The 57,671-nt window shown below is 32.4% G+C and carries 50 protein-coding genes (1 of these 50 running past the window's edge); 25 read left to right on the forward strand and 25 right to left on the reverse strand.

All coding sequences use genetic code 11. From position 1 onward, the window contains the following. Positions 1-382 precede the first annotated feature (382 nt). A complete protein-coding gene (locus OS188_RS03840; RefSeq protein ID WP_267147502.1) occupies positions 383-766 on the reverse strand; it encodes a hypothetical protein in 384 nt (127 codons plus the stop codon). 127 nt (positions 767-893) lie between these two features. Here OS188_RS03840 and OS188_RS03845 point away from each other — a divergent pair, with 127 nt between their 5' ends. Beyond that, positions 894-1,337 carry an Lrp/AsnC family transcriptional regulator gene (locus OS188_RS03845; protein ID WP_267147503.1) on the forward strand — a complete coding sequence of 148 codons (444 nt, stop codon included), beginning with the start codon at positions 894-896 and terminating at the stop codon, positions 1,335-1,337. Position 1,338: 1 nt separating this feature from the next. Here OS188_RS03845 and OS188_RS03850 read toward each other — a convergent pair whose 3' ends face one another. Continuing rightward, positions 1,339-1,833, reverse strand: a complete 495-nt coding sequence (locus tag OS188_RS03850; protein WP_267147504.1) for a hypothetical protein — start codon at positions 1,831-1,833, stop codon at positions 1,339-1,341. A gap of 18 nt (positions 1,834-1,851) precedes the next feature. After that, positions 1,852-3,069: an MDR family MFS transporter gene (locus OS188_RS03855; protein WP_267147505.1), complete on the reverse strand. Its 1,218-nt coding sequence runs from the start codon at positions 3,067-3,069 to the stop codon at positions 1,852-1,854. A gap of 231 nt (positions 3,070-3,300) precedes the next feature. Here OS188_RS03855 and OS188_RS03860 point away from each other — a divergent pair, with 231 nt between their 5' ends. Then, positions 3,301-3,903, forward strand: a complete 603-nt coding sequence (locus tag OS188_RS03860) for a DUF1684 domain-containing protein (RefSeq protein WP_267147506.1) — start codon at positions 3,301-3,303, stop codon at positions 3,901-3,903. A 42-nt stretch (positions 3,904-3,945) separates the two neighbouring features. Here OS188_RS03860 and crcB read toward each other — a convergent pair whose 3' ends face one another. Both crcB and OS188_RS03870 read right to left on the reverse strand, forming a co-directional pair. Continuing rightward, positions 3,946-4,311 carry a fluoride efflux transporter CrcB gene (crcB, locus tag OS188_RS03865; RefSeq protein ID WP_267147507.1) on the reverse strand — a complete coding sequence of 122 codons (366 nt, stop codon included), beginning with the start codon at positions 4,309-4,311 and terminating at the stop codon, positions 3,946-3,948. 33 nt (positions 4,312-4,344) lie between these two features. After that, positions 4,345-5,367: an SRPBCC family protein gene (locus tag OS188_RS03870; RefSeq protein WP_267147508.1), complete on the reverse strand. Its 1,023-nt coding sequence runs from the start codon at positions 5,365-5,367 to the stop codon at positions 4,345-4,347. Between the two features lie 89 nt (positions 5,368-5,456). Between OS188_RS03870 and OS188_RS03875 the strand changes: the two genes are divergently transcribed. Beyond that, the gene (locus tag OS188_RS03875; RefSeq protein ID WP_267147509.1) at positions 5,457-7,496 is read left to right on the forward strand and encodes a dipeptidyl-peptidase 3 family protein; all 2,040 of its coding nucleotides are present in this window, start codon (positions 5,457-5,459) and stop codon (positions 7,494-7,496) included. A gap of 456 nt (positions 7,497-7,952) precedes the next feature. Here OS188_RS03875 and OS188_RS03880 read toward each other — a convergent pair whose 3' ends face one another. Further along, positions 7,953-8,138: a hypothetical protein gene (locus OS188_RS03880; RefSeq protein ID WP_267147510.1), complete on the reverse strand. Its 186-nt coding sequence runs from the start codon at positions 8,136-8,138 to the stop codon at positions 7,953-7,955. Positions 8,139-8,269: 131 nt separating this feature from the next. On the opposite strand from OS188_RS03880, the gene OS188_RS03885 reads away from it, so the two are divergent. After that, positions 8,270-8,656: a pyrophosphohydrolase domain-containing protein gene (locus OS188_RS03885; RefSeq protein WP_267147511.1), complete on the forward strand. Its 387-nt coding sequence runs from the start codon at positions 8,270-8,272 to the stop codon at positions 8,654-8,656. A gap of 124 nt (positions 8,657-8,780) precedes the next feature. Here OS188_RS03885 and OS188_RS03890 read toward each other — a convergent pair whose 3' ends face one another. After that, positions 8,781-9,854, reverse strand: a complete 1,074-nt coding sequence (locus OS188_RS03890; RefSeq protein WP_267147512.1) for a branched-chain amino acid aminotransferase — start codon at positions 9,852-9,854, stop codon at positions 8,781-8,783. Between the two features lie 111 nt (positions 9,855-9,965). Here OS188_RS03890 and OS188_RS03895 point away from each other — a divergent pair, with 111 nt between their 5' ends. The 4 genes from OS188_RS03895 (at position 9,966) to OS188_RS03910 (ending at position 12,701) form a co-directional block, all read left to right on the forward strand. After that, positions 9,966-10,472, forward strand: coding sequence for a DUF4920 domain-containing protein (locus tag OS188_RS03895; protein ID WP_267147513.1), 507 nt, complete (start codon positions 9,966-9,968; stop codon positions 10,470-10,472). Next, positions 10,473-10,910, forward strand: a complete 438-nt coding sequence (locus OS188_RS03900; RefSeq protein WP_267147514.1) for a hypothetical protein — start codon at positions 10,473-10,475, stop codon at positions 10,908-10,910. Positions 10,911-10,913: 3 nt separating this feature from the next. Beyond that, a complete protein-coding gene (gene mnmC2, locus OS188_RS03905; RefSeq protein WP_267147515.1) occupies positions 10,914-11,597 on the forward strand; it encodes a tRNA (5-methylaminomethyl-2-thiouridine)(34)-methyltransferase MnmC2 in 684 nt (227 codons plus the stop codon). Between the two features lie 201 nt (positions 11,598-11,798). Further along, entirely contained in the window at positions 11,799-12,701 is a 903-nt protein-coding gene (locus OS188_RS03910) for a TIGR01777 family oxidoreductase (RefSeq protein WP_267147516.1), read from the forward strand. 61 nt (positions 12,702-12,762) lie between these two features. Here the strand turns inward: OS188_RS03910 and OS188_RS03915 are convergent, their stop codons facing one another. Further along, the gene (locus tag OS188_RS03915) at positions 12,763-13,419 is read right to left on the reverse strand and encodes a YceI family protein (RefSeq protein ID WP_267147517.1); all 657 of its coding nucleotides are present in this window, start codon (positions 13,417-13,419) and stop codon (positions 12,763-12,765) included. Between the two features lie 168 nt (positions 13,420-13,587). Here OS188_RS03915 and OS188_RS03920 point away from each other — a divergent pair, with 168 nt between their 5' ends. The 8 genes from OS188_RS03920 (at position 13,588) to OS188_RS03955 (ending at position 21,971) form a co-directional block, all read left to right on the forward strand. Beyond that, entirely contained in the window at positions 13,588-14,112 is a 525-nt protein-coding gene (locus tag OS188_RS03920) for a nucleotide exchange factor GrpE (RefSeq protein WP_267147518.1), read from the forward strand. Between the two features lies 1 nt (position 14,113). Continuing rightward, positions 14,114-15,247 carry a molecular chaperone DnaJ gene (gene dnaJ, locus OS188_RS03925; protein WP_267147519.1) on the forward strand — a complete coding sequence of 378 codons (1,134 nt, stop codon included), beginning with the start codon at positions 14,114-14,116 and terminating at the stop codon, positions 15,245-15,247. Positions 15,248-15,548: 301 nt separating this feature from the next. After that, positions 15,549-16,475 (forward strand): ABC transporter ATP-binding protein, encoded by a 927-nt coding sequence (locus OS188_RS03930; protein ID WP_267147520.1) that lies wholly within the window; start codon positions 15,549-15,551, stop codon positions 16,473-16,475. Between the two features lies 1 nt (position 16,476). Next, positions 16,477-17,790, forward strand: coding sequence for an ABC transporter permease (locus OS188_RS03935; protein WP_267147521.1), 1,314 nt, complete (start codon positions 16,477-16,479; stop codon positions 17,788-17,790). A 165-nt stretch (positions 17,791-17,955) separates the two neighbouring features. Further along, positions 17,956-19,119 carry a sigma-54-dependent transcriptional regulator gene (locus OS188_RS03940; RefSeq protein ID WP_267147522.1) on the forward strand — a complete coding sequence of 388 codons (1,164 nt, stop codon included), beginning with the start codon at positions 17,956-17,958 and terminating at the stop codon, positions 19,117-19,119. A gap of 21 nt (positions 19,120-19,140) precedes the next feature. After that, complete coding sequence (locus OS188_RS03945; protein WP_267147523.1) at positions 19,141-20,019, forward strand: PPK2 family polyphosphate kinase; 879 nt, start codon at positions 19,141-19,143, stop codon at positions 20,017-20,019. Positions 20,020-20,094: 75 nt separating this feature from the next. After that, positions 20,095-21,471: a M20/M25/M40 family metallo-hydrolase gene (locus OS188_RS03950; RefSeq protein WP_267147524.1), complete on the forward strand. Its 1,377-nt coding sequence runs from the start codon at positions 20,095-20,097 to the stop codon at positions 21,469-21,471. A gap of 8 nt (positions 21,472-21,479) precedes the next feature. After that, on the forward strand, positions 21,480-21,971 hold the full coding sequence (locus OS188_RS03955; RefSeq protein WP_267147525.1) for a hypothetical protein: 492 nt from the start codon (positions 21,480-21,482) through the stop codon (positions 21,969-21,971). A gap of 90 nt (positions 21,972-22,061) precedes the next feature. Here OS188_RS03955 and OS188_RS03960 read toward each other — a convergent pair whose 3' ends face one another. Together OS188_RS03960 and OS188_RS03965 are read right to left on the reverse strand one after the other, a co-directional pair. Next, on the reverse strand, positions 22,062-22,865 hold the full coding sequence (locus OS188_RS03960) for a hypothetical protein (protein WP_267147526.1): 804 nt from the start codon (positions 22,863-22,865) through the stop codon (positions 22,062-22,064). Positions 22,866-23,402: 537 nt separating this feature from the next. Beyond that, positions 23,403-23,975: a nuclear transport factor 2 family protein gene (locus tag OS188_RS03965; RefSeq protein ID WP_267147527.1), complete on the reverse strand. Its 573-nt coding sequence runs from the start codon at positions 23,973-23,975 to the stop codon at positions 23,403-23,405. Between the two features lie 622 nt (positions 23,976-24,597). On the opposite strand from OS188_RS03965, the gene OS188_RS03970 reads away from it, so the two are divergent. After that, complete coding sequence (locus OS188_RS03970; protein ID WP_267147528.1) at positions 24,598-25,608, forward strand: T9SS type A sorting domain-containing protein; 1,011 nt, start codon at positions 24,598-24,600, stop codon at positions 25,606-25,608. A gap of 261 nt (positions 25,609-25,869) precedes the next feature. Continuing rightward, complete coding sequence (sucC, locus tag OS188_RS03975; protein WP_267147529.1) at positions 25,870-27,063, forward strand: ADP-forming succinate--CoA ligase subunit beta; 1,194 nt, start codon at positions 25,870-25,872, stop codon at positions 27,061-27,063. Positions 27,064-27,183: 120 nt separating this feature from the next. Here the strand turns inward: sucC and OS188_RS03980 are convergent, their stop codons facing one another. Continuing rightward, positions 27,184-27,882, reverse strand: coding sequence for a phosphoadenylyl-sulfate reductase (locus OS188_RS03980; RefSeq protein WP_267147530.1), 699 nt, complete (start codon positions 27,880-27,882; stop codon positions 27,184-27,186). 67 nt (positions 27,883-27,949) lie between these two features. Continuing rightward, positions 27,950-28,216: a DUF1456 family protein gene (locus OS188_RS03985; protein ID WP_267147531.1), complete on the reverse strand. Its 267-nt coding sequence runs from the start codon at positions 28,214-28,216 to the stop codon at positions 27,950-27,952. Positions 28,217-28,441: 225 nt separating this feature from the next. Between OS188_RS03985 and OS188_RS03990 the strand changes: the two genes are divergently transcribed. Beyond that, positions 28,442-28,843 (forward strand): TerB family tellurite resistance protein, encoded by a 402-nt coding sequence (locus OS188_RS03990; protein ID WP_267147532.1) that lies wholly within the window; start codon positions 28,442-28,444, stop codon positions 28,841-28,843. Positions 28,844-28,913: 70 nt separating this feature from the next. Here OS188_RS03990 and uvrB read toward each other — a convergent pair whose 3' ends face one another. From uvrB to OS188_RS04030, 8 genes are all read right to left on the reverse strand, one after another. Continuing rightward, positions 28,914-30,914 (reverse strand): excinuclease ABC subunit UvrB, encoded by a 2,001-nt coding sequence (uvrB, locus tag OS188_RS03995; RefSeq protein WP_267147533.1) that lies wholly within the window; start codon positions 30,912-30,914, stop codon positions 28,914-28,916. 149 nt (positions 30,915-31,063) lie between these two features. Beyond that, complete coding sequence (locus OS188_RS04000; RefSeq protein WP_267147534.1) at positions 31,064-33,394, reverse strand: T9SS type B sorting domain-containing protein; 2,331 nt, start codon at positions 33,392-33,394, stop codon at positions 31,064-31,066. 60 nt (positions 33,395-33,454) lie between these two features. Beyond that, a complete protein-coding gene (locus OS188_RS04005) occupies positions 33,455-38,302 on the reverse strand; it encodes a T9SS type B sorting domain-containing protein (protein WP_267147535.1) in 4,848 nt (1,615 codons plus the stop codon). A gap of 106 nt (positions 38,303-38,408) precedes the next feature. Further along, positions 38,409-40,193: a T9SS type B sorting domain-containing protein gene (locus tag OS188_RS04010; protein ID WP_267147536.1), complete on the reverse strand. Its 1,785-nt coding sequence runs from the start codon at positions 40,191-40,193 to the stop codon at positions 38,409-38,411. Between the two features lie 93 nt (positions 40,194-40,286). After that, the gene (locus OS188_RS04015) at positions 40,287-42,740 is read right to left on the reverse strand and encodes a T9SS type B sorting domain-containing protein (protein WP_267147537.1); all 2,454 of its coding nucleotides are present in this window, start codon (positions 42,738-42,740) and stop codon (positions 40,287-40,289) included. A gap of 6 nt (positions 42,741-42,746) precedes the next feature. Further along, a complete protein-coding gene (locus OS188_RS04020) occupies positions 42,747-46,112 on the reverse strand; it encodes a T9SS type B sorting domain-containing protein (RefSeq protein WP_267147538.1) in 3,366 nt (1,121 codons plus the stop codon). 26 nt (positions 46,113-46,138) lie between these two features. Continuing rightward, on the reverse strand, positions 46,139-46,963 hold the full coding sequence (locus OS188_RS04025) for an ABC transporter permease (RefSeq protein WP_267147539.1): 825 nt from the start codon (positions 46,961-46,963) through the stop codon (positions 46,139-46,141). A 44-nt stretch (positions 46,964-47,007) separates the two neighbouring features. Continuing rightward, positions 47,008-47,904 carry an ABC transporter ATP-binding protein gene (locus OS188_RS04030; protein ID WP_267147540.1) on the reverse strand — a complete coding sequence of 299 codons (897 nt, stop codon included), beginning with the start codon at positions 47,902-47,904 and terminating at the stop codon, positions 47,008-47,010. A 124-nt stretch (positions 47,905-48,028) separates the two neighbouring features. Here OS188_RS04030 and OS188_RS04035 point away from each other — a divergent pair, with 124 nt between their 5' ends. Then, complete coding sequence (locus OS188_RS04035) at positions 48,029-49,090, forward strand: hypothetical protein (RefSeq protein ID WP_267147541.1); 1,062 nt, start codon at positions 48,029-48,031, stop codon at positions 49,088-49,090. A gap of 166 nt (positions 49,091-49,256) precedes the next feature. On the opposite strand, the gene OS188_RS04040 is transcribed toward OS188_RS04035, so the two are convergent. The 4 genes from OS188_RS04040 to OS188_RS04055 all read right to left on the reverse strand — a co-directional run bounded on the left by OS188_RS04040 (position 49,257) and on the right by OS188_RS04055 (position 53,045). After that, positions 49,257-49,775 (reverse strand): IS1096 element passenger TnpR family protein, encoded by a 519-nt coding sequence (locus OS188_RS04040; protein WP_267147542.1) that lies wholly within the window; start codon positions 49,773-49,775, stop codon positions 49,257-49,259. Positions 49,776-49,954: 179 nt separating this feature from the next. Further along, complete coding sequence (locus tag OS188_RS04045; protein WP_267147543.1) at positions 49,955-50,974, reverse strand: COX15/CtaA family protein; 1,020 nt, start codon at positions 50,972-50,974, stop codon at positions 49,955-49,957. A gap of 34 nt (positions 50,975-51,008) precedes the next feature. Then, complete coding sequence (locus OS188_RS04050) at positions 51,009-52,427, reverse strand: CCA tRNA nucleotidyltransferase (RefSeq protein WP_267147544.1); 1,419 nt, start codon at positions 52,425-52,427, stop codon at positions 51,009-51,011. A 57-nt stretch (positions 52,428-52,484) separates the two neighbouring features. Then, on the reverse strand, positions 52,485-53,045 hold the full coding sequence (locus OS188_RS04055; RefSeq protein ID WP_267147545.1) for an L-threonylcarbamoyladenylate synthase: 561 nt from the start codon (positions 53,043-53,045) through the stop codon (positions 52,485-52,487). Positions 53,046-53,127: 82 nt separating this feature from the next. Between OS188_RS04055 and OS188_RS04060 the strand changes: the two genes are divergently transcribed. The 5 genes from OS188_RS04060 to OS188_RS04080 all read left to right on the forward strand — a co-directional run bounded on the left by OS188_RS04060 (position 53,128) and on the right by OS188_RS04080 (position 57,572). Then, positions 53,128-54,207: a DegT/DnrJ/EryC1/StrS family aminotransferase gene (locus OS188_RS04060; protein WP_267147546.1), complete on the forward strand. Its 1,080-nt coding sequence runs from the start codon at positions 53,128-53,130 to the stop codon at positions 54,205-54,207. 1 nt (position 54,208) lies between these two features. Further along, complete coding sequence (locus OS188_RS04065) at positions 54,209-54,847, forward strand: PglD-related sugar-binding protein (RefSeq protein ID WP_267147547.1); 639 nt, start codon at positions 54,209-54,211, stop codon at positions 54,845-54,847. Next, positions 54,848-55,765, forward strand: a complete 918-nt coding sequence (locus tag OS188_RS04070) for a glycosyltransferase family 2 protein (protein ID WP_267147548.1) — start codon at positions 54,848-54,850, stop codon at positions 55,763-55,765. 263 nt (positions 55,766-56,028) lie between these two features. Further along, on the forward strand, positions 56,029-56,658 hold the full coding sequence (locus tag OS188_RS04075) for a NeuD/PglB/VioB family sugar acetyltransferase (protein WP_267147549.1): 630 nt from the start codon (positions 56,029-56,031) through the stop codon (positions 56,656-56,658). Further along, positions 56,655-57,572: a glycosyltransferase family 2 protein gene (locus OS188_RS04080; RefSeq protein ID WP_267147550.1), complete on the forward strand. Its 918-nt coding sequence runs from the start codon at positions 56,655-56,657 to the stop codon at positions 57,570-57,572. The genes OS188_RS04075 and OS188_RS04080 overlap by 4 nt, the downstream gene beginning before the upstream one ends. On the opposite strand, the gene OS188_RS04085 is transcribed toward OS188_RS04080, so the two are convergent. Then, positions 57,564-57,671, reverse strand: the final stretch of a protein-coding gene (locus OS188_RS04085) for a glycosyltransferase family 2 protein (protein WP_267147551.1). Its footprint extends 885 nt past the window's final position; 108 of the gene's 993 nt are visible here — the last part of the coding sequence; the start codon falls outside the window, past its right edge; it ends in the stop codon at positions 57,564-57,566. The genes OS188_RS04080 and OS188_RS04085 overlap by 9 nt on opposite strands.

Consider the following 57,671-nt stretch of genomic DNA (forward strand, 5'->3'; position numbering starts at 1 on the left):
ATTAGCGCCGATGGTACTGCAGTTGTGGAAGAGTAGGTCATCGCCTTTTTTAGAATCCCGATTCATTTTATTGAATCGGGATTTTTTTTTGCATAATAAATGGGAAATGGAAGATTATGCCGTGTAAAGGAATACAAAACCAAAAGGGCAAATTATTTAGTATAATAAAGCTAAGAAAATAACGAGGAGCTCTGCATACCATCCTATTTCAGAAAGCTATACACTAATAACTGTGCATAAAGTTCCTTATTAAGGGATAACTATAGGAATAAATTTAAAGCAAAAGAGTCTTTTTAAAAAGGACTTAATAAGAATAACATTTCTTCAGAAATCCATCATCAATAGAACCTACTACTGTATTATGAGTCTTTCTGAATGAGCACTATAAAGTTAGGGACCAAGTGTGTTGAAGTTTTCTAAACTTCTTTAGTTCACTTCGAAGTATTGGAAGATAATCTTTACCATTGCTATTAGAGTTTTCTAATCTTCTACAATTTTTATATAATAAATTGGTTAATCGTTTAACAGAAGCTATGTGCTTGTGTTTTTTATCGCTATACCTTTCTAGTTCTGCTTTCTCTATTTCTGGTGCTAGAGATGTAGATTGCTGTACTATATCTCCTGTAAAATAAATGTGTAAATCTTCTTTACCATCTGGTTTTAAATATGCCAAATCATGATTTAAATATGTCGAAATACTTCGAGATATGGTGATGATTTCCATAGCCTTTTGATATATAGGCGAGTGGTATAAGTGTGTGGACATAATTAATACTAGTTTTTATAACAATTTTATCAAATTTACCAACTAGTTGTCATATTTAACTTTAGTTATTATGGTAAAACTGTATATTTGCTTTAATTATTAACGTAGAATCTAATATTTCTTTAATATGAGTTTAGATCAATTAAACTGGAAAATTTTGAAATGCTTACAGAGTAATTCAAGGCTATCTAACGCCGAAATTGGACGTCAAGTGGGAATTAGTTCTCCCGCTGTGTCGGAGAGAATTAAAAAAATGGAGGATTTAGGAATTATTCAAAATTACCATACAACGGTATCTCCTTTTGAAGTAGGCTATCAATTAAAAGCACTTATTACGATTAGAGCATTTATGGGAATGTTAAAACCTTTTTTAGAAAAAGTTAAAACCTTTGATGAAGTTATCAACTGTTATCGTATTACAGGGAATGAGAATATTGTAATGGAAGTAGTTTTAAAAAACCAGAAACATTTAGAAACCTTTATAGACCAATTAATTGTTTATGGAGAAACTAAAACTCAAATAGTTTTATCTCATGTTATTAAACATAATCCGGTTAAACCTTTAAAATAGACTATATGTTCTTGTCATTATAATCGATATCATCATTTGGGTCTATGTCATCATAATTTATACCTGGAGGATTAAATAAACCCCAACGATCAATTATATAGTTCCAACAATTAAAAGATGCTACCCATTCGGCAAATAGTATTCTAAACTCTTCAATTTCTTTTCTTAATAGATCTAAGTATTCAATATCTTTATAACCGTGCATTTGTAGGCCACGAGCATCAGTGATAAGTTCTCTGGCTGCTTTTCTAATTATAGTAGCGTTTTCCATTTTAATGTCGTAAAGCATATCTTCATTTCCAGCTCCAGCAATTTTAGCAGGAATTATAAGTGAATTCTGTCTAAGATAATCTAGATTGCTTTTAATCAACTCTTCTTCCATCTTTTGTTCATATTCAATCTCGGAGTTTTCAACAGCTTTAATTATGTGATCAACTATTTTTTTTATTTCCATTGCTTTTAGAAATATTGGCAATTTCTCCCATTCTTGTTTCATCTAAGTAAATCTTTATTTTTACTTTAAATATAACTCATTTCTTGATTTCAAATAATATTTGAGGTAATAAAGCAGGCCAACACATATGATACCTAAAGCTACCATTACAAGCCAGGTAGTATTAAAGCCAAAACTATCAACTAAATGAAGTCCTGCGTTGTGTCCGAAGATATGTGCCACAGAAAACGCAATTGTGTATAATGCCATATATTCTCCTTGATTTCCTTTTCGCGCTCGTTGCAGTGCAAAAGCGTTCGAAAATGGGAAGCTTATCATTTCGCCAAGAGTCATTAATAACATACCTATAACTAATATACCGACCCATGAGGTTAAATCTAAGACTAAAAAACTTATAAGTGTTAATAGAGCACCAAAGGCCATAAGCCCTGGTTTGGTGTACTTAGTACGTTCTAACCATTTAATAAGTGGCATTTCCAGAACGAAAATAAATAGACCATTTAGTCCTAAAAGTAAGCCGATTTCAAACTCGGTTAATTTATGGATGTCTTTATAATATAAAGGCATTGTGGAAAAGTATTGCAAAAAGATGATCCCGAACAAACTCATTGCTAATAGAAAAATCCAAAAAGCTTTATCTTTATATGCGGATTGCGGATTTAAATTAATTACCGTATCTAATGTTTTTGCTTTTTTTGGATTTAGTACTTTAATTAGTAAGAGAGTTGCTAAAATACAAGTGATTCCATCGGCTATAAATAATCCTCGATAACTCAGACTCGTAATAATTAATCCTCCAATTGCCGGGCCTGCTGAAAACCCCAAGTTGATAGCTAAACGGATAAGCGTTACCGAACGTGTTTTGTTTTTTGGTTTGCTATAGGCGCTTAGTGCTACAAACATAGCAGGACGAAACATATCTGCAACTAACATGATTATAAATATTCCTATACAAAAAGAGATAAAAGTGTTGAGAAACTGTAAGCCAATAAAAAGAAGTCCTGTGGTTAATAAACTTCTAACCATAACTTTATAATAACCAATTTTATCTGTTAACTTACCTCCTAACCAAGACCCAAAAACAGAGCCCAGACCAAAAGCAGACATAACCCAACCCACTTGAGCAAAAGTGAAATGTAGACTTTCGGTCAGGTATAAGGATAGAAAAGGGATAACCATAGTTCCTGCTCTATTGATTAAAGTTACCAAAGCTAGCCACCAAACTTCAGGAGATAGCCCTTTAAAAGTGTTTATATAATTATCAAAAAGTGTTTTCATTTTTATGGATTCTAAAAAACTAAAAAGCCCAACGATATTGTTGGACTTTTATATATAATTTGAATTGATAATTATATCCTTATTATACATTAGTTAACTCTTTGTTTCTTTAAAATAGATGACTGAATATTAGAGAAATTAATACAATGCTTTATTAATTCTTAATTTTACTGAATCAAAACTAAACAAAATAGTTTTAAGTTGTATTTTTGAAATGTAAAAAACATAAAAATGAAACACTTCTTAAGCTTTTTTTTATTGCTTTCAGTTTTAAGCTGTACCCAAAAGAAACAGCCTATTTTAGGTGATACTGAATTTCAGAAAAATATGAATGCCGATTTTAAAGACGCCACTAAATCGCCATTAAAAGCCAAAGACCGAAAAGGTTTTAAAGGTTTAGATTTTTTTAAGTATGATTCTGCCTATGTGGTCCAAGCTTCTTTTAAAAGAACGCCAGATGAAATTCCTTTTAAAATGAAAACTACAACAGATAGAATGCCGATGTACGTAAAATATGGAGTTGCAACTTTTGCGTTAAACGGACAGGAACATCAACTAAGTATCTATCAGAGTATGGATTTATTGAATGAAGAGGGATTTGAAGATTATCTGTTTTTACCATTTTTAGATACAACAAACGGAGAAAGCACCTACGGAGGTGGAAGATATATAGAATGCGACATGCCTAATAACGGAATTATTGAAATTGACTTTAATACAGCGTACAACCCTTATTGTGCTTATAACGAAAAGTATTCTTGTCCAATAGTACCAAGAGAAAACTATTTAAGTGTTAAAGTAGAAGCAGGAGTAAAAGATTTTATCAAAAAGTAGCTGATATTGTTGAATTTTATGGTTTTAAGAACGAGGTGTTATTCATTTAACCAAATACATTCCTAAGAAAACCGCTAAAAAACCTAAAGCAAAAGTGGCAATGGTATAAATAGCAAAGCTCATAAAATCTCCAGTTTTAAGGAAGACGTGGTTTTCATAAGCAAAGGCAGAAAAAGTAGTAAAACCACCGCAAAACCCAGTAGCTAATAATAAGGTGTGATTTTGAGTTAATGCCTCATTTTTTGCTGCTAGTCCTAAAATTAAACCAATAAGTAAACTACCAAGAATGTTCGCTAACATTGTGCCATAAGGGATTCCTGTAGCGTAACTGTTTAAATGTTTACTGAGAAGATATCTCAAAGCACTTCCAATACCACCACCAATAAACACCAGTAAAATTTGTTTCATCTAATTAAGTTAATTTTTTTAATAGGATGCATATTATTGATCTAAAGCCAGATATATTTCGGTAATCCAATTGGCAGGATTTGGAGTTTTTGTTGGGTCGGTTACATGGACTTCTAACATAGGTCCTTGATCTGATAACTGTAAGTTGTTTTCAGGAATATAATTCATAGCAGTATCCCAAGCTTCTTTTAAATTATTAGAATTTCCTTTTAGAGTCGTTTTTAAAGCTCTAAAAGGTTCTAATTGACCAGTTAAAATCTCACTTTCTAAACTTATAACTTGGTTGGTAGTAGGAACACAAGATGAAAACATTACAGCATTATTGTCTTCATCCCATTTGTGGTAGAGTACAAAAGGAGGACCGGCTGTTGTAATATTGTTTTTATTAACATAGGACTCAACTTCAGATAACATAGCTTGTTTTACCGAATCAAAATTGTTCATTTTAGCAGAGGTTGTTTTGTATAGATAAAACCCTCCTCCACGTTGCGTAATATTATCTACTTTTATCGAATATACTTTCATTGAAGCCTGAATCACACTATCTAATTTCTCTAAACCCTTCTCTATATCTGGACCTATCATTTCATCGAATCCTCCTGTAAAAATGGCATAAGCTTTAAGTTTAAAAGGAATGTTATCTGAACTTATTTTCCATGACACTTCCGTTTTGTTTTTATTTTTAGGATTAAAATCCCAATGAACATCTGTAGATTGGAAATCTCCAAACTGCAATATTTGGTCTATAGAACTGTTTGAAGTTGTTTTAGTGGTTTTCATCTGTCCAGGACCATCATCATTTACCCAAGCATAAGAACTTGCAATTCCACTTGTTTTATCTCCTAAAGTTACAACCGTTTCAGGGGCTTTTTCAATCCAAGGAGACCATGCTTCCCAATTTTTAAAATCTATCACATTGTTATAGATAATTTCATTTGAAGCTTCCATAGTTTTGGTTCGCTTTACATCAAAGGAATTGGGCTGTACAGCAACGTATATTGTTAATCCAATAATAAAAATAAGTATTAAAAATAGTATGTATTTTATAGCTTTCATATTAGGTTGTCTAGTTCTTATTCAAAGGTAATCAATTTTGTACTATCTTAATAAATGTTACATTTGTAATACACTAAAATAAATAAAAAATGAAAGTTAAACATGTATTAGGCTTCGCTTTAGCCTTAACTGCTTTTGTGTCTTGTAAAGATGAAAAGAAGGAACCAGCTGTTAAAGTGGCAGAAGTGAAAGTAGAAAATGCCTTTGATTATAATGTAGAGCAATTTGCCGACATTAAAATGTTACGTTATCAAATTCCTGGTTGGGAAAACTTAACATTAAAAGAACAAAAATTAGTTTATTATTTAACCCAGGCAGGTTTGGCTGGAAGAGATATAATTTGGGATCAGAATTACAGACATAATCTTAAAATTAGAAAAGCTTTAGAAGCTGTTTATACCAATTATTCTGGAGACAAAAATAGTGACGATTGGAATGCTTTCGAAATCTATTTAAAACGCGTATGGTTTAGCAATGGAATTCATCATCATTATTCAAACGATAAGTTGAAGCCAGAGTTTTCCCAAGAGTATTTAAAAACCTTATTAACTGAAACTAATACAAGTTTAGAAGGCGAAGCTTTTGATGTTATTTTTAACGACTCTGATTCTAAAAAGGTAAATCAAGCTAAAGGAGTTGATAATGTAGCACTATCTGCTGTTAATTTTTATGGGCCAAATGTAACTAATGCAGATGTAGAGACATTTTATAAAAATAAAAAATCTCCAAATCCAGATAAGCCATTGTCTTTTGGATTAAATTCTAAATTGGTTAAAGAAAATGGTCAAGTAAGAGAATTAGTATATAAATCTGGAGGTTTATATGGTTCTGCTATAGACGAAATTACTAAATGGTTGGAATTAGCACAAGGAGTTGCGGAAAACAAGGCTCAAGGAGATGCATTAGGTTTATTAATACAGTATTATAATACCGGAGATCTTCAAACTTGGGACGATTATAATGTAGCCTGGACTGCTGCCACAGATGGTAATGTAGATTATATAAATAGTTTTATTGAAGTTTATAACGACCCTTTAGGATATAGAGGTTCTTATGAAACTATAGTGCAAATTAACGACTTTGATATGTCTCAAAAAATGAAAGTCTTATCAGATAACGCGCAATGGTTTGAAGATAATTCGCCTTTAATGGAAGAGCACAAAAAGAAGAATGTAGTAGGTGTAACTTATAAGGTTGTTAATGTGGCTGGAGAAGCTGGAGACGCTTCACCTAGCACACCAATTGGTGTTAATTTACCAAACGCGAACTGGATTCGTGCAGCTGTTGGAAGTAAGTCTGTTTCTCTAGGAAATATTATTGAAGCTTATAATAATGCAGGAAGCTCAGGACGTTTGCATGAATTTGTTAACGATGAAGAAGAGTTCCAACTAGAGGAAAAGTATGGACAAGTAGCAGATAAATTACACACAGCTTTACATGAAGTTATAGGGCATGCTTCGGGACAATTAAATCCAGGTGTTGGTGAGACCAAGGAAACACTTAAAAATTATGCATCTACTTTAGAGGAAGGTCGTGCAGATTTAGTGGGACTTTATTACTTATACAATCCGAAGTTACAAGAATTAGGCTTGGTTGACGATTGGAAAGCTATGGGAAAAGCAGCTTACGATGGTTATATTAGAAATGGTTTGATGACACAGCTAATTCGCTTAAACATAGGAGATGATGTTGAAGAGGCTCATATGAGAAACAGGCAATGGGTAAGTGCTTGGGTTTTTGAAAAAGGAAAAGCAGATAATGTGATTGAAAAAATTACTCGCGATGGAAAAACTTATTATAATATTACTGATTACGATAAGTTGCATGATTTATTTGGACAATTATTACGTGAAACACAACGTATTAAATCTGAAGGAGATTACCAAGCTGTTGAAGATTTAGTAGAAACTTATGGCGTAAAAGTAAATCAAGATTTACATGCTGAAATATTGGAGAGAAACAAGCAATTTACTGCTGCACCATATAGTGGATTTGTAAACCCTATCTTAGTTCCAGAAAAGGATGATAGTGGTGAAATTACTTCTATAAAAGTATTGCAACCAGAGTCTTTTCCTGGTCAGATGTTAGATTATAGCAAAAACTATAATTACCTTCCTGAGGTAAACTAAAATTACAATTTACTTTAATTAAAAAGCCTTAACGTTAAAATCATTAAGGCTTTTTTTGTTAGAAAATTTTACTGTTGAATTTATTTGTTAATGCTAAATTTTAAAAGAATAAAATTTATAGCAAGTAGTAAAAGTAATATTAAAAATGAATTCATAATAAGTGATTTTTATTATACATCTTAAAACTATTGATTTGTCATCATCATTTTAAGGTTAATTAGAATGTTAAACTCTTGGATTTACCTAATCTTAAAGAGATTTGGTTCATACAATAAACTAAAATTGAAAATAGAGAAATACCGTTTGGTTTATTTTAATTTATTAAGTTGTTTTATTATCAGCATCAATTCTTAGGTATACAGTTTATGTTAGTTACAAATAGTAATTAATAAAATTTAACTAGTGCTTTAAAAGTAATAGACCAAGTAATGAAATCTATAGCCAAGAAAAATTATTTTACGTAAATAACCATTTTATTGAAGCAATAAATAAGATAAAGGCAATAAAAGCAACTAAAATCCAAACACTACCTTTATAGTAACGTTTGTGAAGTTTTAAATCCTTTCTATAAGTATAAAAAATGGCTATTATAAAAACGATTGCAAATAAAACTCCAAAAACCAATTGTCCCTTTGTAAACATATCCTTAATTTTAGGCAAAATTACGAAAACATTCCAATAAGATTTCTGTTTTATTGAATGAAAATATTAATTATGTATTTCTAGCTTCTTGTCTATTTAAAGATGAATCCGGATATAAAAATATTATGTAAATGAAAGAAAAAATTGAAGCTGTAAAAGCTTTTCACACAGCCTTTAAAATAGGACACCGAGAAACTCCTAAAGCCGATCTTGGAATGAAGAAAAACATGTTGCGATATAAGTTAATGCGCGAAGAAAATGAAGAATATTTAGAAGTAGCAAATAACAACGATTTGGTTGAAGTTGCTGATGCTTTGGGAGATATGCTCTATATTTTATGTGGAACTATTATAGAACATGGTATGCAACATAAAATAGATGAAGTTTTTGAAGAAATTCAACGTAGTAATATGAGTAAGCTTGGAGGAAACGGAGAGCCTATTTATCGTGAAGACGGCAAAGTGCTTAAAGGACCCCATTATTTTCAACCTAATATTGCCAGTATTCTTGAAAAATAAAAAAAAAAATTGATAGAAAATAAAAAACGACCATTTCAAATGGTCGTTTTTATTAATCCAGATTCTATATCTTTTACATTTTTGGTTAAAAATTGCTTGCTGAGTATTTAAACAAGATTAGCATCTATAAAACAACTTCGTGTCTCCAACCATGTTTATCTTCTGCTAAATTATTTTGAATTTCTTCTAATTGCTTTTTAAACATGTTGGCAAATGAGTTTTCACTCTCCGGAATTTCAAATACTTCATTTCCGTGTTCAAAAGCAGAAATAGGGCTTACAACAGCTGCAGTTCCAGCTCCAAAAATTTCTTTTAAACTCCCATTTCTGGCAGCTTCTTTTATTTCTGTAACTGGTACACGTTTAACATCAACCTTAATACCGTTGTCTTCAGCTAATTGAATAATACTCCTTCTAGTAATGCCATCTAAAATTCTATCGCTAGTTGGTGCAGTTACTAAGGTGTCATTTATTCTAAAAAAGATGTTCATGGTTCCAGCTTCTTCTAAAAACTCATGAGTATTTGCATCTGTCCATATAATTTGCTGGTATCCTTTTTCTTGAGCTAAAGTGGTTGGATAAAACTGAGCAGCATAGTTTCCTGCAGCTTTAGCAAATCCAACACCTCCATTTGCCGAGCGACTATATTTTTCAGCAAATAAAACGCGTACTTTACCAGAATAATAGGCTTTTGCAGGCGAACAAATTATCATAAAACGATAAGAATTTGCTGGCGATGCAGAAATAGCAGGCTCTGTTGCTATAACAAAAGGTCTTATATATAAAGAGTTTCCTAACCCAGGTTGAATCCAATCGGCATCCATTTGTAATAAGGTTTCCAATCCTTTAAAAAAATATTCTTTAGGAAATTCAGGCATCGCTAATCTAGCAGAAGACTTATTAATTCTACTATGGTTATCCTCTGGTCTAAACAACCAAACTTTACCTGCTTCATCTTTATAAGCTTTCATACCTTCAAAAACAGCTTGTCCATAATGGAATACTCTTGCCGAAGGCTCGAAAGACAAGGCTTGATAAGGCATAATTTTGGGTTGTTGCCATTTGCCATCAATAAAATCGCAAACAAACATATGATCTGTAAAAGTCCTTCCAAAAGTTAAGTTTTCAAAATCGACATTTTTAATCTTGGAAGTTTCAGATTTTTGAATGTTTAAGGGGATATTTAAGGGGTTTATCATGACATTATTTTTGTTACGCGAATTTAAAGAAATTATGCTTTATAAAAAACCAAAACGTTTTTTATAAAATACGTATCTTTGTCGGTAAGCTCAATCAAATTTATAATTATTATGAAGCATATTTTAACACTTTTTCTTTTTGCAACACTAATTAGTTCTTGTAAAAATAATAATACTGAAACCCCTGAAATTTCTGAAGATAAAAAGGAAATATCATATCTTTCTTTTGGCGAAAAAATTGATGCAGACCAAGCTGTAGAGCTTGTTTCTATTGCAGAGGACTATAAAAACATGAAAGTAGGAGATAGTGTTTCTACAAAATTAATTGGGAAAGTAGATCAGGTTTGTCAGGCTAAAGGCTGCTGGATGAAAATGGATTTAGGAAATGATGAGCAGGTAATGGTAAAGTTTAAAGACTACGGTTTTTTTATGCCTAAAAATATCGCAGGGAAAGATGTTATTATAGACGGAGAAGCTTTTGTAAGCGAATTATCTGTTGAAGAATTACGTCATTATGCCGAGGATGCTGGAAAATCTGAAGAAGAAATTGCAGCTATTACAGAACCTCGACGCACTTATTCTTTTGTTGCAAATGGAGCACTTTTAATAGAAGAATAAATGAAAGTTTTAATTTTAAGTATGTCTCTGGTATTTTTTGTTTTAAGTTGTAAACAGGTCGATAAATCTCTGGAAATAGAGAAAGAAGAAGTTGTTTACGATATGTATCAGCCTTCTGAAATGGCCAATCTTATGAACGAGATGTATGCCCAGAATTTAGAAGTTAAACAAGATATACTTGCTGGTAAAATTCCAACCGAGTTTCCTTTGGATTTTTTGAAAATCCATACTGCAGAAATGTCAGAATTTAAAAGTAGAAACGAAACTTTTCAAAGTTTTTCTAAACTTTTTATAGAAAGTGAAAAGGAGATCTTTAATACAGAATCTCAAATCCCTGTTGAAGAACGTTTCAATAATATGGTTAATCTATGTATTTCTTGCCATCAAACAGAATGCACAGGGCCTATTTCTAGAATTCAAAAACTGATAATTAAATAGCTTTTGGAACGTAAAATCATCACCACTGCAGATGGTTCTAAAACAATTCAACTTGTAGATTTAGACGAACAATACCATTCGCTTCATGGGGCATTACAAGAATCGGAGTACGTTTTTATCAAGCAAGGCTTGCAGCATGTTATTCAGGATAAGCATAACCAAACTAATTCTATTTCTATATTAGAAATTGGCTTTGGCACCGGATTAAATGCCATGACAACCTTGGCCAAAACTAAAAATTGCCAAACACCTATAAGCTATGTGGGTGTAGAAGCATATCCTATTTCGGCAGAAGAGGTTTTAGAACTTAATTACAATAATTTATTCTTAGACGCCAATATCAACGAGTTATATAAAGATATTCATTCTTGTTCCTGGGAAAAACCTGTAAAAATAACTCCGTATTTCACCCTAGAAAAGCAACAGAAAAGTTTTAATGAGATTGCAGATAAAAATGTTTATAATCTTATTTATTTTGATGCTTTTGGGCCTCGAATTCAACCCGAATTATGGATAGAATCCGTGTTTAAGACTATGTTTGACTCGTTAAAAGAAGATGGTGTTTTAGTTACTTATTCGGCAAAAGGAAGTGTGCGTCGTGCAATGCAATCAGTTGGGTTTTTGGTAGAAAAACTCCCTGGTCCTCCGGGTAAGCGTGAAATGTTAAGAGCTCTGAGAGGCTCTTAACATTCGGAGAGTTTTTACGAGTCAAATGCTTCGTGGAACTAAGTCTTCAATTGCTTCATAGTGAGACAAACCTCCAAAGTTTTCTCAAAAACGGCATAAAACACTTCGGTCTTTCTATAAACTTTAGTTAAATCTGTTAAACCTAATCTAAAGTGTCTGTAAAAGGTGAGTCAATTCTGTATCTTTAAATAAAAATTGACAATGAAAGTTTTAATTACAGGAGCAACAGGATTGGTTGGGAAAGCTATCGTGACTCAATGTAAAAAACATAATATATCTGTACATTATTTAAGCACCTCAAAATCAAAGATTGTAACTACAGAAAATTATAAAGGGTTTTATTGGAATCCCGATACGCAGGAAATCGATATTGCTTGTTTTAAGGGCGTAGACGCTATTATTAATTTGGCTGGAGCGCCTATTTCTAAACGATGGACAAAAAGTTATAAACAAAGCATAATAAACAGTAGATTAGATTCTTTGCATCTACTAAAGTCAATCATTGAGAAAGAAAAAATAAATATTAAGCAATTAATTTCTGCAAGTGCAATTGGAATTTATCCAGACTCTATAATTAATTATTATGATGAAAGTGCTACTGCCATCTCATTAGGTTTTCTGGGGGAAGTTGCGGACTCTTGGGAAAAAGCAGCTGATGAATTTTCCGACTTAGGGATACCAGTCACAAAAATTAGAATTGGTTTAGTTATGGATTCTAAAGAAGGCGCATTGCCTCAAATGATAAAACCAATAAAATTAGGAGTAGGAGCAGCTTTTGGAAGTGGACTTCAATGGCAATCCTGGATTCATAAAAAGGATTTGGCACGAATTTTTATTTATACCTTAGAAAATAAATTAGAAGGAGTATTTAACGGGGTTGCACCAAATCCAGTTACCAATCTAGACTTAACTAAGGCTATAGCCAATAAACTCGATAAGCCTTTATGGTTACCAAATATTCCAAAGTTTATTATGAAATTGGTTTTAGGAGAGATGCATGTGCTGCTTTTTGAAAGCCAAAGAGTGTGTTCAAAAAAGATTATAGATACAGGTTTTGATTATCGCTACGTAAACCTCAGGCCTGCATTAGAAGATTTATTATAAAAAAAACCGTTACAAATAAAATTGCAACGGTTTTTTAATATGTTTTAAAGTAATAAAACCCTTAAGATTTTGTTGCTTTCACATCTATTTTAAGTTCCATTCCATCGTTAATAAACTTGTCTCCTAAGTTATCAAAGAAAGATTTAGAACCATATTTTACATTCCATTTAGAACGATCGATAGTAAAAACTTCACTAGTTATAGCTACAGAGTCTCCATTTTGGTTAATTACCACAGGAATTGTAATGTTGTTAGAAACATCTTTCATTTTTAAATTACCAGACAACATAGATTTACCATCTACAGTTTCCAATTTAGTAACCTCAAACGCTGCAGCTGGGTATTTTTCTACATCAAAAAAGTCAGGACTTTTTAGATGACCAGTTAATTTACCATGGTTTTCATCATCTTCAGGAATATCTTGTACATAAATAGAATTCATATCTATTAAAAATGTACCACTTTCTAAAACTCCGTTATGAATAGTAAAAACACCATTTTCAATATCTATAGTTCCATGGTGAGTTCCTGTAGGTTTATGCCCTTTCCATGTAATGCTAGAAGCATCTGTGTCAACTTTATATTTTGTTGAAACATCTGTTGTTTCAGCAGCAGTTTCAGCTTCAGTTGTAGTAGCCTCTTGTGCCTTATCTTTGCAACTTGTAAAAGCGAATGTCATTGCTACAACCGTTAAGATTGTAAAAAACTTTGTTTTCATAGTAATAATTTTATTTATAGTGTTAATTGGCAAAAATAGGTATTTATAGATGAATAAATTCTAAAAGAAATATTAAAATTATTTGATGACATTTTGACATTTTTACAATAATGGCAGTACTTTTGCCTTTTCAAAAGAAGTATTAAAAATAATTTATGTGATACGACTATGAGTAAGAAAGATAAAAATGTAGATATGAATCCTGAACACGCTGAAGAACAGGTTGTTGATCAGGTAGAGCTAAGTAATGAAGAAAGGCTTGAAGAGGAATTAAAATTAGAAAAAGATAAATTTTTACGTTTGTTTGCAGAGTTTGAAAATTATAAAAGACGAACTGCTAAAGAGCGTATCGATTTGTTTAAAACTGCAAGTGAAGACGTTATGTTGGCTTTATTACCAATTTTAGACGATTTTGACAGAGCCTATACTGAAATTTCTAAAACTGAAGAAAAAGGCTTATTAAAAGGAGTGGAATTAATTAGAAATAAATTAAAAAACACCCTTGAAAGTAAAGGTTTAGAAGAAGTAGTTTTAGTTTCTGGAGATGCTTTTAATGCAGACAATCACGAAGCAATTACTCAAATACCTGCACCAACTGACGATTTAAAAGGAAAAATTGTAGATGTGGTTGAAAAAGGGTATAAGTTAGGCGATAAGACAATTAGATTTCCAAAAGTAGTTATAGGACAATAAGATGACAAAACGAGATTATTACGAGATATTAAAGATAGACAAAACAGCCACTGCTGCCGAAATTAAAAAGGCATACAGAAAAAAGGCTTTGAAATATCATCCAGATAAGAATCCAGATGATAAAGAAGCCGAAACAAAATTTAAAGAAGCAGCTGAAGCATACGAAGTATTAAGTAATGCTGACAAAAAAGCACGTTACGATCAATTTGGACATCAAGCCTTTGATGGTAATGGTGGCTTTGGTGGTGGTAATATGAATATGGACGACATATTCAGCCAGTTCGGAGATATCTTTGGAGGTGCTTTTGGTGGCGGAGGCGGATTCTCTGGTTTTGGTGGAGGAAGTGGCTTTGGAGGTCAGCAACGTCGTGTAAAAGGTAGCAACCTGCGTATTCGTGTTAAATTAACATTAGAAGAAATTGCTAATGGTGTAGAGAAAAAAGTAAAAGTAAAACGTAAAGTTCAAGCTAAAGGTACTACTTACAAAACATGTAGTGCTTGTCAAGGATCTGGACAAGTTACACGTGTTACAAATACTATTTTAGGTCGTATGCAAACAGCAACCACTTGTACTACCTGTGGAGGTGCTGGACAAACTATAGACAAAAAGCCAGACGGAGCAGATTCTCATGGATTAATAGTAAAAGAAGAAACAGTTTCTATTAAAATTCCAGCAGGAGTTGTAGAAGGTATGCAATTAAAAGTTTCAGGTAAAGGAAACGAAGCTCCAGGTAATGGTATTTCGGGAGATTTACTTGTAGCTATAGAAGAAGAAAGACACGACTCTTTACAACGTGAAGGCGATAATTTACATTATGATTTATATGTAAGTTATCCAGATGCAGTACTTGGTACGTCTAAAGAAATTGATACAGTTACTGGAAAAGTGCGTATTAAAGTAGAAGCTGGCGTGCAATCTGGAAAAATATTGCGATTAAGAGGAAAAGGCATTCCAAGTATTAACGGATATGGAAAAGGAGACTTATTAGTACATGTTAATGTATGGACACCAAAAACATTAAGTAAGCAACAAAAAGACTTTTTTGAATCCATGAGAGATGATGAACATTTTACGCCAAAGCCGGAAAGTTCAGACAAATCTTTCTTCGAAAAAGTTAAAGATATGTTTACCTAAAATAATTCAACCTTATTAAACCCACTATAAACAGTGGGTTTTTTTGTTTTAAGAAACTTATTTATTCTTAATTTTCATTTGTTTATTAAAAAACACTATCTTTGAGATATCACTATTTTTAAATAGTGGTTTTTTTCTTTTTCATAGCAATTTTTTCCCATCCTAAAATAGAAGATATTTCAGGGTGGGTTTTGTTTTTATAGACCAGTTTTATTGTAGTACTAATTTATAGACTTATATTAGGGATTACGTTCGCACATTTAATATCTTTACGGTACTATTTTCAAAACAACACACTTTTATGAACAACCTATTAGAAGCCCACTCAGTTTCTAAAAAATTCGGAGATTTTACAGCTTTAAACCAAGTTTCAATAGCTGTACCAAAAGGAAGTATCTACGGTTTGCTTGGCCCAAATGGAGCGGGTAAAACAACACTTATTCGAATAATTAATCAAATTACCATGCCAGATCAAGGCGAGGTTATTTTGGATGGCGAATCTTTAAATTCTCATCATATTAGAGATATTGGTTATTTGCCAGAAGAACGAGGTTTATATAAGACCATGAAAGTAGGCGAACAAGCCATGTATTTAGCTCGATTAAAAGGATTGAGTAAAGCCGAAGCTAAAATCAGGCTAAAGTATTGGTTTGAAAGATTAGAAATAGGAGATTGGTGGAATAAAAAAATTCAAGAGCTGTCTAAAGGAATGGCTCAAAAAATTCAATTTATAGTTACGGTTTTACATGAGCCAAAATTATTGATTTTCGACGAACCTTTTTCCGGATTCGATCCAATCAACGCCATTCTTATTAAAGATGAAATCTTAAGACTAAGAGACAACGGAGCAACCGTTATATTTTCTACCCACAGAATGGAATCTGTAGAGGAGTTATGCGACCAAATAACCTTGATTCATGAATCTAACAAAATTCTAGACGGAAAGTTAACAGACATAAAAAAACAGTTTAAAACTAACACGTTTGAAGTAGGAATAAGAACTTCAAATAATCTTATGTTAGAAAAAGAATTGTCCGAAAAATTTAAGGTTTCTCCAGCTAGTTTTAAAACACTTGACAACGAGTTGATGCTCAACGTTAAATTATCAGAAAACGATATTCCTAATGATTTGTTGAGCTTTCTAACATCAAAAGGAGAGGTATCTCACTTTGTGGAGTTAATTCCGAGTGCAAACGATATTTTCATTCAAGCAATTAAGAACAACTAATATGAATCATTTAGGATTAATTATAGAAAGAGAGTACTTAACCAAGGTTAAAAATAAATCTTTTATTGTTATGACCATTTTAAGCCCAATTATCATGATTGCGCTTATTGCTGTTGTAGCTTACTTGTCTCAGGTAAATAATAATAAACAACGTACCATATCTGTTTTGGACGAATCTGGAATTTTAAAAAGCTCTTTTACAGATACTGAAAATGTTAACTATCATCTTTTAGATAATATGACACTTGAAGAAGCTAAACTTCTAGTCAATCAAAACGAAGAATATGGGCTCTTGTATATTGGTAATTTTAAAAACATCAATGAAATTGGTGAGCATATTAAGTTTTTTTCTGAAGAGTCGCCTTCATTAACCTTGATGTCTGCTTTAGAAAGTAAATTAGAAAAACAACTTACAGATTTAAAATTAGAGTTTGAAGGCGTAGATGTTGAGAAAATTAGAGCTTCCAGAATTCGTGTGGACATAGGACAGGAAAGCTTTGTTGGAGAAAAAACATCTAAAATTGACAGCGTAGTAAAACTTATTTTTGGTGGACTGGCTGGATATTTACTGTTTATGTTTATCATTATTTATGGTAATATGATTATGAGGAGTGTCATTGAAGAAAAAACCAGTCGCATCATTGAAATTATTATTTCTTCAGTCAAACCAATTCAGTTAATGTTAGGAAAAATAATTGGTACCTCGCTAGCAGGAATTACGCAGTTTGTTATTTGGATAATTCTTGGTGGACTTTTAATGACAATTTTGTCCTTAGTTTTTGGAATCGATTTAGCCCAGTCTCAATCCGGACAGCAAGAAATGCTAAGTCAGGCTATGCAAAATCCTGATGTTAATACCGAAATTCAAAATGTTATATCCGCATTTTATAATTTGCCAATAACCAATTTAATATTTGCCTTTATCTTATTTTTTATAGGAGGTTACTTGTTGTATAGTTCGCTTTATGCTGCAATTGGAGCTGCTGTAGATAATGAAACAGACACCCAACAGTTTTTATTACCTATTTTAATGCCATTAATCCTGGCCGTTTATATCGGTATTTTTACTGTAATCGAAGATCCACATGGAACTGTTTCTACAGTGTTTTCTTTTATTCCCTTTACCTCTCCAGTTGTTATGCTTATGAGGATTCCATTTGGCGTTCCAATATGGCAACAGCTACTGTCTTTTGTGTTATTGGTGGGAACCTTTATTTTAACAGTATGGTTTGCAGCAAAAATTTATCGAGTGGGTATTTTAATGTACGGTAAGAAACCTAGTTATAAAGAGCTAATTAAGTGGATAAAGTATTAAAGAAAACATTAAAGCAGGTTTACAAGGAATAGCATTAATTGTTGCATAAAGTAATGTTAAAGCCAAGTTTAGTGTCTTTTTTCTTCTGTTAAATGCGATATTTATAACATAATGCAGATTAAAAAATGAAAATAAAGAATAATAAATAAAGAATTAAGTAGAAAGATGCCAAGAATATTAGTAATAGAAGACGAAGCAGCCATAAGAAGAGTATTGGTTAAAATTCTTTCAGAAGAGAACCCTAGCTACCAGGTGGAAGAAGCTGAGGACGGTTTAGTTGGAATCGAAAAAATTAAAAATGAAGATTACGATTTAGTTTTATGCGATATTAAAATGCCTAAAATGGATGGTGTTGAGGTTTTAGAAGCTGTAAAAAAAATAAAACCTGAAGTTCCAATGGTTATGATTTCTGGACATGGAGATCTAGATACAGCTGTTAACACTATGAAATTAGGAGCTTTCGATTATATTTCAAAACCCCCAGATTTAAATCGGTTATTAAATACGGTTCGTATTGCTTTAAATAGTAAAGAGCTTGTAGTTGAAAATAAAAGACTTAAAAAGAAGGTTAGTAAAAACTACGAAATGATTGGCGAAAGCGAAGCTATCTCTAGTATAAAGGGCATGATTGAGAAAGTAGCTCCAACAGATGCCCGAGTGTTGATTACTGGACCTAATGGAACAGGAAAAGAATTGGTAGCACATTGGTTACACCAAAAGAGCGATAGATCTAAAGGTTCTCTAATTGAAGTAAATTGCGCAGCTATACCATCAGAACTTATTGAAAGTGAGTTGTTTGGTCACGTAAAAGGTGCGTTTACTAGTGCTGTTAAAGATCGTGCTGGAAAATTTGAGGCAGCGCATGGAGGCACTATTTTTTTAGATGAAATTGGAGATATGAGTCTTTCTGCCCAAGCCAAAGTATTAAGAGCTTTACAAGAAAGTAGAATTCAGCGTGTTGGTAGCGATAAAGACATAAAAGTAGATGTTCGTGTTATTGCAGCAACCAATAAAGATTTAAAAAAAGAAATTGAAGAAGGTAATTTTAGAGAAGATTTATATCATCGTTTAGCAGTTATACTTATTAAAGTGCCAGCATTAAACGATAGAAGAGAAGATATTCCATTATTGATTGAATACTTCTCTGAAAAAATTTCAAAAGAACAAGGAACGGCTGTAAAATCGTTTTCAGCAAAAGCTGTAAAAATGCTTCAAGAGTACGACTGGACAGGAAACATTAGAGAACTTCGAAATGTGGTAGAACGTTTAATTATTTTAGGAGAAAAAGAAGTTGGAGAAGACGATGTGAAAATGTTTGCCACAAAATAAACCTTAAAAAATATTTTCATTATGAAAAAAATAAAAAAAAATGAATTCCAGGTTAAAGAGGCTATCGAGATTAAAAACACCCCAACAGCCTTTAATCTAGAGGCTGATACCGAAAAGATTGAAAAAAAACTTGGAAAAATTAGAAAGAAATTAGCTAAGCTACAAGATACCATGTATGCACATGGAAAATACTCTGTTCTTGTGTGTTTACAAGGAATGGATACGGCCGGAAAGGACAGTTTGATTCGCGAAGTTTTTAAAGATTTAAATGCTCGTGGAGTGGTAGTACACAGTTTTAAAGTGCCAACATCTTTCGAATTAAAACACGATTATTTATGGAGACATTATATTAAGCTTCCTCCTCGTGGCAAAATAGGCGTTTTTAATAGAACACATTATGAAAATGTTCTAGTTACTCGAGTGCATCCTGAGTATATTTTAAATGAAAATTTACCTGAAATAACTTCTATAGAAGATATTAATGAAACATTTTGGGACAAGCGCTTTGAACAAATCAATAATTTTGAAAAGTATGTTGCCGAAAACGGAACTATTATATTAAAATTCTTTTTAAACCTATCAAAAGACGAACAAAAACATAGGTTACTTCGTCGATTGGAAAAGGAAGATAAGAACTGGAAATTCTCTCCTGGAGATTTAGCCGAACGTAAACTTTGGGATGATTATCAGGTTTGCTATCAAGATGCAATAAATAGAACTTCTAAAGCACATGCTCCTTGGTTTGCTATTCCAGCGGATGATAAGCCTACCGCAAGATATTTAGTCGCAAAAATTATTCATCAACATCTAAAGGAATACAAAGACATTAAAGAACCAGAATTGGACGACGAGGTGAAAGACAATTTAAAACTTTATAAAAAACAACTTGAAAGCGAATAGCCAAATAAGATTTTTACAACCCTTTAAGCAATATGTTTTTTATTATTTATAACTTTATTTTTTAAAACCTAGTTTATGCGATGTATCATCCTATTTTTTAGTTTAATTTTTGTTTTAAATACAACAGCACAAACAGATGCAGAAGTACTTAAAAGTATCTATACCACCTCTCTTACAAATGGGTATAGTTATCAATGGTTAGATCATTTGTCCAACCAGATTGGAGGACGCTTATCAGGATCTTTAAATGCTGAAATAGCAGTGGAATACACTAAAGAAGAACTTGAGAAGTTAGGACTGGACAAGGTTTGGTTGCAGCCAGTAATGGTTCCAAAATGGGTTCGTGGTGCCCCAGAGTTTGCTTTTATAGAAACAGTATCGGGTTCAACAACCAATGTAAATATTTGTGCGCTTGGTGGTTCTATGCCAACTCCTATTGGAGGGCTTAAAGCAAATGTGGTGGAAGTAAAAAGTATGGAGGAGTTAAAAACTCTAGGTAAAGAAAATATAGAAGGAAAAATTGTTTTTTTTAATCGTCCTATGCAACCAGAAATTATTCAAACTTTTGAGGCTTATGGTAGTTGCGCCAATCAAAGATATTCTGGTGCTTTGGAAGCTACAAAATATGGAGCTGTTGGAGTTATAGTGAGGTCTTTAAGTTTGCGTCAAGACGATTTTCCTCACACAGGAAGTATGACTTATGGTAATTTACCTCTTTCAAAACGTATCCCATCTGCAGCAATAAGTACAAACGATGCTAATACATTAAGTACTATGTTGGCTTTAAATAAGGATGTTAAATTTTACTTTAGTCAGACTTGTAAGCAATTAGACGATGTAAAATCTTATAATGTGATTGGCGAAATTACAGGGAGTCAATTTCCAAACGAGTACATTATAGTTGGAGGACATCTAGATTCATGGGATTTAGGAGATGGTGCTCACGATGATGGAGCAGGTGTTGTTCAATCTATGGAGGTTTTACGCTTATTTAAAGAATTAGGTATTAAACCAAAAAGAAGTATTCGTGTAGTATTATTTATGAATGAAGAAAATGGACTTCGTGGAGCTCTAAAGTATGCTGAAGTGGCAAAGCAAAAAGGCGAAAAGCATATTTTTTCTTTAGAAAGCGACTCTGGAGGATTCACACCTCGTGGGTTTAGTTTTGATTGCAACGATGCTAACTTTAATCAGGTATTGGGTTGGAAAGACTTATTTAAACCATATTTAATTCATTATTTTGAAAAAGGTGGAAGTGGCGCAGATGTTGGCCCGCTAAAAACAGATTCAAATGTTTTATCTGGTTTAAGACCAGATTCTCAACGTTATTTCGATTATCATCATGCCGCAAACGATACTTTTGATGCTGTTAATAAACGAGAACTAGAACTTGGCGCAGCCTCTATGGCTAGTCTAGTTTATCTATTTGACACCTATGGTTTGGTTAAATAAAAACACTCATGAATATTTTTTTTAAAGAAGAACAAAGGTTTTCACAATGGTGGTTTTGGCTTATCATGTTAGGAATTGGAAGTATTCCTATCTTCGGGATCTACAAACAATTTATTCTCGGAGAAAAGTTTGGAAACAACCCCATGTCTAACCTAGGGCTTATCATTTTCTCTGTATTTATTTTGGGGCTAATAACCGTATTTTTCTTTATGCGTTTAAAGACAGAAATAGATTCTAATGGCATCCGAATGGAGTTTCTTCCTTTAGCCAAGAAATATTTTTTATGGGAAGATGTAAAATCAGTTAAAATTATAAAGTATAGGTTTGTTGGTTACGGATTGAGATTAAGTATTACGCACGGTACCGTTTATAATACTAGTGGTACCAAAGGGTTATCTATAGAACTTACTAATGGAAAAAAATACTTAATTGGAACCCAAAAAGAACTAGAGCTTCAGGCTGTTTTAAAAAGAATAGAAAACAATAAATTGTTAGAATAAATTTAGGCTTACATCTATTGTTTTGTGAATTGGACTATTTATAATAACTTGGCTAAAAGCTTTAATTGTTTAGATAGCAAATTAACTTTATTAAGTACTTACCTCAGTTTCCTCAATTTCTAATTGTTTTTTTAAAGTTTTGTCTAAATCCTGTAATAATAAGGTGAATTTCTTTTGGGCTATAACTTGTTTTTGATAGCCTTCCAGTTTGTATGATAATAAATTCCATAATTCTAAATTGTCAAATATATTTTCATATTTAGTTTCAGGTCCTCCTTGAACAAGTAGTTTTTTTCTGTTTGGAAAAGCGACCTCCGAATAATTAATACTTCTATTGATAAAAGGTTGCACAACCAATTGGTGTTGATTGGTATTGTATTGGTGTGTCTGGTTAATATGGGATAATTGTTGCTGCAACTTTCTAAGTAGCTTAATAGTTTCCTTGCTTTTTGCCTTATGCGTGTAATTTTTTCCTAGAAATTCTTTTACCATAGGGAAATCAAAACTTTGAGTCCTTACAGTCACCAATGGTCCAAGATTTTCTTTTAAGTAGATAATTGAATCTTTGTTTTTAGAATTTAAAATATTTAAGCACTTTTTTGTCATAATAATTAGTGAATCTGTTTGTGCTTTTTTCGATTTACCAACTGCAATAGCAGGATTTACTTCATGATAAATACCTACAAAATATTCTTTTACATGTTGTTGTTCTTTGTAATCTTGATACCATCCATAAATAGCTAAAGCTAATAAAACACTAAGTTTTACAAATATAATTTCTACAAGTCTGTTTTTAAGGAATACTCCAGATTTGTCGTCGCTTTTTTTGTAAGCAACTAGTTGTTTTACAAGTTTATCCATTTGTTTTTTTATTTTTAATTGGATTTTTTCCATGAAGGTTGTAGCGCCTTATCGTTTTTAAAGTTAATAAAATTGATGAGTTAAATTGAAAGAAATACAAGAAAATGAATAACTAGATCAAAACTTGATATGGAACCAGGCTTTTAATATGACACTTATTATTAAGTTGCAGCGATATCATTTTTATAGAAGTGTTTTTATGGAACAGACTTCCTTAATATGTTATCCGAGTTTTATTTTTATTAAAAAAAACATAGTAGAAAAGTAATAAGCCAATTCCGATTTAAGAAATCATTACTATAATAGACACCATGCCGAAATCTCATCAGAAACATATAGGTTTCGCAATGTTTTTGCTATTTAATACAAGTTTTGTAACTGTAATAGTTGTCATATTAATACTTCCAGCAAGTAAAATTTTACTGGAAGTATAATTCATATATTTTGAAGTGAAATTAGTTGTAGGGGTTGAGGTATGTTATTCTTAACCTCCAAAAATAATTTTAAGTTATAATAAAGATACAAATGCTGCTTTCTTAATTTCCCTAGATGTGTTTGTATTAGATAAAATTATTTAAAATCGCCTGCTTCGTCTATTTCGATAACTTCTGGAACATCTTCAATTTTCATAGGTTCATTAGTTTTATCTATTTCAGCTTTTTCATCTTTCATCTTTTCTAGTTCTAGCGCTACTAAAGAAGAGTCCCAATATCCAAACTCCGTAACAATCTTTTTGTCTATAAATTGAAAAGTAATATGTACTGGAATAATAATTTGCTTGTTGTTACCTTCTAAATTTCCTTTTAATAGTCCCCAAAAGTTTACCCAAGATTTACCACTATTGTCTTCAATCATTTCGTATTCTCTGCTTTCATCTTCAAAAGCACGAGTAGAAAATCCGGCATCATGGTTTTTGTGAAAACCTTCAAGATCTTCTGGCGCTAAGACTACAGATCTAGAGTTATAGTAAATATGTGCTGTATCTGCATATAGAGACATTAATTTGTCCCATTCTTGATAATTATAATTGCTAATAGCAGCTTTTACAAGTTCTATTTCTTCTGAGTTTTGTGTGTAACGAGGTGCATTACTACAAGATGTTATAAGTAAAAGTAAAAATCCAATTAAAGTAATATTTTTCATGATTAATGGGTTTTAGGTTAAAATAATATTCTTAAATAAAATGATTTTTAGAAGCCTAAAACAAAGAATGCCAAGTTGAGCGTAACAAAATGGTTGCTATATAGTCAGCTTTTGGTTAATAGCAGATAGGGCTTTATGCTATTAAAATAAAAATCACTTTAGTAAATAGACGATTTAAATGTCTAGTAATCAAGTAAAAATACAAAATTAATGTGAATGTGTTCTTACAAGAATGAAAATCTTTAATCTAAAAAAAAGAGCTTATATAATTTCTATTATAGAAAGCACGCAATTAATTGTTTTTTTCTTGTTCTAAGAGTAAGACTCTTTTTAGTAGAATTATTCGGGTTTTAATTTTTATTTTGAATAAAGTGAAGAATCGACTCGGTACGTTCTAATTCTTATTGTAAATAAAAAGTCAAATAAAAAGTCAAATAAAAAGTTGTCTATTTAGTGTTTAATGACAAAGTTGTTTTTATGAAAACGGGTTAAAATTGCAAGTTGTTTTAGTGTTTTGTTATTAATTGTCCAAAAAATAACACTTTGTCGGTAATTTTTAACACTTATCTTGTTTATTATTCATAAGCTAAGCTTTTTGATAGTTTTGATAAAAACAAACGATATGAACACAAAACTACCTATCTTATTTTTCCTAATTTCTTTATTTACTTATGGGCAAACTCCTATAAATTCGTTTTATAGTGTGCCAGAATCTTATTTTGCTGTAGTGACATCTTCTACAGCTGTAGACCAAAGTGCAAGTGGAGCTGACTTAACTTGGGATTTCACCAATTTAACATCTGTAGGTACCGTGCAAGATACTTACGACTCTCCAACACCTGAAGAACTTATAGCCTATCCAGGCACAACTTCAGTTTTAACCATTACAGAAACAGCAACAACTACTTCTAGTAAGATTTTTACCAGAGAAGTCGCTGCAGAAGTATCTTTTACAGGAGCAGAATCTTCTGGCTTAGATTTAAATTACACTACAAACAATGGTGTTATTGGAACCTTCCCTTTAAGTTATGGCTCTAATAATACAGATGCTGTTTCCGGTAGCTTTAATTATGAGACGTATTCCGGAACTTTTACGGGAAATATAGTAACTACCGTAGATGCTTATGGTACGCTTAATATGAACGATGTTGGAGAAGGTGCATATAGTGGTCCAGTTACAAGATTAAAAGTAGTTCAAACCTTGAATCTAACTTATCTTATTCCAAATGTTGGTACTGTAACGCAAACTAGTTATTTCTACTACGATGCTAACGATGGTACCTTGGTTTTTAGAACAAATACAGTTGATGTAGTAGTTTCTTTATTGGGTATAAATGAAACTATTACGGTAATGGAAAGCTATTTGTCTACTACTATAGGTATTTCTGATAATCAAATTGTAAATAATGAGTTTAGAATTATTCCAAATCCAGTTAGCGAGGTACTAAATATTCGCTTAAACCAAAATGAAAGTATTCGTTCTATAACACTAACAGATCTTAGTGGAAGACAAGTGTTACATGTAAATAGTAATCTTACTTCAATTTCGGTTAACCATTTACAAACAGGTATGTATATTGCTAATATTATAACAGATAAAGGTGTTTATTCTAAGAGAGTATTGAAAAAATAAAATCATTTAATCATTAAAAATCAAAGCGTTTCATATTCTGAAACGCTTTTTTTATTGTTTTTTATAAAGTATAAAATTAGAGAGTACTTCTTAAAAATAATTTTATTTTGGGCATAATCATTTTTTATTTTAAACATTTAGAAAGTATAGTAATAGTTCCTATAAAAATTATTGGTAAAAAGCAATAGGTTGTTTACTTTTGCACCACAATAGATTTAAGAGTTTCCTTTCTTTAAGGGAATGACAACTAAATTAATAAAGATGAATTTACACGAATATCAAGGAAAAGACATATTAGCAAGCTTTGGCGTACGTATTCAGCGTGGTGTTGTTGCAAAAAACGCACAAGAGGCTGTTGCTGCTGCTAAACAATTAACTGCTGAAACTGGAACAGGTTGGCATGTTATTAAAGCTCAGGTTCACGCTGGTGGACGTGGTAAAGGTGGAGGTGTTAAACTTGCCAAAAACCTAGAAGAGGTTGAAACAATTGCAGGACAAATTATTGGGATGAATTTAGTTACACCTCAAACGTCTGCAGAAGGTAAAAAAGTACATCAAGTACTTGTTGCCGAAGATGTTTACTATCCTGGAGAAAGTGAAACAAGCGAGTTTTATGTATCTGTGTTATTAAATCGTGCTACTGGTCGTAATATGATTATGTATTCTACAGAAGGTGGAATGGATATTGAAACTGTTGCCGAAGAAACTCCACATTTAATCTTTACAGAAGAGGTTGATCCATCTGTTGGATTAATGCCTTTCCAAGCAAGACGTATTGCTTTTAATTTAGGATTAGAAGGATTAGCGTTTAAAGAAATGACAAAATTTGTCTCTAATCTTTATACAGCTTACGTAGAGTCTGATTCTTCTTTATTTGAAATTAACCCAGTTTTAAAAACAAGTGATAATAAAATTATGGCTGTGGATGCAAAAGTAACCATAGATGATAATTCACTTTTTAGACATAAAGAATATAATGATTTACGCGATTTACGCGAAGAAAATCCAATTGAAGTTGAAGCAGGAGCTTTAGGACTTAACTATGTAGATTTAGACGGAAACGTGGGATGTATGGTTAATGGTGCTGGACTTGCAATGGCAACTATGGATTTAATTAAACAAGCTGGTGGAGAGCCAGCTAACTTCTTAGATGTTGGTGGAACAGCAGATGCTGCTAGAGTAGAGGCTGCTTTTCAAATTATCTTAAAAGATCCAAATGTAAAAGCAATTTTAATTAATATTTTTGGTGGAATTGTACGTTGCGATCGTGTAGCTCAAGGAGTTATTGATGCATATAAAAACATGGGGAATATTTCTGTGCCAATTATTGTACGTTTACAAGGAACTAACGCGGACATCGCTAAAGAATTAATTGATAATTCTGGATTGGATGTATTAAGTGCTACAGAATTCCAAGAAGCTGCAGATAAAGTACAAGAAGTTTTAACTGCATAATCTTATAAAAGCTACTTTTAAAATCTATCTGGCAACGGATAGCTTATTTAAGAGTTTAACATAAAAAAAGAGCAACTTTAAAATTTAAAGTTGCTCTTTTTTATTTCTTATTCGCTTAGGTTATAAATGCAGTCCACATTCTGTTTTTGGGTTGTTGTTCCATCTCCCACTTCTATCTTCTCCTGGAACAGTACAATGGCTACAGCCAATAGAATGATAGCCTTTAGCTACTAATGGGTGGAAAGGGAGTTGATGTTTCTCAATAAAGGAATCGCGTTCTTCTTTAGTAATATCCAATAAGGGGTAAAATTTTAAAATTTCGCCACGCATTTCAAAAATATCTAAGGTTGCTCTATGATCGCTTTGCCACTTCATTAAACCCGAAACCCATATTTTATATTGTTTTTTAATAGTTTCTAAAGGTCTTACCTTATTTACCGAACAACAAAAATCAGGGTTGGTTTTCCATGTTTCGTTTTTTGTAGTAAACTCATGCTCTTCCTTTGTGGCGCCAATAGACTTGACATTTAAACCGTAAAGCTTTTCTAGTTTCTGTTTATACTTTAAAGTTTCTTCAAAATGATAGCCTGTGTCGATAAAAAAGACAGTTTGTTCTTTATTAACATCAGATACTAATTTGAGCAAAAAGGCAGAAGTTGCCGCAAAGGAACTAGTTAGCATAATATCTTTAAGCTGAAAGTCTTTATATAATTCTTTTATACGGTTGCTAGGAGAAAGGGCTTTGTACTTTTTGTTTAAAAGTTCTATTGTTTCTTCAGAGAGTTCAGAAGGGTTTATAGTTGTAGGGTTGTCGAACATGTTATTTAGGACTATTTGGTCTTATTTGTGCAATGTAAGAATAAACTTGAACTTATTTAATGTTTTATTACTTTTTTAAGTTTTTAGGAGGTGTAGATTTCTTTTCTATTTTTTTTGGTTTAGGTCCACGGAGATGAATTACTAAACCATTTAAGAAGTTTCTCAAGATTTGATCGCCACATTCCATATATTTTGGATGGTCTTCTTTTCTAAAGAAAGCTCCTAATTCGCTTTTGCTTATTCTAAAATCTACTAGTTCTAATATTTTGACTATTTCGTCGTCTCTAAGCTGTAAAGCAACTCTTAATTTCTTAAATATATCATTGTTAGTCATATAAAGTTTTTTGGTTTTAGTTTTATCTTAAAATAGTCAAATAATCGATGAAACGCATTTTTTGTTTAATAGCCTGATAGTCAGTAATATAGGTAAATAATTATACAAGATGTAGAATATCAACGATAAAACGCAGGTTATTTTTCGACAAGTTACAAATTATCATGGATTATTAAATATGGTTTATAAGTATCTTTATAATGTAAAATTAAGCCATTCTTCATAATGATTAACAGGGTTGAAAAACTTAGTCTTTTGTCTGAAATGATTTCATTTGCAAAAAGCGAAGACGATTTAAAACCAATTGAGTATAATTTTTTACTTGCAATTGCAAGGCAGCTTGGAATTTCACGAGAAGATTTCGACTATCTTATCGAGAACCCTATTAATTATTTTCATTTAAAATCGCATAGCGAACGAATTGTACAATTTCATAGATTGGTATTATTAATGAATATTACCGACGAACATACACATAAAGAAAGAGTAAAGCTTTTTAATTATGGTATTAGAATGGGGTTAAGTCACGAATCCATAAATAAAGTTCTGTATTTAATGGAAAGTTTCCCTAACAAAGTTGTGCCTCCAGATGTGCTTATAGATATCTTTAAAGTGCAGTATAATTAATTCAAGATATAAGAATCAAATAAAGGATTAAGCTATTTAGTCTTCTCTCTTTCTCAAAACTTATATATCATTAATTTATGGTCTCCAATTTCTGCTGGTAGGCTTTTATTTCGTCTCTAAATTTAGCTGCTTGTAAAAAATCCAATGCTTTCGCAGCTTCCTCCATAAACTTACGTTTTTCGCGAATTTTCTTTTCCAGTTCGGCTTTAGAAAGATATTTGCTTTCTGGTTCTGCAGCTTTCATGGCTTCTAACTCATAACTATATGTACTTACAGAGTTTTTAGATAAAGCATTGTCTAAGCTCTTGTTTAAAGCAGTTGGTGTAATGTTATGCTCTGTATTATATGCAATTTGTTTTTCACGTCTGTAATTGGTTTCATCAATAGTTTTTTGCATGCTTTTGGTTATTTTATCAGCATACATAATAGCTTTTCCGTTGAGGTTTCTGGCAGCTCTACCAACCGTTTGTGTTAGAGATCTTGCGGAACGCAAAAAACCTTCCTTATCGGCATCTAAAATAGCTACTAACGACACTTCTGGTAAATCTAAACCTTCACGCAATAAGTTAACTCCTACCAACACATCAAACATACCAGCTCGTAAATCCTGCATAATTTGAACACGCTCCAAAGTATCCACATCACTATGGATATAACGAGTACGTATCTGTATTCTATCTAAATATTTTGTCAGTTCCTCAGCCATCCTTTTGGTAAGCGTAGTTACTAAAATACGTTCGTCTTTTTCTACGCGTTGTTGGATTTCCTCAATTAAATCGTCTATCTGATTTAAACTGGGGCGCACCTCAATTATAGGGTCTAAAAGTCCAGTTGGTCTAATTACCTGTTCTATATATACGCCTGCAGACTTTTCAAGTTCGTAGTCTGCTGGAGTTGCACTTACATAGATTACCTGGTTTTGTAAGGCTTCAAATTCTTCAAATTTTAAAGGCCTATTGTCCATGGCTGCAGGCAGCCTAAAACCATATTCTACTAGGTTTTCTTTTCTACTTCTATCTCCTCCATACATGGCATGGACTTGAGAAATTGTAACATGACTTTCGTCCACAACCATTAAATAATCATCTGGAAAATAATCTAATAAACAGAAAGGTCTGGTTCCTGGTTGTCTGCCATCTAAATATCTGGAATAGTTCTCAATGCCCGAGCAGTAACCCAGTTCCCGAATCATTTCTAAATCGAATTCTGTTCGTTCTTTTAGGCGTTTTGCTTCTAAGTGTTTTCCTATTTCTTTGAAATAATCGTATTGTTTTACTAAATCGTCTTGAATACTATTTATAGCTCCTTGTAAAACTTCTGGAGAAGTAACAAACATATTTGCTGGATAAATATTGACTCTGTCATATTTTTCAATCACTTCATTCGTTTGAATGTTGAAGGCTTCAATGTCTTCAATTTCATCTCCAAAAAAATGAATTCTAAATGCATGATCGTCGTAGCTGGGAAAAATATCTACTGTATCTCCTTTTATTCTAAAATTTCCATGGTTAAATTCTGCTTCTGTTCTAGAATATAAACTCTGAACCAATCTGTGAAGTAATTTTGTTCGTGAAATAACTTGATCTGTTTCAAGAGAAATAACGTTTTTTTGAAATTCCACCGGATTTCCAATACCATATAAACAAGACACCGAGGCAATTACAATAACATCTCGTCTCCCAGAAAGTAGAGAAGAAGTAGTGCTCAATCTCATTTTTTCAATTTCTTCGTTTATAGATAAATCTTTTTCAATATAAACTCCAGAGACTGGAATATAGGCTTCGGGTTGGTAATAATCGTAATAAGACACAAAGTACTCAACTGCATTATCTAGAAAGAATTGTTTAAACTCAGAATATAACTGAGCAGCCAAAGTTTTATTATGTGCTAAAACCAAAGTTGGTTTTTGAACTTTTTCAATAACATTGGCCACAGTAAAGGTTTTTCCAGAACCAGTAACACCTAATAAAGTTTGATATTTTTCATGTGCATCAAGACCTTCAGCTAATTGGTTTATAGCAGAGGGCTGATCTCCTGTTGGACTGAATTCTGATTTTATCTTGAATTTCATAATACTAAAAAGTGCCTAAAATGTCTAAAGTGAGATTGTGCTATTATGGCACAAATAACTATGAGATTAATGAATTGTTTAGTCTGCCTAAAGTTATTAAAATTATTAAAGTTTACTTAACGATTAACAATTTTAAACAAGTACATATATTATCTTTTTAAAGAAAAATGACCTCGATATTCTTTTCCATTACTAAGAGTAATTATAAACCAATAATCGTCTGTAGGAAGTTGATTTCCATTAAAAGTACCATCCCAACCAGTTCCAAAAACATCTAATTCTCTTAACAGCTTTCCGTAGCGATTAAATATTTTAACACTTGTTGAGGTTTCAAATTGATTTAAACCAAGTGGCTTCCAATAATCGTTATAACCATCTCCATTTGGTGTAAAAAACTTAGGGAAACCTAATACCGAAACATCTTCAGAAATTACGCCGCATCCATTTTTATCTTGAATATAAATTGTATGATGTCCGGCAGATACATTTGTAAATATATTGCTGTCTTGAAAATTACCATTATCTAATGCATATTCATAATTACCTTCGCCTGAAACTGTAATTGTAATAGAGTTGTTATTTGTAGCTTCAATAATTATTATGTCTTGAATAGTAGCAATATTAGATGGAAGAACAGTTATAGTTCTTGATGCAGAACAATTATTGTTATTGGTAGCTGTTACCGTATAAACTCCAATCTCATTCACTGAAATCTGTTCTGTATTTTGCATTAAATCTACACCATCTAGTTGCCATTGATAGGTGTAAGCTGAAGGTAGGCCGTTGATAATTCCAGCTTCTAAGTTGATGGTTTCCGATAAATAATTGAGGCAATACATGGTTTCTTCGTCTGGAGCTAATTCTGGGCTTGGATAAACCGTGAGTTCTACAGAGGAATACGCATAACAAACGTTATTGTCTGTAATTTGCACAAATAAGATATCCAAATATGGAGCATTTGTGTTTTGATATGTTCCAGAAAGTTGATTTGTTTGATTTTCTAAATCCTCTTGAGAAGAATAAAAAATAACATTTGCAGTATTAGGTACGCTGTTTTGAGTAATTATAAACGTGGCTATGTCGTCTAAATTAAAAGTAGTTATACCATCATTTATTTCATCGTCGCAGGTATAATATATCGGGAGTGAAATGGGATTGTTTGCAAAATCTAAGGCTAATTCAGCTACAGAAATACAGCCATTGGCGTTAGAGACTCTAGCAAATACAGTTTGGTTTAAAGCCGTATTATCAAAACTAGTTGGATTAGGAATTGGGTTGGCTCCTGAGTTAGCTTCAGCTTCTAATAAATAAAAATTATCTAAAGTTAAACTTTGGTCGTTGTTAGTAATGTCTGCTTCTGCATCGAAGAGATTGTAAGTTGTATAGCCATCTAAGTTGTAATCGCAGCTAATTAAAGTTGTATTAAAAACAACAGGATTTGATGCTACTTCAATAGTAATATCTCCATAAGAAAAACAGGTTCCATCAATAATTACTTCTACACTATAAGTGCCAGCGTTAGAAACTAAATAGGTAGAATCTGTTGCAAAAGGAATTTCTACACCATCTTTAAACCATTTATAAGTGTTTGTTCCAGGTTGGCTAGCATCGAGCAAAACGCTGCTGTCTGTACATAGCGCGTTATTTCTGGAAATTAACATATCTGGACCTAAATTGGTGTTTAACTGAAAACTTCCAGCTTCTAAGAATACGGCAGAATCGTATCTGTAATTTATATGGTCTGCTATAACTAGTTTTACGTGATAGACTTCATTTGGAGTTACATCTGCAATGGCTGTTAAAACTGTTGTTTGACCGTTAAAGTTTATTGGTGCACTAGAGTCGTTCCATCCACCAAAATAGGTTTCGTTTATCGGACTACATTCTCCAGGAATTCCGGAGTGAACGGTGGTTACTTTTACAGGTGTATAAGTTCCGGGTATTACAGCAATATTCTCGTATCTGCCTCCATCTTCTTCTTTAATTAAAAACCCGAACAAATCTGAATAGCGACAAGTGTTTGAGTCTCCTTGCTGGTATTCTTCTGAAGCAAACAGATATCTAAAACTAATTCTATCTGCAACAGCTCTAAAATTAAATTCTAAAATGGTTGCGTTGGTAGTCGCCGATTCGTTTAAAACATATTCTAAATCGTTATCGCCACGCCAGTTTGGAGCATCGTCATCACTTAAGGATGTATTTGGACCTTGAACATTTGCTAATCTTCCTGTACTTAAAACAATTCCATTTTCAAACGGAAATCCAGCACCATTAGATTCAAAATAACCATAGCTTTGGTCTGTACCATTAAAATTTCCACCAGAAACATTGGTAACAACTACATCTGTAATGCAGCTACTATCAATTAGAATGTCTTCAATAAGTTCTTGAGCGGTATAAGTTCCGCTATCTGTGGTTACATTTTGAGATACGGCAACACAGGAAATCAATAAGAAAGAGGCTAATAAAAACTGTTTCATCAAGAAATGTTAGTCTACAAAGATAACTAATCTTGATTCTTTATAATAATAAAGTTTTTATTAGCGTTTTAAAGAAAAGTGCCTTTTTACTTCAAAAGAGATTTCGTCTTTTTTTACTAATGCTACAAACCAATAATCGGTAGACGGTAATAATTTGCCTCTATAAGTTCCATCCCAACCAGGAGAACTATGAGTTAATCTTGTTATCAGTTTACCATACCTATCGTAAATATAAACTATGGTTCCTTCTAGTTGATCGACTCCAGTTATATGCCAGGTATCGTTATACCCATCATTATTTGGTGTAAAAAACAATGGCGCATCAATAATTACAATCTCTTTTGTAGCAGAAGCGCAACCGTTTAAGTCGATTACTTCTATAATATGTGGTCCTAAAGTAACATTGTAAAATACGTTAGACTCTTGCGGAACTCCATGATCTAGAGTGTACAGGTAATTACCAATACCACTAATAGTAACTGTAATATTATTTGGATTTGAGAAATCTACGGTTTCTGTAAACTCTATAGTTGCTTGCTCAGATTCTATAACATTAAAAGTTGCAGTTGTCTGACATCCGTTAATGGAAGTAACAGTTACGGAATAGGTTCCAATATTCGTAATTTCGGTTTGAGAAGTTGTGGAGTTTGTGGACCATAGGTAGGTGTCGTCTGCAAAACCTGTTTCGGCTGAAACGACTAAAGGTAAATTGTCTAAACATACCGTTTGGTCTGGAATGTTTACTTCTGGTTTTCTGTTTATAAGCGTGTTAAAAGAAGTTGTGTTAAAGCAACCTGTTGCATTGTTTTCAACTCTTGCATAAATGGTTTGCTGGTTAAAAGCAGTATAATTTAATTCTTGAATGGCATTGCTATTATCCATAGCTTCTTCTTCTAATTCAAAATAACTAACAGTAAATTGATTTGAGTTTTGTGTTCCAAGTATGAAAGAAGATTGCTGTGCTAAATTAAAAACTAATAATCCATCAAAATCGTCGTCGCAAGCTACCATATTTTGAGGCTGATTTGCAACTGGGTTCGGGTTAACCAATAGATTAAAAGAACCAATAGTTGTACAACCTGTATCTGTATTTATAGCGTTTACAAAAATAGTGTCGTTATTAGAAGTGTAACTATATTCTGGTTCTAAAGGGTTTTGAGTATTCTCGGCATCTGATAGATTTGCGTAAAACGTTAAGTCTACAGGAGTTTGGTCTCCAATTAACTCATCTATAGCATCTAATAAATTATATGAGTTTGAATCTGCTTCACAAATTTCAATAGTTTCTGTATTTAGGCTAGGAGGTACGTTTACAATTAATTCCAAAGGAATAGAAACAAAGCATTTGGAGACTGTATTTGTTACTCGAATATAAACAGTTTGCGGACTTGAAGTATTGTTATAATCACTTGGATCTGGAATGGTTATATCGTTATTTTCAACATCTTCTATAGTTTCATGATAAGTTACTAAAATATCATTTTGTCTAATATCTAAAACTTCCGATTCTGAAACGGTTAAGTCGAAACTCACGGAGCCGTCTTGATCTGTGTCGCAGGCAATTAATGCTGATGCAGAATTGACTAAAGGTACTTGAATTACATTTAAACCAAATTGTGCAATGGCGTGGCAATCGGTCCCATTTTCTACTCGCGCATAAATCTGCTGTGGATTTGAAGTATTCGTGTAGTTTAAAGGTAATTGGTTTTGTTCGGTCTCAGCATCTTCCAGACTTCTATAAAAAGTAATGGTTAATGTTTCTGGACTATTTTGAGACATTTCTGTTATAACAGTATTTAAATCGAATGACTCCTGACTGTCGTTCGATATATCATCACATAAAAAGACATTTAAGGGAGCATCGAAAATTGGCACGGAACCTACTTCAATAACAAATGATGATACTCCAAAACAATTTTGATCGCTTGTGTTTTCCACACGAACATGGATGGTTTCAGGGCTTGACTGATTTACATAAGCCGTTGTTTTATCAATAATATTTGTTCTATTTAAAGCATCTTCAGCAGTTTTAAAATACAAAACATGTTTTCCTGTTTGTCCGTTTAAAATTTCGTCATCTTTATCTTCAAAGAAGAAATCAGCTGTTTGGTTGCCATCTGTTTCACAATTAATAAAATTACTAATATCTATAAAAACAGGTTCTGTATTTACAATAATTTCAAAATTAATTATGGCGTAACAAGTTGTAAGTTCACTTTCAACTCTTACAAAAATAGTTTGTGTGTTTGCATTATATTCAGTTGTGCTTGTAATAGCGTTTGAATTTGCATTGGCATCATCCTCAGAGGTGTGGAATGTAATATTCAGATTGTCCGTATTAGAAACAATTTCTGAAATTTTTGCATTTAAATCCACAATTGAAAAGGCATCCTGATTATCGTCGCAAATAACAATATCTAATGGCTGTGTTACAGTTGGTGCCGGAACAACGTTAATTTCAAGTGGAGATATATCATGACAACCAGTAGTGCCATCTGCTACGCGCACATAAATAATTTGAGGGTTACTAATGTTTGTGTAAAAAGGAGCTAATACATTTTCGTTGTTTATGGCATCTTCTTCATTTAAGAAGTATGCAGTAGTTGGATTTGTAATTCCTGTACCTACATAATCGTCGAAAGCAGCTAATTCCATAGATGTAAAACCATCATCGTCTGTATCGCAATAATTAACAGCTTCTAAAACAGGTAAAATAACTGGCGGATTGATAATTAAATTAAAGTCTGAAGAATATGTGCAATCCTCGTTTTCAAGCGTTACAAATAACTGATGAGGACTTGCAACAACCTGGTATGAAACACTTTGGTCTATAGGATTAGATTGATTGATTTGATCAGTTTCTGTTTCGTAAAAAGTAACAGTAACATTTTCGAGACCATTCATTATAATATTTGCAATATTCTCTAAATTGAAATCTGCAATACCATCAGCTGAGGCATCATCACAGGTATAAAAATCTCTAATATTGGTTCCAGATTCTAGAAGATTTGTATGTAAGACAATAGAAGTTATAGATACGCAACCTGTTAGTTCATCCAACACTCTAATATAAACTGTTTGAACATTTGGTGTTGTATTTTCAAAATTTTCAATGTCTTCAATTGGATTGTCTCCCGTCTGAGCGTCTTCGTAAGTTGTGTGGAATGTAGTTGAAACGCCAGTTAGTCCATCTAGAATAGTATCTACAACAGTTGATAAATCGAAAATATCATATCCATCCCCATCTTGGTCGCAGGCATTAATAATTTCAGGATCCATACTGATAGACGGACTCTCTATAACGGAGATTTCTATAGAAGTCGTGTTTTTACAGCCTGTATTCGGGTCTATAACTCTAATAAAAATTTGTTCAGTTGGATTTGTATTTACATATGGAGAAGGAATTGGGTTGTCTCCAGAATCCGCATCGGTTTGAGAATAATGATAAGTAACAATTAGGTTGGAATTATTGTTAGTTATTTCGCCGTTTAGCTGTGTTAAATCTATCTCGGTAAAGCCGTCGGGGGTTGCATCATCGCAAACTTCCATGGGTTGAGGATCGGTAATTACAGGTAGCGGATTGACCAGCAGATTAAAACTAGTATAGGACAAGCAGCCATTATCTGTATCAAGAATTCTAACGTGAATTAATTGCGGATTACTTGTGTTCTGAATTGGATTTGTAATTGGGTTTAAATTGTTTTGAGCTTCATTTAAAGAATAATGATAGCTAATACTATAATTGGAAGTAGGAATAGAGGCTAGAATCTCATTATCTTTAGTATTTAGATTAAAAGTCTCAATTCCGTCGTTACTTGGATCGTCGCAAATTTCATAATCTGTAACGGGGTCGGCAGTTTGTTCCGAATTTAGAGTTACTTCAACAGTATCATCAATAACACAGGTGGTGTTACTAATTGGAATACTTACAACAACTTTATATGTTCCAGAGGAAATAGCTGTTATAGTTTCTTGATTTTCGCCAGCTAGAGCCTGTCCGTTTAAAAACCACTGATAAGTCGCTAAGGGGTTTTGAATATCTCCGTTTAAAACCACATTGTCAGCACAAGTGGTAATATCTGGTCCAAGATCTACAGAGGCGTTAAAACTGTTTCCTTCAATAAACACGGCAGAATCAAAATTTTCGTCGGTTTGATCTGCAATTACTAATTTAATTCGGTATTGAACGTTAGGTTCAATACTTGCAATAGCAGAAAGTACTGTAGTTCTTCCATTAAAGTTGGTGTCTCCAAGACTATGACCTTCAAAATACTGTTCGTTTTCTGCTGGGCAAAATCCAACAACTTCTTCATGAACTGTACTTGTATTTACAGGAATAGTTGTGCCAGGAATTAATGCTACATTTTGATAAGCTGTAGTTGAACCTGTTTTCTTTATTAAGAAGGCAAACCCATCAGAATAATCGCAGGGATAATTAGCGTAATATTCTTCTGAAGCCAAAATATAATTGAACTGTACCTGATTGGAAACCGAAATAAAATCAAATTCAATAGAGGTTGCATTTAGAGTGTTGGTTATACCTAAGGCTGTTTCTAAATCAGGATCTGTTCCCCAGGATGATTCTCCTTCATTTAAGACGTTAGAATTTAATACGTTTCCAGCTGAAGCAGCTCCACCTGTTGAGAGTAAAATTCCGTTTTCGAACGGAAAATTAGAATCTGCTTTTTCAAAATATCCATAACTAGATATTTGATTTACAGAGCCATTAATTGTTGATTGTATATTAGAAACTTCTACACAACCTTGTACAAGATGTGTTTCTATTAAATCGTTTAAAGGAACATCGTCGTTTACAGAAATTTGTTGTGAATAGGAAATTTGGTTAAATACCATAAAAAATATAACTAATAAATAGCCAGATAATTTTAGCCGAGAAATGCTATCCATAAAGTTAATTTTCAATGTTATTCTAATTTGGAGTTAATCTTGGGCAAAGTAATTAAAAAAATAGACCAAACGCAATAATTAACGACAAAATGCAGTAATATTAGCTTTATTTGTTTAAATACACCCAACCAGTTAAGGTTTTATAGTTAGAATCGTTAAGGTTTAAGATGTAAAAATAAGTTCCGGTTGGTAAAATTTTCTCCGAGTTATTTATTCCGCGATTGGAGTTTCCAATCCATGGCTTATTGTTATCTCCCTCAAAAACAAGAGTTCCGTAGCGATTATAAATTAGTAATTTGTGAGTTTCGAAAATATTATAAAGACCTTGAATATTAAACCAATCATTATAACCATCGTTATTTGGTGTAAAAGCTTGTGGAATATTAGGTGGACAGTTTTCTACAAATAAATCGAAATAATAAACTTGGTAACAGGGTTGGTTTTCAACTTTCAAATAAATGGTTTGTGGTACTGTGGTGTTTTGGTAGTAGCTTGGATTGAGTATTTCGTTTGTATTTGCTTCTAAATCCTCAAGAGTTTCAAAATAGGAAGTTGTTTGTCCGCTAATTTCAATTTGATCTTCGGACAAAAATAAATTAAAAGTAGACGTATCAAAGCCTTCATTACAATTTTTTATAGCTTCTAACGGAGTTATAATAACTTCTAAAAGCTGAATGTTTTGAGTGGTGACGTTGTTTAATTCGTTTAACTCGGTAATAACTCCAATACCATTTCCAATATCGTCCACGGCAATTGTTATAGTTAGATTGTTTGGTAAACTCTCAGGAATAGTAACCGTTATTTGTCCATTTTCTGACTCTCCAATATCCAAAGGCATACTGGTAAATGTATTTCCAATAAGTTCGTTATTTGCATAAATAGCAATAGGAACTTGAGCCGGTAAGACATCTGTGCTATTTGTATTATATATCGTATAATTAATAGTAACTTCCCTACTAGAACATTCTTGATTAATTTGGTTTATGTTGACGGTAGCATCTGGAAGCTGGCTGTTTAAAACGGTAATAATATTATTAATCATGATTAAGTCTGCCTGTAAAATGCCGTTTCCATCATAATCTCCTGTAGTTAATTTTATTTCTACTGAGGTGTCTCCAATTGCAATATTATCTTGAATGGGATACACGTCTACATCTCCATTGTAAAAAGTATTGCTGTTTGTGAAAGTATTTGTTCCATTAAAAGCATTGTTGGCAGGGTTTAATGGCGGACTGGAAATAATATTGTTATTAATTAGTAAAGATTCTCCATATGCCAGGTTGGAATCTCCTTCCCAGGCTAAAAATCCAATTTTTGCTCCTTCGTTATCTAAAACATTTACATTGTCTAAAATGATGGTTTTTTCTTGAATATTTCTATTAATAATTTCTAAGCCTTGAAATAAATTCACCTGATTTAGTGGTAGTTGTTCGTCTTCGTAGATAACATATACACACCAGCCAGCAAAATTTGTTCGATTGCCACAATAACCAGGGTTTTCTAATAGAGTTTCTGAAATAACTAAATCGCTTAGCATATAATTAGAATTTCCTGTATTAGAGATGAGTTCTGTAATATCTGATACACAGGAAAAATAGCTGAGAGTACCGTAATTATTATCATTGAATTCTACAAGATAATTCTGGTCTGCTACTATAGATGTGTTATTTAGGCTAACTTCTAAATCGCCCTCGCCAGAGCCGGCCCAATACAAATATGCAGCAACAATGTTCGTGTTTTGTGGTAGAAATAATTCTGCTTGAGATTCCGGGAGTACATCGCAAAACGTTCGATCTAGATTGTTTTCTGCAGGATTTAGCGTGTTTCCAAATGCCAAATAATCGTAATGCCCATTAAATTGTTGAAATAGGCTAACTTCTTGACTAAACATAAAATGAGTAGTTAGCACAAAAAATAGCACAAGGTATTTATATGGTCGGAACATTCAATTGTAATAATTAAAATAAATGTACAACTTTTAAGTTTATCGCTTTAAACTAAAATGGCTGTTATATTCTCTACCGTCTTTTAGGGTTGCAGAAAACCAATAGTCATCAGTAGGTAAAGGTTCACCATTAAAGGTTCCGTCCCAGCCTGAGCCAAGTGGATTTAATTGTTTTATTAGTTTTCCATGCCGGTCGAAAATACGAATGAGGGTATTTGGTTGGAATATATTAGAAACCCCTTTTATATTCCAAGTATCATTATATCCATCTCCATTTGGAGTGAAAAACTTTGGAAAACCAATAATTGAAACCTCTTGTGTAACAATGCCACAATTGTTTTTTATATCTCTTACAGCCACCGTATAGATGCCGCCGTAGACATTATAAAAAATATTATCTGATTGATAGATTCTGTATAGTCCATCTTGATTGTAAAGGGCATATTCGTATTCGCCTTCGCCAGAAACTAAAACAGTTATTGTATTATTTTCGGTGGCATCTACTACAATAACATCGTTAAAAGTAGCAGTATTCGAAGGTTCTACAGTTATATTTCTAGATTTAGAACAGCCAAAATTATCAGTCGCTGTAACAGTATAAGTGCCTATTTGGTTAATTTGAATGGTAGAAGCTGTCTCTCCATTAGACCAGATATATGTATAATTGGTAGGAGAATCGCTTAAAACCCCAGCTTCTAATATAATAGTTTGTGGAAAGCTGTTTAGGCAATATAAAACACTTTCGTCTTCTTTTAATATAGGTAGTTTGTTTACAGTTAAATAAACTTCACTAATTCCATAGCAAGCATTATTGTTTTCCGCTCTGGCATAAATAGTTTGGTTGTATGGTGTTGTATTGGTGTATGGCGAAGTCAATTCGTTTTGTTCTAAAAGGGCATCTTGGTAATTAGGATAAAAAGTAATGGGAAAGGTTATCCCATTTATGACCTGCATATCTGCAGCAAAATCGTTAAGGTTAAAGGTGTCAATTCCATCTTCAGAACCTAGTTCGTCGCAAATTTCAGGAGCTTGATAATCTAAAAGTTGTGTGGCGCTAACTTCTAAAGTAAGCTCTGCAATACTAAAACAACCAGTGGAATTGTCTGTTACTTGAGCATATACTGTTTGAGGATTAGAAATATTATTGTAGTTCTCAGCGTTTAACGGATCATTACTAGTTTCGGCATCGGTAGAGCTAAAATAGAACTCGGTAGATAGGTTAGTATCTCCTCCTGTTATTTCGGTGATTGCTTCATTTAAATTAAAAGTCGTTAAATTATCGTTTATACCATCGTTATCACATTGTAAAAGTGAACTATTATTTGAAGGCGGAATAGGTAAAACCTCTAAATCTAAAGTAGTAATACTTGCACAATCAGGGTTATTGGCGTCTTCAATTCTAACAAATATTTGTTGTAAATCTGCTGTTGTATTATAATAAATATCTGCTAATGGGTTAGTATCTGTTTCTGCATCTATTTGAAGTTCATGATAGCTAATAGTTAGATTTGCAGGATCTTGTCCGTTTAAAATCTCATTATTTTTAGTAGGAAGGTCAAAGAAAGTTTGTCCATTTGTAGCATCACCATCTTCGTAGTCATCGCATACAATATAGTTAGATGGAGTAGTGAAATCTGGGCTAGTAACAGATAAATTAAAAGGAACAATTTCAAAACAACCTGTATTTGTATTAGTTAATCTGGCATAAACTGTTTGCGGGTTGCTTACGTTTGTATATGGACTAGCTACAGTACCTATGTTTAAATTAGCATCACTTTCATTGAAATGGTAACTTACTGCTACATCTGTTTGAGTTCCTATTATTTGACTTGTATTGATGTCTAGATTAAACTCGGTTTCCCCGTTCCCTAGTGGTATAAGTGTATCGCAGTTTTCCAAGTCTAGAGCCTCTGGAGAGCCCATTTCGTTGGTTGGTGGGCTGGCAAACTCTGCAGTTCCTGTCCATTCAAGGCTAAACGGACTGTTTCCAATAGGCCTGTCGATAACAATAAAATACGTGTCTCCAGCCGTTACATCCAGCCATTTTACAAAACTATTTCCAAATTGTCCTGGGCCTTCAGCTGTATCTGATTCTTCCCCGTTCATTCCGGTATAATTGTTTTGTTGTCCAGAAGCTAAAGGGTTAGTTGTCGAGCATCTAATAGCTTGACCAATATTATTACACGGTCTGTTAGGACCAAAAACAAAAAAATCGTAATCTTCTGTAATAGAAGTGCTATTAGGTCTTAAAGTAAAGCCTAACGTTCCATCGGTAACTAATGTTACTTGAAGCCATAAACTATTGTTTTCTTGACTTCCACAGGTATTAGAGCCATAGAGTTCTTGAACACCAATACCGTTAACATTTAGATTAACTTCCGAGTTTCCACATACAATTACAGCATCTACACAATCGGTTGGTAGTTGAGCCGAAACTTGAAATACATTAAAGCATAAAAATATTACGAATAAAAAGGGTTTAATCTGTCTCAAAATAAATTATCGTTTTAAACTAAAATGACTGTTAAATTCCCTGCCATCTTTTAGGGTTGCCGAAAACCAATAGTCATCCGACGGTAAAGGTTCTCCATTAAAGGTTCCGCCCCAGCCTGGACCAAGCGGATTTAGTTGTTTTATTAGTTTTCCATATCTATCGTAAATACGAATCAAGGTATTTGGTTGGAATATATTGGAAACACCTTTTATGTTCCAGGTATCATTATATCCATCTCCATTTGGAGTAAAAAATTTTGGGAAACCAATAATAGAAACGTCTTGTGTAACAATGCCACAATTGTTTTTTATATCTCTTACTGCTACCGTATAAATACCTCCATAGACATTATAAAAAATATTATCTGATTGATACGTGTGGTATAAACCTTCTTGATTATAAAGAGCATACTCATATTCTCCTTCTCCAGAAACTAAAACAGTTATTGTATTGTTTTCGGTAGCATCTACTACAATAATATCGTTAAAAGTAGCAACATTCGAAGGTGCCACAATTATATTTCTAGATTTAGAGCAACCGGAACTATTTGTTACAGTAACCGTATAAGTGCCTATTTGATTAATTTGAATGCTAGAAGTTGTCTCTCCGTTAGACCAGATATATGTATAATTGGCAGGAGAATCGTTTAAAACTCCAGCTTCTAATATAATAGTTTTTGGAAAGCTGTTTAAGCAATATAAAGTGTTTTCGTCTTCTTTTAGTACAGGTAGTTTGTTTATAGTTAAATAAACTTCACTAATCCCGTAACAAGCATTATTGTTTTCAGCTCGGGCATAAATTGTTTGATTGTATGGCGTTGTATTGGTGTATGAAGAATTCAATTCGCTTTGTTCCAAAAGAGCATCTTGGTAGCTAGAATAGAAAGTAATTGGAAAAGTAATTCCATTTATGTCCTGCATTTCTGTGGCAATATTATCTAAGTTGAAACTGTTAATACCATCTTCAGACTCCAGCTCATCACAATCTTCAGGAACTTGATAGTCTAAAAGTTGTGTGCTGCTAACTTCTAAAGTAAGCTCTGCAATATTAACACAGCCAGTTAAATTATCCGTTACTTGAGCATATAAAGTTTGAGGATTAGAAATATTATTGTAGTTCTCAGCGTTTAACGGATCATTACTAGTTTCGGCATCGTCAAAATTAAAATAGAAATTGGTAGATAGATTAGTATTTCCTCCTGTTATTTCGGTGATTGCTTCATTTAAATTAAACGTGGTTAAGTTATCGTTTATACCGTCGATATCGCATTGAATTAAAGTAGAGTTAAAAGCTACTGGTACAGGGTTCACTACTAAATCAAAAGAAGTTATATCAAAACAAGCTGAATTTAAGTTATTTTCAACTCTAACAAATATGGTTTCGTTAAAAGGAGTTAGGTTATAATAGGGTTCAGATAATTGATTAATATTAGCTTCGGCATCTGCTTGAGAAGAATGATAACTTACTGAATATGCCGTTGCGTCCTGATCTCCTAAAATCAAATTATTAAGGTTAAGGAGAGAGGTTTCTGTATGTCCGTTAGAAGCATCTCCATCTGTATTATCATCGCAAGACGTTTGATTGCTTATAGGATTTGCAATTGGAGTAGTAAAAACTTCAATAAAAAAAGAAGACATATCAAAACAGCTTGGACTTCCAATTAAATCAAGTTTTACAAAAATTTCTTGAGGATTGCTTGTATTTGTATATGGACCTATAATTTCGTTTTGGTTTAAATTGGCATCTTCTTGAGATTCATAATAATGAACGGAATAATGGTTGCTATCTTGAGTTCCTAAAATACTACCGTCTAGAGTGGTGAAATCAAATTGCCAAAAACCGTCAGTATTATCATCGCAAATATCAATTTTGGGTACTGTGTTTGCAATTGGCGACGTAAAATATTCAATAATAGCTTCTCCTTCAAGAAAATCGCAATCTCCATTATTTAAATCGATTACTACTTCATAAACACCGTTTTCATCAACTTCTAAAAAATAATTTGTATTGGGTAAAGGGGTTCCGTTAAAAGTCCAGGAATAACTAGCGTCAGGAATATTTTCAGCAGTTAAAGTAAAAGTTTGGCCATTACATAAAGGCAAATAATTAGTACTTATTGGAGTTGTTGGATTATTTATAATATCTATTTTTTCAACAAAAAAAGACGAAATAAAAGGAGGGAGACCTTGTCTAGCTAATCTATTGCTATTGTCTATATTTAGGAATACTGTGTTTTCTGTGTAGTTGCATCCATTACCAATAATATTGGGCAATTCTATAGTGCTTAAATAAGGTAAACCTATATTATATGTGCTACTTTCTGTTTTATAAATTTTACCATCTGGTCCTAATTGAAGTGCGCTCCTGTAACCTGTTTTGCTTTCAAGAATTACTTCTGAAGCACTTATGGCATTAATATTACCAGCAGTTAAATCGTATTGTAATAAAGCACTACGCTGGGCACTTGGGGCGGTGTTTGAAGGTAAATCGTTATTAGCACTAACATAAAGTACTTGGCTGTTTGGAGAAAACTCTATGCCATATGGTTTATTTGCGTTAGCATTACTTGTAATATTAATTGGTTGAGGATTACTTATTTCCCCAGTTTCTGGAACAAAATCGAAAATTAATAAGCGAGTGTTTATATTGTTTGGATTTGGACTGGCACATACTAATTTAGTTCCATCTGGAGAAAACTTTAAATAACCTCTTCTTTCTGAAATAGTAGAGCCAATATCAAAGGTGTCATGAAGAGCAATACCTGTATTTGAAACTTCAAAAAGATAAAATGTTTTATTATTATTGTTTACTGCATTCGAGTTTGTTAAAGCATCATCATCAGCTAAAGTAATAACCCAAATGTTACCAGATTCGCAGTCTTTTAAAACAGCGCTTAATTTTTCTGAAGCTCTATGGAGTAAAAATTGATTTTTATCTGTAATAGCTCCTAATCCACCAGCCAGGCTCATATCTACAATAGAATAGCTAAAGCCTAAATCTTCACCTTGATAACCCAGGTTGGTACCTTGAGTAAATATATAATAAATGTTTGGGCTGTCTGGTTTTGGTATAATTATGGCAGATTGAGTACTAGACGAATTTCCATGTAAACCGTAGCCATTTTGCATTTGTAAATGATTCTTATTATATACAATTCGACCGTCTGTATAGAATAAAAGTTCTCCGTCTGCATTAGAGATACTTGTACAGCCTTCAATTGTACTTAATGCACCATCAGTTAATGCGGTTACCGTGCCATTATTATTAAATTGAATTCCTGCTTGATTACCAAAATACCAATTAGATGCTTCATCTTGAGAATAAGCACAGATAATATGGGTAAAAAAAATGTAAAAAAGGAATTTCTTCATTTAGCTAGACATAGCTAACAAAGGTATTATAAATCACGCTTTTTTAATAATCTATAGGATAAAAAGACAAATATAGCAGTCCAACCTAATACAATGGCAATTTCATACCAGTGCACACCATAGTCGTACATTAAATCTCCCTTTTCAGGAAATTTAGTCATCATAATTCTTTGAAAAGGCTGGTCTATGAGATTATACATAGATTTTAATGGGAAAAAAGCTTGAATTTTACCAGCAATATCCATATTGGCTTGCCAGGAAATGAGCCCGAAAGCAATCCATTCTAAAATATATAAAATAAATAAAAAGGCTAAAGCAAAAGCAGAGCGTTTTACTAGCATGCCAAAAAACAGACACAAACTAAAAAAACCAATCAGCTTAACAAAATAAGCTATTATAAAATCGGTTTCTCTAAATATGATTGCGGCTTCTGTATAACTAGAATAGTATAATCCAATAAAAAGCGAAGCTACTGCAATTAAAAATGTTGCAATTAGTGAGAAGAAAACAATGGTGTAAAATTTAGAAAGAATAAACTCTTTTTTACTTAAACCATCTATAAGGTTTTGTTTTAAGGTTTTATTACTGTATTCATTCCCAATCATGCTTACCACAACAATAGCAAAGAAAAATTTGAATTGCGAGGCGAAAAACGTTGTAATATGCCAGATAATTGGAAAATTAAAAATGCCTAATTCTCCTAATTCTAAAGTAAAAAAACCAAAGAAATTTATTTTTATAGATGAAAGAATTAAAACTGTAAAAGGCAATACAAAAGAAACAAATATTAATATTTTGCTAGTTCTATTTAAAAGCAGTTTTTGTAATTCTAGATTTAAAAGTCTTAACATGAAAGTGGTTTTATTGCTGAGGTTGGTCTGTGTAATTTAATAAATTAAAGCTTGTCAGTAAGTTGTAAAAATTGCTCTTCTAGGCTTTGTTTGCGTTTTACTAAATGCGATAAGTAAATTCCTTTTTCAAACATAAGTTTGTTAAAAGTTACGGCATCCATTGGCTCGTTTAAAAAGGCAGTAATTAACTGATTCTCTACTTTTACCTTTCCAAAGTCTGGATTCAATTCTAAGTAGTCTAAAAGTTCTTTTTGATTTTCACTTTTCAACTCGAAAAAACCATGGCTTGAAATCATTTCGTCCACACGTCCGGAGTAAAGTTTAACACCTTTATTTAAAACAACTACATGCGAGCATACTTTTTCAACTTCATCTAATAAATGTGAAGCTAAAAGAATGGTGGTTCCCTTATTGGCAATTTCCTTGATTATTTCTCTAATTTGATGAATTCCTTGTGGATCCAGACCATTTGTTGGTTCGTCTAAAATTAAGATTTCTGGATCGTTTAATAGAGCAGAAGCAATAGCTAATCGTTGTTTCATTCCTAAAGAAAAAGTACTAAACTTATGATTCTTCCTATCTAATAAATTTACTATTTCTAATTTTTCGTCTATTTTAGAGTAGTCGACCTCTTTTATTTTACAGACTAACTTAAGGTTTTGAGCAGCTGTCATATAAGGATAAAAATTAGGGCGCTCAATTATAGCGCCAACTCTTTTAAGTGCATTATGTGTTGTAACAGTTCCATTAAACCATTTAAAAGTACCAGAGGTTTTATTTACTACATTTAAAACAATGCCTAAAGTGGTGGATTTTCCACTTCCGTTTGGCCCAAGAATTCCATATACGTTGCCTTTATTTATGGTGAAAGATAGGTCGTTGACGGCTGTTAGCGAACCAAATTTTTTGCTAAGATTATTAATTGTAAGAATGGGTTCCAAATTGTTGGTTTTTGATGGTTTAAGAAACTAGCTTTAGTTTTAATTGATATATATACGACGAGTGTTTTTATAAATTGTTACATTGATAAAAATAAAAACTTAAATTTGAAGAATTCGTTTTTCTATGGAAGATTTAAAAATATCAAAAAAAAAGCCATCTTATCCAGTTAGTCCTAAATTGCATCAATATCTCACGGAATATAACAGGAATATTAGATTGCCAATATTTTACGACGATTTATTGCGTTTTCAAGGATCTGTTGTTGTTTATGATAAACATGAAGAAGATACTTTATGGGTTCGTGTGTATTATAATGAATTTGAACGCCAGGAAATTGATTTAAGTTTAAAAAAGGTATATACCATTTTGCACTCTGATGGAAACGAAAAGACAATTCCTTTTTTAACTGTTGATGCTATAGATTATTGCACTTTTGGAAATTCGAAACCTTTTCGAGTAAAGGTTAGAAATGTTTTAAATGATAACTACACGTATTTTTATGTAAAAAAAGCGGATGCATCTCGTGTTTATGGGTTGGAATTAGAGCATATGTTATCTCCGTATAATTTGAATTTTTTAGTACATAAGGACACTTTAATTGAAGAACATATAGCGGGAATACCTGGGGACGAGTTTATAAAAACCATGTTACCAAACTGCAATGCTATGGAGAAGTCTCAAATTGCTAAAGAGTTTGTTAAGTTTAACGAACGTTGTACAATTAGACTGCTTGGAGACATGAGATCTTATAATTATGTGATTGTTCCAACTCACGATTTTGACCATGTTGTTTATAAGATTCGTGCTATCGATTTTGACCAACAATGTTACGAAGGGAAGTTTAATATTTACAAACCTCAGTTTTTTAAAGAAAACTACAAAATGGTAGAATTAGTTACTCAAAAATTCCAGGCAGAATCTATTGATCAATACAAATTGGAAGAACGTTCCATAATGGCAAAACGCTTAATAAGTTATAACGATAGAATCGAGCAATTAATAGCATGTATGCTTGACGACACTATTTCTACCCCAGAAAATGTAAAACAATTAAGAGGTGAGATTTTTGAATTTGCTTCGGATATAAATTTTAAGAATTGTAAAACAATGGGAGATATTCTAAAATATGCTCTCGATTTTGTAAAAAGAAACTACGAAGATGTTAACATGAAAAATTTCTATTAGAATATAAAGGAATGTTTCATTTTTTTAAAGTCCATTTTTATGTTGCTTCGCGAAGAACAATATGTTGTTAAGAAGCCAATGGATGTGTTCTGAATTAGTTGTCCCGCTAGGGACATCATACGGGTTATTTTGTTATCCAATTATAACAATCAAAACTGATTATAAATTAATTCCAATTTTCATCAAAATTCAGATTATCATAATCATCTAAGTCGAAGTCGTCATCAAACTCGTCGTTATACTCATCTAAATTTTCAGCTTCGAAAGATTTTTCTGGAGCTTGATCTGGAATTTGTCCGTGAACAAACATTAAATTTGGGTAATCTGTCCCTTCGGCTTCGTCAACAATTTCTGCCAGTTCCACTAAAAATGTCCACATACTTAAAAAGTCGTAAATATATATCAACTTTGTTTTGTCTTCGTGGGTCACTTCGTTAATAGGTGTGTTTCCCATTAATTTCACTTCATTTGAAGCTTCACTCAAATCAAATAAAGAGATTTCCTCGCCTTGATTCCATTCATCATCACTTACATAAAAAGAAGCCATTTCCGATCCATCAAACCCAAAAGATTGGGTAATGCTATTGTGTAAATCTTCTAAAGTGTCTGTTTCACGAATTTCAATATCTCTAAAAATATCTCCTTCAGAGTCGTGGTCTAGTATAATTCTAAATCTGTAAATCATGATTTCTGTTGTTGAGTTATTAAGTTTTATCTTAATAATAAATTGATACAGTTGCCTTGTTAAAGCTTTAAATTTGTGTTATTCTGTAAACAAAAAAATGGTTTGCAAAGATAAGATTTTGTTTAATAACCTCTAACTCTAATTACAAAATATATATTTAAAACTTAAGACATTAATATTTACTTACTAAAGCGATGTAAGGTGAAAGTCATAGCAGATAGTAGTAAAAAAGCTCCTACTTGATGGGCTACACCTAACCACAGTGGTACTTGATAAATAATGGTGAAAACACCTAAAACAAACTGCACAAAAACCAATATAAACAAGGAGTCCAAAGCTATATTCTGATATTTTGTACGCGGTAATTTCTTGCCTTGAAACCAAATAACTAAAATTAAAGCAACTACAATATAGGCGAATGTTCTGTGTATAAACTGGATACCACTTGGGTTTTCTATTAAGTTTTTATAAAAAGGTTCTAAGATATAAACGGTATGGTGCATAAACTTTCCTTCGTTCATAAAAGGCCAATGATTATGTAATAAACCAGCTTTCAATCCAGCCACAAATGCGCCATAAATAATTTGTAGAACTAATACAAGATATCCAACAATTACTAGATTTCTAAACTTTTTATCTACTTGCTTTTTCTGAGGAAATATTAAATCTAAAGCAACCCATAAAGTTGCAGCAAAGGTTAAAAAGGCAGTGGTTAAATGTGCTGCCAATCTAAAATGACTGACATCTGGTCTATCTACCAATCCACTTTTTACCATATACCAACCTAAAAATCCTTGGAAACCTCCAAGTATCAAAAGCACGATACTTTTTTTTATAGTTTTTTTTGTGAGTTGCTTGGTGACTAAGAAATATATAAAAGGAATAATAAAAACGAGACCAATAACTCTTCCTATAACTCTATGAAGCCATTCCCAGAAATAAATACCTTTAAAATCTTCTAAGGTAAAATGATAATGTAGTTTTTGATACTCTGGAAATTGCTGGTACAATTCAAATTCTTCTTGCCATTGAGCCTCATTTAGAGGAGGAATGGTTCCTGTTATTAATTTATAATTTGAAATTGATAAACCAGAATCTGTTAATCTGGTAATACCTCCTACAACTACCATAATGAAGATTAATACACAGCCTGTTAAAAGCCAGTAGATTACTTTTTTATTATCTTTTTGTTTTACCACGAATACACCTGTTTTAAAATTTATTTATTGAATACTACTTACTCGCTTTTAACCCTAAACGTTCTCCTTCCTTTAGCATGAGTTGATAGGCAGCTTCATATTCATTAGGAATATCTCCTTCCAAGATGGCTTCTTTAATTACTTCCTTGATAGCTCCTATTTCTCTACAAGGTTTTAAATTAAATGTTTCCATAATTACCTCTCCAGAGATTGGGGGTTGAAAATTTCTTATTTGATCGCGTTCTTCAACTTCTACTATTTTTTTTCTTACTATTTTAAAGTTGTTATGGTATTTTTTAAATCTCTTTGGGTTTTTAGTAGTGATATCTGCTTCACAAAGAAGCATTAAATCTTCTACATAATCTCCTGCATCAAAAACCAAACGCCTTACAGCAGAGTCTGTTACCATATCTTCTGCTAAAACAATTGGTCTCGAACTCATAAGAACCATTTTTTGGACAAACTTCATTTTTTCATTTAATGGCATTTTTAAGCGCTTAAATAACTGATATACCATTTTGGAACCCTTAAATTCATGTCCGTGAAAGGTCCATCCAATTTTTTTATGAAACTTTTTAGTAGGTGCTTTTCCTATATCGTGTAACAAAGCGGCCCAACGTAACCAGAGATTATCTGTGTTTTTACTAATATTATCTACTACTTCTAAGGTGTGATAAAAGTTATCCTTATGTCTCTGTCCTTCAATTTCGTCAATACCTTTTAAAGCAGTTAATTCAGGTAGTATATAACTTAATAATCCAGTTTTTTCAAGTAATATAAAACCGATAGAAGGTTTAGGACTTTCTATAATTTTATTTAATTCTACTACAATACGTTCCTTAGTAATTATATTTATTCGCTCTTTATTCCTTGAAATAGCTTTTAAGGATTCCTCTTCAATTTTAAAATCTAATTGGGAAGCAAAACGAATAGCACGCATCATTCGTAATGGATCGTCGCTATACGTTATATCCGGACTTAGAGGTGTGCGAATAATGGCGTCTTTTAAATCTTGAATGCCATTAAAAGGGTCAAGTAGTTCTCCAAAATTTTCTAGAGATAGATCTATAGCTAAAGCATTAATAGTAAAATCTCGACGATTTTGATCATCTTCAAGCGTGCCATTTTCAACTATAGGATTTCTGCTATTTTCGTTATAGCTCTCTTTTCTTGCACCAACAAATTCTATTTCAATATCTTCAAAACGCAACATAGCTGTTCCGTAGGTTTTAAAAACTTGAACTTTTGGTTTGTTTGGCAGGTTTTTAGCAACTTGTTTAGCTAATTCGATTCCTGAGCCAATTGCAACAATATCAATGTCTTTTGCAGAACCACGTTGTAAGATATAATCGCGAACAAATCCACCAATAACATAAGTATCAAGTTGTAGCTCTTTTGCCGATTGGGAGATAACCTTAAAGATTGGATGCGTTAATGCTTGTTTGTAATTCATTTATTAAATTCCAGTATTCAAATTCCAATGCTAACTTAGTGTTCGAATTTTGAAGTATTATTTTCTTATAATTTGTACTTTTCCATCATTACTTAATTTAATAATTGATGATGGTTTAGCTCCTATTTTTTCATCAGGCAAATTTACAACATAGTCCACACCTTTTAAAATGTCTTGATGTATTTCTTTGAATGATTTTGGCGTTGGTTGTCCGCTTATATTGGCGGATGTAGAAACAATAGCTCCATTAAATTTTCGGAGTAACTGAAAGCAAAAATCACTATCTGGAATTCTTATAGCAATGGTGTTATCTTGTGCAATTAAGTTTTGAGCTAAATTCTTGGGCTCGTCGTAGATAATAGTAATTGGATTATTTTCAATATCCATTAAGTCGAACGCTGCATCTGGAATTTTTTTTATGTATTTACTTAGCATTCTATCGTCAGCTACCAAACAAATTAATGCTTTACTATCATTACGTTGTTTTAACTTATAGATTTTTTCTACAGCTTCAGCATTTGTGGCATCACATCCAATTCCCCAAACTGTATCTGTAGGATAAAGAATGAGGCCACCTTGTTTTAAAACGGTTAAAGCTTGGTGTAATTCGTCTTTCATTCAGCAAAAATAATAATTGGTAACCAATAGTAAACAAATTATATTTGTAATTTGCCACTAAAACCCAATATACAGCGATTCTATGATATATGTTACCAAAACATTTTTACCCAAACAGGAAGATTATAGTGCGCTACTAAAAAAATCTTGGGATAAACATTGGATTACAAATAGAGGCGATTTAGTTCTTGAATTAGAACAGAATATTAAGGAAACCTTTAAAATCCCTCATATGATAGCAACAACTAACGGGACTTTGCCGTTGCAAATTGCTATTAAAGCATTGGGACTTACAGGGGAAATTTTAACAACACCTTTTAGTTATATAGCCACCTCTTCTGCCATTGCGTGGGAAGGTTGTAAGCCTGTTTTTGTAGATATTGATGCAGATTCGTTTAATATTGATCCAGCAAAAATTGAAGCTAAAATAACCTCTAAAACAACTGGGATTTTAGCGACACATGTTTTTGGTAATCCTTGTGAAATGGATGCAATTGATTTAATTGCCAAAAAACACAACTTAAAAGTTATTTATGATGCTGCTCATTGTTTTGGTGTAGAATATCAAGGTAAAAGTATTTTTAACTTTGGAGATGTTAGTACTTGCAGCTTTCATGCTACTAAAATTTTCCATACCGGTGAAGGTGGAGCTATGTTTACTACAAACTCAGAGCTTTATAAAACCTTATATTATCAACATAATTTTGGACATAATGGACCAGAAGACTTTTATGGAATGGGGATTAATGCTAAAATGAGTGAGCTTCAGGCCGCCATGGGATTGGCCGTTTTTCCACATTTTTTTGAAATATTAAAGCGCAGACACCGTTTATATAACGTATATATAGAAAATTTAAAAGTATTGAATCAATTACAGTTTCAAAAAATAACAAAAGACGCTTCCTATAATTGTGCGTATTTTCCAGTTGTTTTTCCTTCTGAAAATGATTTGTTACATGCTAAAGACAATCTAAGTGAAGCATCTATTTTTCCAAGACGTTATTTTTACCCATCTTTAAATACCATACCGTATTTAAATGGTGAGGCTATGCCAATTTCAGAATCACTTTCCAAGCGAATATTATGTTTGCCGTTATATTACGATTTGAAGGAAGAAGATGTATTACAGATTTGTCGTGTAATCCATAAAAGCTTAAATTAAATTGAAAAAAGAAATATATTTATTGGGTGTAGGAAATTATACCGAAGTTATTATTGAATTAGCACGTGATTGCGATTATGATGTGAAAGGACTTTACCATTATAATACTGATCGTGTGGGCGAAACCGTTTTAGGTGTTAAAGTAACGGATACTACAGAAAATCTTTTACAGCAAGATATTAGAGGGAAAAATTTTGCCGTTACAATGGGAGATAATACTATTAGACAAACTTTGGCAAATAAAATTCGCGATAAAGGTGGTATTACTCCAAACCTTATTCATCCATACGCTGTTATCAGTCCGTCAGCTAAATTAGGTGTTGGATGTTTTATTCATATGTCCTCAAAAATAAGCACCCAAGTTGTACTTGGTAACGACTGTGTTGTAGACTTTAATAGTTTGGTTGCCCATCACGCTAAATTAGGAAATGCGTGTTATATGTCTTCCATAGCTATGGTTGGTTCTTATTGTATTATTGGAGATCGTGTTTTATTTGGAATGAACTCACTTATTTTGCCATTAAGGTTAACTCTTGGTAATGACTGTATTGTTGGAGGAAAAGCCAATGTTACCAAATCCTTCCCGGATAATTGTTTGTTGGTTGGAAATCCAGCTAAAAAACTTAAAGTAGCAAAATAGATGAAACCCTTATTAAGCATTTGCTGTACCGCGTACAATCAAGAGGAATATATTGAAGAAACAATAACTGGTTTTTTAAATCAGAAAACAGACTTCCCGATTGAGATTATTATTCACGACGATGCTTCTACCGATAATACCGCCAGAATTATTCAATCTTTTGCTGAAAAAGACAATAGAATTAAAACTATTCTTCAAACTGAAAATCAGTATTCTCAAAATATAAAAATTTGGCCTAATCATTTGTTTTCGGAAGCTAACGGAAAGTATATAGCCTTATGTGAAGGGGACGATTATTGGACGGATCCTTTAAAACTTCAAAAACAAGTAGATTTTTTAGAGGCAAATCAAGATTATGTCATTGCCTGGACCAATTATAAAGTTTATAATGGTAAAACATTTGTCGAAAATAGTTTTAATCACACAGAAAAAAATACAACAATTGATTTTAACAATTTGTTTTCACCCTATTGTACATATACTTTAACAAGTGTTTTTAAAACGGAAGCCTTAGATTTAGACTTGTTAAAATCCTTAAAACACTTTAAAGATAACTCTTTATATGTAGCACTGTTAAAAAATGGGAAAGGTGTTTTTATGGATTTTGAATCGGCTGTTTATCGGGTGCACGAAGGCGGTGTTTACTCTTTACAATCTGACTTTTTTAAGAACTATTCATCGTACCTAAACCTTAAGGAGGTTACAGATGCTGTTCCTGAATCGAAAACTAAAAATATTGTAAATGTAATTGATACCTTAGAAAAAGCAACTGCATTTGAAGTTCTAAAACTAAAAAATACAGGAGAAGAACTTGCCAACTATCAATTAGATTTTATGGAATCGTATTTTAAAAATGCAGATTTTAAGACAAAATTTAAATACTACAAACGCCTTATTAAATTAAAGTTTTTGAAATGAATTTTCCGTAAGCAATATCTTGTCTTTAATCTTTATCCTTGATTAATTTGAATTAAATGCTGTTTTCTGAAAATTTCTAGCATTTATCCAACCTATCGTCTTTAATATTTTATTCATAATATCATAAATTTTCTTAATTTGCCTACTTCTAGAGATGTGGTATTTTTAGAATATTTGAAATTTAATATTTTGTATAAACTTGAATTCTGAGTTCGAATAAATTGCAAGTTATAGAAATAAATAACACTATTAATATCATATAAATGATTGTACTAGGAGCAAAAGGTCATGCCAAAGACTTATTGGTTGTTTTAAATGAAACAGCTAATGAAGACATAAATTTTACTTTTTTTGACGATTTTACAAAGCCAGAAGAGCATCTTTTTCTAGGGGAATATCTAATTCTTCACAATTTTTCCGAGATTGATTTTAGTTTAAATCCACGTTTTGTTTCAGCTATTGGTGGGCCTATATTACGCAGACAAATGGTGGAAAAATTTGTAAAAGCGGGTGGTATTTATAAAACTGTAATTTCAAACCAAGCAGCAATTGGTAGTTTAGATGTAAATATAGGTAAGGGGTGTAATATTATGCCTTTTGTTTTTATTAGTAATAATGTGCAAATAGGTTCAGGTTGCTTAATAAACGTTGGTGCGTATCTACATCATGATGTTGTTATTGGAGATTATTGTGATGTTTCTCCAGGTGCTAAAATATTAGGAAGAGTTAAAATTGGAAACAATTGTAGTATTGGCTCGGGAGCTGTTATTTTGCCAAATGTAATTCTAGGTGATAACGTTACAGTAGGAGCAGGAGCAGTGGTTGTAAAAAATTGCTTAAATGAAGACACAATTATTGGTGTTCCTGGTAAAACAAAAAATAAGACCGAATGAAACCAGTATTGACTATTTGTTGTACTACATTTAATCAGGAAAAATATGTAGAGAAAACTTTGGAAGGTTTTTATCTTCAAAAAACAACTTTTCCTATTGAAATTCAGATTCATGATGATGCATCTACAGATGGAACCCAAGCCATTTTAAAAAAACATGCAGAAAAAGACCCCCGTATTAAATTAATTCTTCAAACAGAAAATAAATATTCACAACATATTATGCCTTGGTGGCATTATAGCTTTCCTCAAGCTAAAGGAAAATATATTGCTTTATGCGAAGGGGACGATTATTGGACAGATCCATTAAAACTTCAAAAACAAGTTGATTTTTTAGAGTCAAATCCGGATTATGTCATCTCCTGGACCAATTATAAAATATTTAATGGGTCTGGTTTTCTATCTAATCAATGGAAACATAAAGAAGAAAATACACGCATTAATTATAACAATATCTTTTCTCCATATTGCACCTTAACTTTAACGGCTGTATTTAAGAAAGAAGCTTTAAATTTAGAGCTTTTAAAATCTTTTAAATATTCAAAAGACAACTCGTTGTACATAGTATTATTACAAAAAGGGAGTGGGGTTTTTATGGATTTTGAATCTGCTGTTTATCGGGTCCATGAAGGCGGAGTTTATTCTTTACAATCAGATTTTTTTAAGAATTATTCTTCCTATTTAAATGTGAAAGAAGCCTCAGATGCTATTCCAGAATCTAAAACAGCAAATATTAAGAAAGTCATTAAATCTTTAGGAAATGCAACTGCTTTTGAGGTTTTAAAGTTAAAAAATTCAGGCGAAGAGTTATCTAAAATTCAATTAGACTTTATGGAAACCTATTTTCAGGAAGCTGGTTTAAAAACAAAGTTTAAATATTATAAACGACTTTTAAAACATCAATTTTTAAAATAAACACTTGAAGTAGAGTGCAACCTTATCAGTTGTTTTGAGTACATTAAAAAAGCCCGACTCAGATTTTATATACTTATAAAATTCACGATTGTAATTGGA

This window comes from Xanthomarina sp. F1114 (genome assembly GCF_026410255.1).
Lineage (GTDB): Bacteria > Bacteroidota > Bacteroidia > Flavobacteriales > Flavobacteriaceae > Xanthomarina.

Coding starts and splice junctions, on each gene's coding strand:
- OS188_RS03880 (WP_267147510.1), bottom strand. CDS start 8,138: ATGTTTACAAAGGGACAATTGGTTTTTGGAGTTTTATTTGCAATCGTT.
- OS188_RS03900 (WP_267147514.1), top strand. CDS start 10,473: ATGAAAGTTTTAATTTTAAGTATGTCTCTGGTATTTTTTGTTTTAAGT.
- OS188_RS04020 (WP_267147538.1), bottom strand. CDS start 46,112: ATGAAGAAATTCCTTTTTTACATTTTTTTTACCCATATTATCTGTGCT.
- OS188_RS04050 (WP_267147544.1), bottom strand. CDS start 52,427: ATGAATTACAAACAAGCATTAACGCATCCAATCTTTAAGGTTATCTCC.
- OS188_RS03920 (WP_267147518.1), top strand. CDS start 13,588: ATGAGTAAGAAAGATAAAAATGTAGATATGAATCCTGAACACGCTGAA.
- OS188_RS03855 (WP_267147505.1), bottom strand. CDS start 3,069: ATGAAAACACTTTTTGATAATTATATAAACACTTTTAAAGGGCTATCT.
- OS188_RS03930 (WP_267147520.1), top strand. CDS start 15,549: ATGAACAACCTATTAGAAGCCCACTCAGTTTCTAAAAAATTCGGAGAT.
- OS188_RS03970 (WP_267147528.1), top strand. CDS start 24,598: ATGAACACAAAACTACCTATCTTATTTTTCCTAATTTCTTTATTTACT.
- OS188_RS03950 (WP_267147524.1), top strand. CDS start 20,095: ATGCGATGTATCATCCTATTTTTTAGTTTAATTTTTGTTTTAAATACA.
- uvrB (WP_267147533.1), bottom strand. CDS start 30,914: ATGAAATTCAAGATAAAATCAGAATTCAGTCCAACAGGAGATCAGCCC.
- OS188_RS03960 (WP_267147526.1), bottom strand. CDS start 22,865: ATGGAAAAAATCCAATTAAAAATAAAAAAACAAATGGATAAACTTGTA.
- OS188_RS03955 (WP_267147525.1), top strand. CDS start 21,480: ATGAATATTTTTTTTAAAGAAGAACAAAGGTTTTCACAATGGTGGTTT.
- OS188_RS03985 (WP_267147531.1), bottom strand. CDS start 28,216: ATGACTAACAATGATATATTTAAGAAATTAAGAGTTGCTTTACAGCTT.
- dnaJ (WP_267147519.1), top strand. CDS start 14,114: ATGACAAAACGAGATTATTACGAGATATTAAAGATAGACAAAACAGCC.
- OS188_RS03940 (WP_267147522.1), top strand. CDS start 17,956: ATGCCAAGAATATTAGTAATAGAAGACGAAGCAGCCATAAGAAGAGTA.
- sucC (WP_267147529.1), top strand. CDS start 25,870: ATGAATTTACACGAATATCAAGGAAAAGACATATTAGCAAGCTTTGGC.
- OS188_RS03870 (WP_267147508.1), bottom strand. CDS start 5,367: ATGAAAGCTATAAAATACATACTATTTTTAATACTTATTTTTATTATT.
- OS188_RS03875 (WP_267147509.1), top strand. CDS start 5,457: ATGAAAGTTAAACATGTATTAGGCTTCGCTTTAGCCTTAACTGCTTTT.
- OS188_RS04055 (WP_267147545.1), bottom strand. CDS start 53,045: ATGAAAGACGAATTACACCAAGCTTTAACCGTTTTAAAACAAGGTGGC.
- OS188_RS04060 (WP_267147546.1), top strand. CDS start 53,128: ATGATATATGTTACCAAAACATTTTTACCCAAACAGGAAGATTATAGT.
- OS188_RS03840 (WP_267147502.1), bottom strand. CDS start 766: ATGTCCACACACTTATACCACTCGCCTATATATCAAAAGGCTATGGAA.
- OS188_RS04080 (WP_267147550.1), top strand. CDS start 56,655: ATGAAACCAGTATTGACTATTTGTTGTACTACATTTAATCAGGAAAAA.
- OS188_RS03915 (WP_267147517.1), bottom strand. CDS start 13,419: ATGAAAACAAAGTTTTTTACAATCTTAACGGTTGTAGCAATGACATTC.
- OS188_RS03895 (WP_267147513.1), top strand. CDS start 9,966: ATGAAGCATATTTTAACACTTTTTCTTTTTGCAACACTAATTAGTTCT.
- OS188_RS04035 (WP_267147541.1), top strand. CDS start 48,029: ATGGAAGATTTAAAAATATCAAAAAAAAAGCCATCTTATCCAGTTAGT.
- OS188_RS04025 (WP_267147539.1), bottom strand. CDS start 46,963: ATGTTAAGACTTTTAAATCTAGAATTACAAAAACTGCTTTTAAATAGA.
- OS188_RS03965 (WP_267147527.1), bottom strand. CDS start 23,975: ATGAAAAATATTACTTTAATTGGATTTTTACTTTTACTTATAACATCT.
- OS188_RS03910 (WP_267147516.1), top strand. CDS start 11,799: ATGAAAGTTTTAATTACAGGAGCAACAGGATTGGTTGGGAAAGCTATC.
- OS188_RS04040 (WP_267147542.1), bottom strand. CDS start 49,775: ATGATTTACAGATTTAGAATTATACTAGACCACGACTCTGAAGGAGAT.
- OS188_RS04010 (WP_267147536.1), bottom strand. CDS start 40,193: ATGTTTAGTCAAGAAGTTAGCCTATTTCAACAATTTAATGGGCATTAC.
- OS188_RS04075 (WP_267147549.1), top strand. CDS start 56,029: ATGATTGTACTAGGAGCAAAAGGTCATGCCAAAGACTTATTGGTTGTT.
- OS188_RS03850 (WP_267147504.1), bottom strand. CDS start 1,833: ATGAAACAAGAATGGGAGAAATTGCCAATATTTCTAAAAGCAATGGAA.
- OS188_RS04000 (WP_267147534.1), bottom strand. CDS start 33,394: ATGAAACAGTTTTTATTAGCCTCTTTCTTATTGATTTCCTGTGTTGCC.
- OS188_RS03845 (WP_267147503.1), top strand. CDS start 894: ATGAGTTTAGATCAATTAAACTGGAAAATTTTGAAATGCTTACAGAGT.
- OS188_RS03890 (WP_267147512.1), bottom strand. CDS start 9,854: ATGATAAACCCCTTAAATATCCCCTTAAACATTCAAAAATCTGAAACT.
- OS188_RS03885 (WP_267147511.1), top strand. CDS start 8,270: ATGAAAGAAAAAATTGAAGCTGTAAAAGCTTTTCACACAGCCTTTAAA.
- OS188_RS03860 (WP_267147506.1), top strand. CDS start 3,301: ATGAAACACTTCTTAAGCTTTTTTTTATTGCTTTCAGTTTTAAGCTGT.
- OS188_RS04070 (WP_267147548.1), top strand. CDS start 54,848: ATGAAACCCTTATTAAGCATTTGCTGTACCGCGTACAATCAAGAGGAA.
- OS188_RS03990 (WP_267147532.1), top strand. CDS start 28,442: ATGATTAACAGGGTTGAAAAACTTAGTCTTTTGTCTGAAATGATTTCA.
- OS188_RS03935 (WP_267147521.1), top strand. CDS start 16,477: ATGAATCATTTAGGATTAATTATAGAAAGAGAGTACTTAACCAAGGTT.
- OS188_RS03980 (WP_267147530.1), bottom strand. CDS start 27,882: ATGTTCGACAACCCTACAACTATAAACCCTTCTGAACTCTCTGAAGAA.
- crcB (WP_267147507.1), bottom strand. CDS start 4,311: ATGAAACAAATTTTACTGGTGTTTATTGGTGGTGGTATTGGAAGTGCT.
- OS188_RS04005 (WP_267147535.1), bottom strand. CDS start 38,302: ATGGATAGCATTTCTCGGCTAAAATTATCTGGCTATTTATTAGTTATA.
- OS188_RS03945 (WP_267147523.1), top strand. CDS start 19,141: ATGAAAAAAATAAAAAAAAATGAATTCCAGGTTAAAGAGGCTATCGAG.